Below are 56,222 nucleotides of genomic sequence, written 5' to 3' on the forward strand. Positions count from 1 at the left end.
AGGGATAGGCTTGCGCGCCGGCGGGCCCCACCATCGCGACCAGTCCAAGCAGCGCGATCGCGGCTGCCGGAATACGCGCCGTCCAACGAAGCAGCATGCGGGACATCATGACCCCTTCCCTCCCTGTTACAGACGGTGGCTTGGCCACACTTGTTGCTAGGCAGACACGTTCGCGGTCGCGCCCAATATGCCGGCGGCGCGGAGATCGGCGATCTCGCGGGCCGAATATCCGGCCGCACCGAGGATGTCGTCGGTATGCTCGCCGACGCGAGGCGGCTGGCGTTCGAGGCCGGGCCGGTCGCGCGCGTCGCCGAACTCGACGGGCAGCGCCGGAATTCCGACCAGCGGTCCGCCGCCAAATCCTGCGACGGCCGTCGCAAGCAGGCCGCCATTGGCGAGCAGATGCGGATCGAGCGACAGCTCGTCCGGCCGCCCCACCCGCGAATAGGCCACGCGGGCGGTTTCGCATCTGGCGAGAATCTCATCGAGAGGCAGTCGCGTGATCCGCCGTTCCAGCTCGGGAAGCATCCATTCGCGCGCCTCGCAGCGATTGGCGTTGCCGAGGAGCCGCCGATCATCGCGCCAGTCGTCGAAGCCGAACGCGTCGCAGAAGCGCTGCCAGTGTCCGTCGGAGGTGCATCCGATGAAGACCTGGCCGCCATCCGACGCGGTGAAGACGTCGTACACGCCCCAGGCGTTCTTGCGGGCCGGCATCGGCGGCATCGGACCGCCGATCACGGCACTGCCGACCACGACCGCGCCGAGCATGAAGGTCGCGCTCTCGAACAGCGAGCTCGAGACCTTCTGTCCCATGCCGGTGACGTCGCGCTCGCGCAGCGCCGACAATGCGGCCACGACGCCGAACACGCCGCCGAGGATGTCGATCACGGGCGCGCCTGCGCGCAGCGGCCGGCCTGGCGGCCCCGTCATGTAGGCGAGGCCCGATTGCATCTGCACGACTTCGTCGAGCGCGCCGCGGTTCTCGTAGGGGCCTTTCAGGAAGCCCTTCATCGACAGGTACACGAGCCGCGGATTGACCTTGCGCAGATCGTCCCAGCTGCACTTCAGCCGCTCGATCGTCCCGGGTCCGAAATTCTCCAGCACGATATCGGCGTCCTTCACCAGCCGGTGCAGGATCGCCTGCCCCTCCGGCCGCTTCAGATCGATCGCGATCGAGCGCTTGTTGCGGTTGTAGGTCGCGAAAAAGCCGGCGGCGAAGCCCGGCAGGCGGCGCGTCGGGTCGCCGTCCGCAGGCTCGATCTTCACGACGTCCGCGCCGAGATCGGCGAACAGGACGCCCGCGCACGGCCCCATGATGGTATGGCCGAAATCCAGCACCTTCAGTCCGGCAAGCGGCTTTGCGGAGGTCATGCGCCCGCCCTCCGCCGCAACGCCGCGAGCGTGCCCGAGCGCAGCGCTGCACTCGGCAGGCGGTGTCCGACGATCCGCTCGGCAAGCCGCCCGGCCTCGATCAACGCCTCGATGTCGAGGCCGGTCGCAATGCCCATCTCCTCGCACAGCAGCGCCAGTTCTTCGGTAGCGATGTTGCCGGGCGCCCCCGGCTGGCCCGCGAACGGGCAGCCGCCGAGCCCCGCCACCGCGGCATCGAAGGCGGTGACGCCAAGCCGCAAGCCTTCATAGGCGCAGGCGATGCCCTGGCCGCGGGTATCATGCAGATGCAGCGCGATCCGCAGATCGCTCCAGCGATCGCGAACGGCCCCGACCGCCGCAGCCACCCGCCGCGGGGTGGCCCACCCCATGGAATCCGCGAGCGAAACCTCGCGTACCTCGACGCCGGCTTCGCGCGCAATCGCGAGGCCATCAGACACGGTCTCGACCACCTTTGCCGCCGGCACGTCGCCGCCGAAATTGCAGCCGAACGCGGCCATGACGATGATCTTGGCAATCGGCACGCCCGCCTGGCGGTGCGCGCGCACATAGTTTCGCATCGCCTCGATCTGCCCGGCGCGATCGCGGTTGAGATTGCGCAGCGCGAATGGTTCGGAGGCGCTCAGCGAGATGAACCCCGCAAGCGCGAGCCTGTCCTTGAACGCCAAGGCGCGTTGCAATCCGCTGTCGTTGAACCAGAGCGCCGAATACGCAACGCCCGCACGCGGATTGAATCCCGCAACCACCGCCTCGGCGTCCGCCCAGCCCGGCACGTGCTTGGGATTGACGAAAGAAGCCACCTGAATGCGCGTCAGGCCGGTCGCCGACAGGGCATCGATCAAGGCGATCTTGTCCGCGGTCGCGATCGGCCCGGGCTCGATCTGGAAGCCCTCGCGCGGTCCCTCCTCGGTGATGACGATCCTGCTCGGCAGGTCCATGCCGCAACACTCCCGGAGCCGCTCTTGTTGGTTCTCGCCGGGAGCTTGCCGGGCAAGCCGACATCTGACAAATATAATATGAAGTTCATTATCATCTGATAATTAGATCGATCAGGGAGCAGCGCCATGGCGCTCGGATTGCGGCAGATCAGATATTTCATCGCGATCGCGGACGCCGGCGTGCTGTCGCGGGCGGCGGAGACCCTCAACATCGCGCAGTCCGCGCTCAGCCATCACGTCGCGGCGCTCGAAGCCGACCTCGGCGTGAAGCTGTTGGAGCGGCGGCCGCGCGGCATCGCGCTGACCGCGGCCGGACGCCGGCTCTACGAACATGGCAGCGCGGTACTGGCGAGCCTCGGCAAGGCCGAGGAGGATGTGCGGACCTATAACGAGGCGGCGACCGGACCGGTCAGCCTCGGCCTCAGTCACACCGCGATCGCGATGGTGGCGCTCGACCTGATGAAGGCGGTTCGCAAGCACTCCCCGGGGGTGCATCTGACGATCATCGAAGCGCTGTCACCGGCGCTGATCGAGCGCGTCCTCTCCGGCACGGTCGACCTCGCGCTGGCCTATAATCCGCCGCGTGATGCCCGGCTGGACGTCGAGTGGCTGCATGAGGAAGATCTCTTCCTCGTCGGGCATTCCAGCCTGATCGGCCGGTCCTCCGGTCCGATCGCCTTCTCCGCCATTCCACAGAAGAGCGTGCTCGGGCTGACGCCGCTACCGGCCTCGCGCGCCATCATCCAGACCCAGGTTCTGCGCAACCAGATCGTCCCGAGCCCGACGCTCGAGGTCGACTCGCTGTCGGCACTGCGCATGGCGCTCGAAGCCGGGCTCGGTTGCGCCATCCTGTCCCGCGCCACGGTGCTTGCCGACATCGCCGCGGAGAAATATCACGCCCGCCGCATCGTCGATCCCGCGCTGTCGCGTTCGCTCGCGCTGGTCAGTCTCGCGGACCGGCCGCAAACCAAGGCCTTCCTCGAAGTCCGCAACACCGTGACGGAGGTCGTGCGCGCGGCCGTGACCGAACGGCGATGGCCCGCGAAAGGGAGCGAACGGCCACGGAGACGCCCAGGCCCTGGCGCCTGATCGTCGTTCTCCGAGGATTGTTTCCGGATCCTGCCCTAGCAGGTCTTCTGCTGCAGATGCTGCGTGCAGGTGCACGTCGTCGTCGCCGGATACTTCACGTCGTAATACGGAAAGCTGGACGTGGCCGGACTGTTGGTCGAGCAGCGCGGGAAGAGATAGTAGCTGTCGCTCAGCTTCACGGTGCCGCTGATGGTGTAGCCGAGGTTCGGCGTGTAGTCGTAGGACACCTCGCTCAGGATCAGCGAGATGTTGGCGTTGGTGGGGTTCTTCGCGTCGGCGGTGAAGGACGACAGCGTCATCTGCTGCCCCTTGGTCCTCGCTGCCGACGAGTTGGTCGACGTGCTCCACTGGACCGTCGCGTTGCCGTTGCCGTCGGTGGAGACTTCCGAGACCGTGATCGTGATCAGCGAGTTGCTGCCGTTCTTGACGGGGTACGGCGCCATGATGGAGCTCGCCGCCGCGAGAATGCCGGTCATCTGCGCGGCAGTGACCTGCGTGTTCTGCGAGACCATGTCGGCGACGCTGTGCGCGGTCGCCGTGACCTTGACGTTCATCGCCATCCCGTTGCCGAGCTCGACGCCGCCGATGTAGAGCACCAGCATGAACGGAGACACGATGGCGAACTCAGTCGCTGCAACGCCGCGAGCGTCGGTCCACAGGTGCCGCAGGCGAGACGACAGGCCGGCAATCATCACTCGCTCCTTTAAGAGGATGGCTCGTTCTGGAACGCGGCGGATGCCATGATCAGCCGGTTGCCATTCGAAAGATTGGACAGGTTGAAACCGAGCGGCCCGAGGACGACAGGCCAGACATACATCACCCTGAGGATGACGATATCGCCCGCATCTCCCGGACTGAATTGCCAGGTGTTGGTGACGTTGCCCGAGCCGTCGAACGTCAGGGTGGGCACCGCCGTGTTCGCCGTCGACCAGGACGTCGCCACCTGCAGGTCGACCATCATGCCGCTGCAGTTGAAGAAGATCGTGATCTGATCGCAGACCTTCTGCTTGAACGCGGCCTGGTTCATCTGCGCCGACTGCACCTGGCCGGTCATGACCAGCCGCGCCGATTGACGCACGACGGATTCGAGCAGCTCCTGGGCGAAGAACACCAGGAAGGTCTGGATCAGCGCGATGATGAGGGCGAGGAACGGCGCCGCGACCAGCGCGAACTCGACGGCCGTGGCGCCCTTGCTGTCCCGGGCGAAAGCGGCGAAGCGGCTGCGGCGTCTCTTCGTCGTTGCGGCGTGCTGTGCGGTCATGACGGCTCCTTACTGCACGAGGCTGGCCGTGCTGGACGCAACCTTGATGAAGAGGTTGGTCAGCGCCGCGGAGATGTCGCCACCCGTCTGCACGCTCGCGTACAGGCCGGGCGACGCGCAGGATTGCAGCCGTGTTGCGATCGTGCCGGTCGACGAGGACGGATTGTTGAATTGCGCGATGCGGGTGTTGTACCAGTTGTCGGTCGGCAGCTGCAGATACTCGGTGTAGAGGACCGCGATGCGGATACCGCGGTTCTTGATCGTCGTGCAGATCGTCGTGTCGAGCGCCTGCTGGCAGCGCACGGTCGAGGTGCTGCCCGTCGGCAGCGGATAGGTGGCGGCCGAGTCGCAGGTGCCGGGCTTCGGCATCAGCTTGTCCTCGACGCCGTCGGTGACGAGGAAGACCACCTCCTGCGGCGTGTCGCCCGCCTGGTTGGTACCTGTGCCCGGTGCCGGCATCACGGTGTTGACGCCCGTCAACCCGCCCGAGATATCCGTGCCGTAGTCGGTCGAGTAGACGCAGTTGCCCTTGCTGTCGGTCAAGATGCAGTTCTGGTGGTCGACCGTCATCAGCTGGATGTTGGAGATCTTCGTACCGGCGGTGGTCGGAGTGGTCAGCGTCTGGATCGTGTTCAGGCCGTAGTCGAACGTGTAGATCGCGGCCTTGTAGGTGGTGTTGTTGAGCGCGGCCATGCACTGCATGACGCCGCCCGTCACACCCGACTGCGGGCACGTCCAGGGTCCGACCATCAATTGCGTGACGGCATTCTGCACGAGGTCGATGCGCAGCGTGATGTTGTTCGCGCGCGCGATCGTAAGGTTGTCCTTGGTCGTGGACGTCGCGCCGCTGTCCTTCGACGGGTTGGTCTCGTGACAGGCGAACGCGCAGTTCTTCGAACCCCCAGGCTGGTTCTTCGTCGCGTTGATCATGTTGTTGATGTCGGTCTGCGTCGCCGCGATCGCCATCGACGGCGAGTCGTCCAGCAGCAGGTAGAAATTCATGTTCGGCGCGCTCGACGCCTTCGCCGTCGCGGAGCCGCCGATCTTCCAGGTCTGCTGGCCGAGAACGCCGGGGAAATTGTTGACGGACAACGCGGTGTAGGAAACCGTGATGCTGCGCGCGAGGCCGGTATCGGTGACGGTGACCGTTGGCGTCGGCGTTGCCGACAGGCCCGGAAGGTTGGCCTTGGCGGCGAACACGGCTTCTGCGGTCGCCTTGACCACGGCGGTGTCGGTCTGCGTCAGCATGGCCGGACGGACGGCCGCGATCGCGGCGGCGTCGGCGGCGGCGTTCAGCTGCTCGCGCTGGCGCATCGCCAGCGTATAGTCGAGCGCCATGCCGAGCAGAAAAATGGTGGGGACCATCACCAGCGCGAAGATGATCGCGACGTTGGCCTTCCGGTCTCTCGCGAAACGAAGCACTGCGCGGCGGAGCATGGCCCTATCCTGATTGCCGTCGTTGCGGCAGACACACTTTCCCTGAACTCGTGTGATCGGAGCGGGTTTGCGGGATTTTCGGCCCATTCCGCGCCTCGTCACGGGCGGAATATGAGGAGGGGCTTCTTAATCAACGCTTACGGGCAACCCATAAACATGGACCGCAACAAATTGAGACGTGTCTTATTGAGGAGGCATCATTAACGCGAAATAAACGGGTTCCCGGAGATTGCAGCGATGGGTGCTGCACTCCCGGGAAAACCCGGAAAAGGTCCGGGAGCGTGGGTGAAATCGGGAACGGCCGCGAGCGCCGCCCTTACGGCCGGATCGTCATGTTTTCCGGCGGACCGGCCTTTCGCAGGGGCTCCGCCAGACGCGCGAACTCGCACAGCAGCGAGCGCGTCTTGCGGGGATCGATGATCTCCTCGACCCAGAACTTCTCGGCCGAGCGGAACGGCGAGCGCAGCTTGTTGAGGCGGTCCTGGATCTCCTCCAGCTTCGCCGCCTTGTCCTCGGCCGCATCGATGTCGGCACGGTAGGCAGCTTCGATACCGCCTTCCAACGGCAGCGAGCCCCAATAGGCCGACGGCCAAGCGTAGCGGATCGAGAAGCGGTCGGCCGGCTGATGCACGACGCCGGCGACGCCGAAGGCGTTACGCAGGATCACGGTGCACCAGGGCACGGTGGTCTGGTTGACCGCGGCCATGGCGCGGACGCCGTGGCGGATGGTGGCGGCCTTCTCGGCATCGAGGCCGATCATGAAGCCGGGGCAGTCCATGAGATAGACGACCGGCAGATGGAAGGTCTCGGCGAAGTCGACCCAGCGCACCACCTTCTGGCAGGCATCCGCCGTCCAGGAGCCGCCATAGTGGAAGCTGTCGCTGGCGAGCACCATCACCGCCCGGCCCTCGAGCCGCGCGAGACCGACAATGATCGGCTTGCCGAAATTCTTTGCGACCTCGAAGAACGAGCCCTTGTCGACGACGGACTCGATGATGGGCCGCATCTTGTAGACTTGCTTGCGATTGCGCGGCACCGCGTTCATCAGCGCTTCGTCGCTGCGCTCGGGATTGTCGGTGCACGGCAGGGTCGCCGGCAGCTCGTAGACCGACGACGGCAAATACGACAGAAAGCGGCGGGCGCAGGCGAAGGCTTCTTCTTCCGTGTCGACGGCATGATCGACCGCGCCGGCGCGGGTCTGGATGTCGGCGCCGCCGAGCTCCTCCTTCGACAGGTCCTGCCCCAGCGCCTTCACCACCGGCGGGCCCGCGACGAACATCGCGGACTTCCGCGTCATGATGGAATAGTGGCTGGCGGCAAGGCGCGCGGCGCCTAACCCTGCGACCGAGCCGAGGCCGAGCGCGACCACCGGGACGCGCGACAGATTCTCCGTCGTGAAGCGATACCAGCGCGTGCCGCCGATGCCGCCCGGCAAATTCGCCGCGCCCTTGGTCTCGATGGTCTTGACCGAGCCGCCGCCGCCGGAGCCCTCGATGATGCGGACGATGGGCAGGCGGAAGTCGTGCGCCATCTCCTCCGCCATCAGCGGCTTGGCCGAGATCGACGCGTCGGCCGAGCCGCCGCGCACGGTAAAATCGTCACCGACCACGACGACGGTGCGGCCGTCGACGCGGGCGCGGCCGAACACGCAGTTCGCGGGCGTCAGTTTCTTCAGATCGCCGCTGGTATCGTACTCACCGATGCCGGAGACGGCACCGATCTCGTGGAAGCTGCCTTTGTCGATCAGTCTGTCGATGCGCTCCCGAACAGTCAGCCGGCCCTGGTCATGCTGTCGCTTGACCTTGTCAACGCCGCCCATCTCCCGCGCGAAGGCTTCGCGCCGGGCGAGCTCGTCGAGTTCCGGCTTCCAGTTCATTCACTCCCTCCGAATTGATCGGCTTGTTATTGTTGTGCACGGCCATTGCGACCGGCTTGCGCGAGATGCGGTTGTTGAAGACGTCGCCTTCCGCGCCCTCCATCAGGCTGCCGAGCGAGCGGCCGAGCGTGAGCATTAGCGGCGCGACCTCGTCATGCAGGCGCTGCTCGTCATACATCGCCGAGAGCAGGCCGATCGTGATGACGACGAAGGTCTGGTACTGCGGCGACCAGATCGGCACGGCGAGGCCGTTGATGTGCGGGCTCCACAGGCCGCAGGCCACGACATAGCCGCGCTCGCGCAGCGACTGCCGGTTGGCCTCGATGCGGGGCTTGAGGATCTTCGCAGCTTCGGGCGCCTCGCGCTCCATCTCCGCGATGAAGGCATCGCCGAATTCCGGCGCCAGTGCCGCGGTGTAGGCCGCGCCCGCCGCAGTCGACGCCATCGAGATGCGGCTGCCGGTGCCCTCGTGCAGGCCGAGTGCAGAGGCCGAGCGCGCGAACTGGAGATAGACCAGATGGAAGCGGTCCGGCACGACGAAGCCGACGGTGCCGGGCAATTGCTCGGCGACTTCCTGCAGCCGCTGGCGGATCATGCTGCGCAGCTGCGCGCCCTTCATCATCGAGGCGCTCATCGCCACCGCGCTCGGGCCGATGCGATACTTCTGGTCACGCGGCAGATAAACGAGCTGCCCCATGCGCGTCAGCGTGTGCGTGAGCCGCGACACCGTCGAACGCGGCAGGCCGCAGCGGTTCGAGATCTCGAGATTGCCGAGCCTGCTGTCGTGGCCCTCGAAGCATCGCAACACGTCGAACGCGCGCGACACCACCTGGATGACATCGCCCTCGCCGGCTTCGCCAGCGAGCGCACCTTGCCTACTCAACCGCTCCGAACGTCGTCCCATGATCCCTACCGTTTGTTCCGCTCTGCGGAATTAAATTCCACTTGCAGACGACGCTACCTCAGGCATTTTGCGACGACAACAAAAAGGCGATGGCATGCCAGAAATAAAGATCGTCACCGAAGTCGCGGGGCGCATCTGCGCAACTCCCGTGCAAGTTGGAGGAACCGTCGCGGATGGTGACGACGTTGTGGTCGTCGAAGCGATGAAGATGGAGATACCCGTGCCCTCGCCCGCGAACGGCACAATCACATCGCTGCTCGTCAAGCTCGACGACGTCGTTGCCGAGGGACAGGCGATCGCGATCGTTGCGAACTGAACATGCATAGGTCGCAGCCTTGGTTGCGCAATCTTTGCGTGGCCATGCTTCGAGACGACCGCTTCCGCGGGCTCCTCAGGACGAGGACTGTTCTTGCGGCATGTCTCCAACCATGGACCACGCGTTCGGTCGCCAGGACACGCGACAATCTGTCTGGCTCATTGCCGCGTTCGCGGTACGGCGTTGCCATGGCTTGATGGCGATGACATGATCTGATTCAACAAAACCTGTTTCAAACAAAGAATGAAAATCCTCGCGGCAAAGCGAGGATCATGGGAGGGAAACATGCTTCGTGGGCTGCTCGTGCTCGCGCCTGCCTTGGTGGCGGGCATTTCTTTTGCGTCTACACGCTATGCACTCGCCGAAGACGTCAAGCTGCCGGCGACGTTGACCTTCACCGCCTATGACACCGGCACCGCCGGCTTCAACATCGCCGTCGGCGTCGGCAAGATGATGAAGGACAAGTTCGGCACCGACGTGCGCGTGCTGCCCGCAGGCAACGACGTCGCCCGCCTCGCGCCGCTGCGCGCCAAGCGCGCGGTCTCCTCGGCGATGGGATCGGGCACCTATTTCGCGCAGGAAGGCGTGTTCGAGTTCGGCTCCAGGGAATGGGGCCCGCAGCCGCTCCAGATCCTGCTCTCGACGGTCGATTGCAATTGCGGTTCGCTTGGCGTCGCAGCCGACACCGGAGTGAAAGACCTGAAGGACCTGAAAGGCAAGCGCGTCGGCTTCGTGGTCGGCTCGCCCGCGCTGAACCAGAACTCGCTCGCGGTGCTCGCCTTCGCCGGCCTGACGCAGAAGGACGTCAAGGCCGTCGAGTTCGCCAGCTACGGCGCGATGTGGAAGGGCCTCGTCAACAACGACGTCGATGCCGCCTTCGGCACCACCATCACCGGGCCCGCCAAGGAAGCCGAGACCTCGCCGCGCGGGCTGATCTGGCCGCCGCTGCCCGCAAAGGACAAGGAGGGCTGGGCGCGGATGCAGAAGGTCGGCTCGTTCTTCTTCCCGCAAACTGCGACCTGCGGCGCCGGCATCTCGCCCGAGAAGCCGGTCGAGCTCGGCAACTACCCCTACCCGATCTTCGTCGCCTACGCCGCGCAGCCAGCCGACCAGATCTATGCGATCACCAAAGCGATGATCGTGAACTACGACGCCTACAAGGATTCCGCGCCCGGCGCCGGCGGCCTTGCCGCCGACCGCCAGACCAAGAACTGGGTGGTGCCGGTGCATCCGGGCTCCGTGAAGGCGCTGAAGGAAGCCGGCCAATGGTCCGATGCGCAGGAGACGCACAACAACAATCTGATCAAGCGGCAGGAGGTGCTCGCGGCAGCGTGGACGGACTACGGCAAGTCCAATCCGCCCTCGGATGACAAGGCCTTCCTCGACGGCTGGATGAAGGCGCGCGCTGCTGCGCTCGCCAAGGCCGGCATGCCGAACGGGTTCGAGGACTAGTCCAACAATTGCTGCCAGCCCACGCGCGGGGTCGATGATGTCGTCTGTTTCCACCTCCACCGACTCCCGGAACGAGCCCAAGCGGGTCGTGTTCGACGACCCGCACGGCGCGGCCGGCAACATGCAGGAGGCGGAGGTCACGCGCGTCCGCACCCTGCGCGGCGCCTGGCGCTGGACGCTGATCGCGGCAACCGCAGCGACGATCCTGCTGTGCATCAACCAGCAATTCTCGCTGCGCTTCTTCATCGGCTACACCCAGCTCAACACGGAGTATTTCTATCTCCTGATCGCGTTGATGCTGCCGTTCACCTTCCTGATCTTCCCCGGGACCGAACGCGCGCCGCTCGATCGCATCCCCTGGTACGACCTGTTGTTCTTCGTCGTGACGTTTGCCGCGGCACTGCTGTTGATGTCGAACGTGCGCAAGGCGGCGGAGGCCGGCTGGGAGTTCGGCGGCGCGCCGAACACCGTGATCGCGGCGGGCCTCGTGATGTGGGCCATGCTGATGGAGGCGCTGCGACGTACCGGCGGCTGGAGCCTGCTGCTGAGCGTGCTGCCCTTCACCGTCTATCCGCTGTTTGCGGAATCCAGCTGGCTCGGTCCGTTCCGCGGCACGCAGTCGACCATCGAGCAGGCCACCGCCTATCACGTGCTTTCCGGCGAGAGCCTGCTCGGCATCCCCATCCAGGCCTTCGCCGACACCGTGATCGGCTTCCTCGTGTTCGGCACCGCGCTGATGATGACCGGAGCCGGAAAATTCTTCATCAACCTCGCCTTCGCGCTGTGCGGCACGTTCCGCGGCGGCGCGGCCAAGGTCTGCATCTTTGCCAGCGGCCTGCTCGGCATGATGTCGGGGTCGATCATCTCGAACGTGCTGACCGCGGGCACCATGACCATCCCCGTGATGAAGAAGAGCGGCTTTCGCGCCTCCTATGCCGGCGCGATCGAGGCCTGTGCCTCCACCGGCGCAGTGCTGGCGCCGCCGGTGATGGGCGCGACCGCCTTCGTGATCGCCCAGTTCCTCAATGTCAGCTATGCCGACGTCGCGGTCGCCGCGATCATTCCGGCCGCGCTCTACTACATCGGCCTGTTCATGCAGGTCGACGCCTACGCGGCACGCCATGGCCTCAAGGGCATTCCGCGCGCCGAGCTGCCGCGGATCATGGATACGATCAAGGACGGCTGGTACTACGTCTTCGTCATCGCGCTGCTGATCGTGATGCTGCTCTACTTCAAGCGCGAGAGCCATGCGCCGTTCTATGCCACCGCGCTGCTGCTGGTGCTCAACCAGTTCTTCTCCAAGGACACGCGCTGGACGCTCGGCACGATCGGCAAGTTCCTCGAGGTCAACGGCCGCACCTTCGTCGAGCTGGTCGGCATCCTCGCCGGCTGCGGTCTCCTTATCGGCGCGTTCTCGATGACCGGCGTGGTGTCGAGCCTTGCCAACGACCTCCTGCACATCGCTGGCGACAATCCGTTCCTGCTGCTCGGGATGTGCGCCCTCACCAGCCTCATCCTCGGCCTCGGTCTGACGACGACGGCCTGCTACATCTTCCTTGCCATCCTGGTTGCGCCTGCGCTGGAGAAGCTCGGGCTGAACAAGATGGCCGTGCACATGTTCATCTTCTACTGGGGCATGCTGTCCTCGATCACCCCGCCGGTCGCGATCGCTTCCTTCGCGGCGGCCGGCATCGCCGGCTCGCCGGCGATGAAGACCGGCTGGGAATCGATGTGGGTCGGAAGCATCATCTATTTCATCCCGTTCTTCTTCGTGCTCAATCCGGCGCTGGTGCTGCAGGGGCCGAGCCCCTATCTGGCGGGCCTCGGCCTGATGGGCCTCGCCGCGTTCGGCACGCTGTTCATCTGCGGCGGCATCCAGGGCTATCAGCCCTTCGTCGGCGATCTGCGCGGCACCGGCGCGCTGGAATGGCCGATCCGCATTCTGCTGGTGATCGGCGGTTTCGTGGTCGCCACGCCCGGCGGCGGCATCATGCCGTTGTCACAGCTGCAAGTGACGCTGCTGGGGCTCGCCATCCTCGTGCCCACGGTCTTGATCGCCCTGCTGCTGGTGCGGCGACAGGCCATCGTTCCTGACGGGTTGCGCGCGCCCTGATTGCGATGCACAACAGGGGCGATGAAACCGCTCTCGCTCTCGCCCGCTGCCACGGCCTGGACCCGCTCGAAGCCGCCTTTGCTGCGGTTTCTGGACAATTGCCTCAATGAATTCTCTGCCGAAACTTCGGGCAGCGTCGCGGACTACATCCCCGAGCTGAGCAAGGCCGATCCTGCCTATTTCGGCATCAGCCTCGCAACCCTCGACGGCCACGTCTACGAGGTCGGCGACTCCCGCGTGCCCTTCACCATCCAGTCGATGTCGAAGCCGTTCGTGTTCGCGCTGGCGCTGGACCTTCTGGGCGCCGGCAAGGTGGAGAGCGCGATCGGCGTCGAACCTTCGGGCGATCCCTTCAACTCGATCCGGCTCAATTCCGAGAACCATCCGTTCAACCCGATGGTCAATGCCGGCGCGATCGCTTGCACCGGGCTGATCTATGACAGCAAGGGCGCGGACGCCTTCGAGCAGATCCGGCTCGCGCTCAGCCGCTTTGCCGGCCGCGACCTCGCCGTGGACGAGGCCGTCTACACCTCGGAGAGCCAGACCGGCGACCGCAACCGCGCCATCGGCTATCTGCTCAAGACCAATGCGGTGATCTCCGACAATGTCGCGGGCGTCCTCGACGTCTATTTCCGGCAATGCGCGGTGCTGGTCACCGCGCGCGACATCGCGGTGATGGCGGCAACGCTGGCCAATCGCGGCGTCAATCCGGTGACGGGCGAGCAGGTGCTGACGCCTTACGCGATCTCGCGCACGCTGTCGGTGATGACGTCGTCGGGCATGTACGACTATGCCGGCGAATGGATCTACCGGATCGGCATTCCCGCCAAGAGCGGCGTCGGCGGCGGCATCCTCGCAGCGCTCCCTGCCCGGCTCGGGCTCGGCAGCTATTCGCCGAAGCTCGACAAGCACGGCAACAGCGTGCGCGGCATCAAGGTCTGCGAGGCGCTGTCCTCGCACTACGACCTGCACATGCTCAACCGCAGCGACGATGCCCGCAACGCCGTCATCGCCGACTACGACATCGGCAAGAGCCCGTCCCGCCGCGTGCGCCGGCCGCAGGAGCGCGAGATCCTCGCCGGGCGTGAGCAGGAGGTGCGGGTCATCGAGCTGGTCGGCACGCTCTCTTTGTCGGCGGTCGACTACGTCTCGCGGCGCCTTGCCGGGCGGCCACGGCCCCAAATCGTGATCTTCGATCTTCACCGCGTCACGTCTACCACCCGCGCCGGGGCGCGGCTGGTGGCCGAAGCGTTCGCGGAGCTCGCCGCGCTGAACGTCACCGTGGTGATCTCAGGCGTCAGGCGTGCCTCGAAGGAATGGGATACGTTGCGGGAATGGACCGCGGAGCTGAAGAACGTCCGCGACTTCTATCTGCTCGACACCGCGATCGAATGGGCCGAAGACCAGATCGTCTACCGCTATGGGGGATCGATCGATTTCCACGAGACCACGGAGCTTGCCGAGCAGCCGCTGCTATCGGGCATGAGCGAGGAAGAACTGACGGACCTCGCCTCGATCTGCACGATCAGGACCTTTCCCTCCGGCGCAAAGATCATCACGACCGGCGATCCCGCCGATGCCCTGTTCTTCCTGCGCAGCGGCGCGGTGCACGTCACCCTGCCCGACGGCGTCAGGCTGGCGACGCTCACCGCCGGCATGGCGTTCGGCGAGATGGCGTTGCTGGAGCCGACCCGCACGGCCGACGTGTTCGCGGACATGGCGGCGACCGCGTTCGAGGTGCCGCTGAGGGATTTCGAGCGCTTCCGCAAGCAGCACCCGCGCGCCAGCGAGCGCGTCATGCGCAATCTGGCGCAACTATTGGCGGACCGCCTGATCGTCGCCAATGCGAAGGTGGATATTTTGACGTCGATGTGAGCGCGCGCCGCCGCGGTTCACTCAAGAAAGGTCGTCATGCCCGGGCTTGTCCCGGGCATCCACGTTCTCTGTGCTGCGTGAAAAGGCGTGGATGGCCGGGACAAGCCCGGCCATGACGCTGTGGAGACAATCGGTGGCCCCGAACGCACGCCTTTGCCTCAGCGGCTCGCCGCCTCGCCCAACCGCCGCTTGATCTTCTTCGCGCTGGCGTCCAGCAACTCGGACGGCTTCTGGCCGGTCGCCGCGCACAGGCAGGCCCAGTAGTAGATAACGTCGCCGAGCTCGTCGACGAGACCCGCCTGGTCGAGCCAGTTGTCGCGCAGCAGCTTCTTGATGTGGTCGGCGACCTCGCCGGATTCACCGGCAAGGCCGAGCCCGAGATAGGACAGCCGTTCGTTGGACGGATGCTCGTCGACCTTGGCAATGCTCGCGGCCCAGACCGCATATTCATCGATCGTCATCGGCGTCCCTCGCCGCTAAAGCATGATCCGGAAAAGTGCGCAGCGGTTTTCCGGAAAGATCATGCGCAAACACTACCTAAAGCGCGATGACGATTCATCCCGTCTCACCGCGCTTTTGTGCCGGATCAACCCACCACTTCGGTGACGGGCTGCAGATCGATCTCGAATGTCTCCAGGAACTTTGACGTCATGATGTAGAAACCGACCGAGAGCTGCAATTCCACCAGCGCGGCCGGCGTCAGCTTCGACGCGATCGCCTTGAAGGTCGCATCCGTCGGCTTGTTCAATTTCACGATCTCGTCGGTGAAGGCGAGCGCGGCGCGCTGGACCTCGTTGAAGCAGCTCGCGCCTTGCCAGTTCTCGAGCGCCTCGTTCTGCTCGTCGGTGACGCCGACATTCTTGCCGATGCGCTTGTGCGCAACGATCTCGTACGGCGCCTGGCACAGAATGCCGGTGCGCGTGATCGCGAGCTCGCGCACGACAGGATCGAGCTCGCCCTTGTGACGAATGGCGCCGCCGAGGCGGCAGTACTGCTCGAAATAGCTCGGCGAGTGCGCCATCATCCGGAAGATGTTGGCGTGGCGGTTCTTGTCGAGAATTTCGCGGGTGCGGTCGGAAGCCTTGGACGGGTCGCTGTACTGAATGCGGGCCATGATTTTCCTGAAGTTTTCCCTGAGCCTTTGATGCTTTTTGTCGTTACCGGCGAGAGTTCCCTGAAACTGTAATTGCGCGCGGACGCGGGAGCAACATCATCGAGTCAAAATGCCGCCGCATTGCTGATCGACCTTGGCACAGTCGATATTCGCCGCGTGGGGACAAATCGCGGCGGATACTCGCAAGGGGTGTTCCGAGTAAAAATAATTGGCCGTTGTGTGCGCTCACCGCGCCACGATGAGTCACGCCCAAGTCTAGGGAGAAAAAGGCATGAAGGAAGCCACCAAGGGGGCGGCCTCGGGAGCGCTCGCGCATATGCTGGCGGTGACGGCGATGCTCGTCATCGCCAGCATCTTGTTCTACGGGCGTTGAGTTGGAGTTTTAGAGTTTTCGTCATTCCGGGGTGGCTCTCGCACAGGCCAGACCCAGAATACCCGTTCCAGGTTCGGTCTCAGGACCGCCCCCGAATGACGAATCCCTCCCCTCGCATTTGGCGGCCGTAGCTGCCGTAGCCCGGATGAAGCGAAGCGCAATCCGGGAAAGTCTATCCCGGGTGGGAACCCCGGATTTCGCTGCGCTCCATCCGGGCTACAGCATCTAACTCCCGCTATTTCTCCCTGGCGAAAAACGGCACCAGCTTGCCGGCGAACGGCTTGAAGCTCGCGACAACCGAATCGCCGATGGCAAGACCGTTGTCGCCGTGCGCCATCATGCGAAAGCCCTCGGCGCAATCGACCAGCAAAATATTGTAGGGCACGTGCGCGCGCGTCTCGGGCGTGGCGGCCCGGCAGACCAGCGAGGTCGCGTAGACCCTGCCCTTGCCGCTGGCGCGTGCCTCGCGCAGATCGGACGCGCCGCAGGCCGCGCAGAAGGCGCGGTGGAAATACTGCACGTGACCGCATGCGCTACAGGTCTGGAAGGTGATGGCCTGTTCGCCCTTGGTCCAATCAGCCAGACGCTCGCTCATGCGACCTGCTCCAGGAACATGCTGACATGGGACGACAGCACGCCGCCGTCGCCGTGCAGCAGCGCGATCGAGGCATCGCGCACCTGCCGGTTCGCCGCCCGTCCCGTCATCTGCAAATGCGTCTCGACGAGGTGCGCCATGGCGCCGCCGACGCCGCAATGGCCGTAGCTGAGCAGGCCGCCATGGGTGTTGAGCGGCATCGCCCCGTCCCGGCCGAAATGACCCGATCGCACGCGAGCTGCCGCCTCGCCGCGGCCGGCAAGCCCGAGGTCTTCCAGCAGCATCGCGAGTGTGATCGTGAAACTGTCGTAGATCGCGGCGTAGCGCACGTCGGAGATCGCAAGGCCCGTGGCCTCCTTGGCGCGCGCGATGGCAATCTCGGCGCCGAGCTCGCTGAGCGCGGGCGCGGCGGTGACATGCTGATGCGTATGGGCCTGGGCGCAGCCACGAATGCGCACGCCCGCCTTGCCGGTCCGCTCGTGGCTGACAACGAACGCCGCGCCGCCATCGGAGACCGGACAGCAATCGAGCAGCTTTAGGGGCATCGCCACCGGCTTCGAGGCCATGACGTCGGCAACCCCAATGGGATCGTGGAATTGCGCGCCGGGATGAGTGCAGGCGTGGGCGCGCATCAGCACGGCGAATTCGGCGAGGTCCGCTTCGGTCACGCCGTATTCGTGCATATACCTGTTGGCAACGAGGCCGTAATAGGCGGGAATGGTCGGCCCGAGCGGCACCTCGTAGTCGGGATGACCGACCTGCGCCAGCGCCTGGATCGAGGCATCGCGGCTCTGCCCGGTGAGGCGGTTCTCGCCGGCGACGACGAGGACGTTGCGGCAGATGCTCGCCTCCACGAGGTGATGGGCCAGCATGGTCATTGCGAGGCCCGTTGCGCCGCCAACCTGCACGGCGTGGGCGTAGGACGGGCGGATGCCAAAGTGCTCGGCGAAGACGGTGGCGAGCATGATGTGCGGCGAGACGGTGGAGTAGCCGCAGAGAATGCCGTCGATGTCGGCGCGCTTCAGGCCTGCGTCGTCGAGGGCGAGCTGTGCGGCCTTGCTCATCAGGTCGAGCGATGACGAGCCTTCGTGCTTGCCGAATGAGGTGAGACCGACGCCGGTGATGAAGCTCATCGGGCTCTCCTGTCATTGCGGGGTGGTCCGAAGGACCGAACTCTGGTGCGCACTTGCGCACCGGAGAATCTCGAGATTCCGGGTTCTCGCTTCGCGAGCCCCGGAATGACGGATGAGAGAGCTGCGGTCATTTCGATCCCCCTACTCCGGCGCCGAGCGCGTGACGCCGTCGCGGACCATGGCGGCGATCTCGTCGGCCGAGTATCCGATCTCGCGCAGAATCTCCGCGCCGTGCTCGTTGAGGCGCGGCGCCAGCCGCACCGGGTCGGCTTCGGTCTCCGACCAGGTCGCGGTCACCTTCATGCTGCGGATCGGGCCTTCGGTCGGATGCTCGACGACCGGGAAGAAGCCGGTCGCCTCCAGATGCTCGTCGTGCAGGATCGAGGCGAGATCGTGCATCGGCATCACGGGTACGTCGGCCTTGGTGAGCAGGTCGATCCACTCGGCCGTGGTGCGCGTCTCGAAGATGCGGGCGAGCTCGGCATAGACGACGTCGATGTTGGCGGCGCGCCCCGCGAAGGTTGCGAACTTGGCGTCGGCGCGCAGGTCGTCGCGGCCAGTTGCCTTGAAGAAGTTTTCCCACTGCTTGTCGTTGTAGACGATGACGCTGAGATAGCCGTCCGAGGTCTTGTAGGGCCGGCGGTCGCGCGAGAGGTGGCGGGCGTAGCCGCCCTTGTCGAGCGGCGGCTCGTAAGTCAGCCCGCCCATGTGGTCGCCCATGACGAAGCCGGCCATGGTCTCGAACATCGGGATGTCGACACGCTGGCCGCGGCCGGTACGGTCGCGGTGCACGAGGCTGGCGCAGATCGCGCCGACCGCGGTGAGGCCGACGATGCGGTCGACCAGCGCGTTCGGCACATAGCGCGGCACGCCATCGCCGGTCTGTGCCATCAGCGCAGGCAACGCGGTGGCGCCCTGGATCAGGTCATCGTAGGCGGGCTTTGCCGCATAGGGTCCGTCCTGGCCGAAGCCGAACACGCCGGCATAGACGAGGCGCGGGTTGATCGCAGAGACGACGTCATAGCCGAGCTGAAGCCGCGCCATCGCCTGCGGACGGACATTGTAGACGAGAACGTCGGCGTCCTTCAGAAGGCGCAGCACGGCTTCGCGCCCAGCAGGCTTCTTCAGGTCGAGGCAGATCGAGCGCTTGCTGCGGTTGGTGTTGAGGAACACCGGGCCCATGCCGGGATGACGCGTCGGGCCGATCAGGCGGGTGACGTCGCCATCAAGCGATTCCACCTTGATGACGTCGGCACCATAGTCGCCGAGCATCTGGGTCGCATAGGGACCCATCAGCACGGTGGTCATGTCGACGACCTTGATGCCCTTCAGCGGCCCCATTCGTTTGCTCCCGATGGCGCGGGCTCTGGAAGCGGCCCGGCGATTTCGGTCCAGCTAACGGCAGGGTCGCCGCGCGCGCAAGGGCGGCCGGCGTATGGCCGCATGCGCCGCATAGCGGCCGCTATTTCTTCTGGCGGGATTCGCGGATCTTGATGAGGCGGTCGAGCTCGTCGTTCTGCTGATTGATGCGATCGGCGATCCGCGACTCGTTCTGCTCGCCGGATGCGGCGGCAGCCTGCTCGATCAGCTGGCGGATATTGTCCTCGAGGATCGCAATGCGATCGTTGAGTACGTCGAGGGAAAGGGATTCTTCGTAGGCATTGCTCATGATGCATTTCTCGCAAATCAATCAGGAGCCGTAGGGTGGGCAAAGGAAAGCGCGCCCACCATGATCTAACGCAAAGAACGTAGGGTGGATTAGCCGAAGGCGTAGTCCACCAACGCTGCCTCCGCGGAGGCCGAAATGATGGGTTACGCCAGCGCCTGCGCTTTGCGCAGGCGCCAGCCAACCCACCCTACAAAGGCTTACTTCAACGGCTCCAGCACGGAGACGTAGTTGGCGACGGCCGCGCCGCCCATGTTGAAGATGCCGCCGAGTTTTGCATTCTTGAGCTGCATGCCCTCGGGCGCTTGCCCGGCGAGCTGCATCGCGGTCATCACGTGCATGGAGACGCCGGTGGCGCCGATCGGATGGCCCTTGGCCTTGAGGCCGCCGGACGGATTGACCGGCAGCTTGCCGTCCTTGAGCGTCCAGCCCTCCTTGATGGCGCGGGCGCCCTGCCCCTTCGGCGTCAGGCCCATGGCTTCGTACTCGATCAGCTCGGCGACGGTGAAGCAGTCATGGGTCTCGACGAAGGAGAGATCGCTCAGCGTGATCCCGGCCTGCTCCAGCGCGCGCTGCCAGGCGACCGTGCAGCCTTCGAACGCGAGGATGTCGCGCTTGGACATCGGCAGGAAATCCTGGGCGTGCGCGGTGGCGCGGAAGCCGATCGACTTGGCCATGCCCTTGGCGGTCTCGGCATCGGCCAAAACCAGCGCGGCGGCGCCGTCGGAGACCAGCGAGCAATCGGTGCGCTTCAGGGGGCCGGCGACATAGGGGTTCTTCTCGCTCTCGGCGCGGCAGAAGTCGAAGCCAAAGTCCTTGCGCATCTGGGCGAAGGGATTGGCGACGCCGTTCTTGTGGTTCTTGGCCGCGATCAGCGCCAGCGCATCGGACTGGTCACCGTATTTCTGGAAGTAGGAGCTGGCGATCTTGCCGAACACGCCGGCAAAGCCGCCGACCGTGTCGCCGTCCTCGGGCAGATAGGAGGCCTTGAGCAGGTTCTTGCCGATCTCCGGACCGGGCGTGCGCGTCATCTGCTCGACGCCGACGACGAGCACGACCTTGGCGGCGCCTGCGGCGATCGCACGCAGGCCCTGATGCACCGCGGCAGAGCCGGTGGCGCAGGCGTTCTCGACGCGGGTCGCCGGCTTGAAGCGCAGCTTCGGGTCAGCCTGGAGCACCAGCGAGGCGGTAAAATCCTGCGCCGAGAAGCCGGCATTGAAATGGCCGAGCACGATCTCGTCGACATCGGAGGCCGAAATGCCGGCATCAGCCATCGCCTCGTTGGCGACGCGGGTGACGAGGCTTTCGACGGTTTCGGTGTCGAATTTGCCGAACGGCGTATGCGCCCATCCGACGATGCTGGCGGTCATGGTCTCTTCTCCCTGGGGGTCTCTTCCTGACCTAAGTCTTAGCCCAGCGATGGCAAGACTTCACGCGGGTTTAAGGGCCTTGAGGGTGCGCTGGCAGATGGCAGTTATGCCGGCCCAGTTCCCGGCCCTGATCTCCGCCGTCGGGCACAGCCAGGAACCGCCGACCGCGACCACGTTGGGTTCGGCCAGCCAGGTCGCCGCATTGGCCTCGCCGACCCCGCCGGTCGGGCAGAACCGCACGTTCGGGAACGGCCCGCCGAGCGAGCGCAGGCCCTTGATGCCGCCGGCCTGCTCGGCCGGGAAGAACTTTGCGACGTCGAAGCCGTGCGACAGCGCCAACATCAGCTCGGACGCCGTGGCAATGCCCGGCGCGAACGGCAGGGAGCTGTGGGCGGCGGCCTTGAGCAGATCCGGGGTCAGGCCCGGGCTGATGCCGAAGGCGACGCCGAGCTTCTCGACGCGGGTGAAGTCGGCCGGATTGAGGATCGTGCCGATGCCGACGACCGCATCGGGGACCTCGGCCATGATCGCCCGCGCCGCCTCGATCGCAACGGGGGTGCGCAGGGTCACCTCCAGCGTGCGGACACCGCCGGCCACCAGCGCATGCGCCAGCGGCACGGCATCCTGGATACGCTCGATGGTGAGGACGGGAATGACGGTCGCAGCCTTGAACAATGCGACGAGGTGGTTCTGTTGGGCGGCGGTGGGCATGGGGGCTCGATTTCGCTTGGTCGCGGTTACTTGGTGGCCTGGCGGGAGGCCGCCGGCCGATGCCGTTTCTTCGGCGGCATGGCATAGCCCGGAATGATGGCGCCGGGATAGCAAATCACGAGGCTGGCGAGGCGATGGCCGGCCTGGGCCGCCTCGACCGGCTCCGCCCCGGCCAGCCGCGCCGCGATATAGGCCGCGGCAAAACTGTCGCCGGCGGCGGTGGTGTCGACCACGGGCTTGGTCATGGGCTCGGCACGGACCTCGCTGGTCCCGCCCGGGAAACGCAACAGGCTGACGGGCTCGGCGAGGCGGAACACCAGCTCCGGGGTCGGGATGCGCGCCATCAGCTGCTCCTGGCTCTCGCCCGGATAGAGCGCGAGCAGGTCCTCGGTCGAGGTCAGCACGATGTCGGCGGCCGCAAAGGCTGCGGCAAACACCTCGCGCGCGACATCGCGGTCCGGCCATCCCCGTGCGCGAAAGTTGGTGTCGAACACGAAGCGGGTGCCGAGCAGGCGCGCGCGCTTGATCGCCGCGAACAGGCGCTCGCGCCCGGCCGCATCGTAGATCGAGAGCGTGATCGCGGAGAGATAGACGATGTCGTAGCTCATCAGCGAGTTGAGCAGCTCGTCGGTCTCCGGCAGGCTCATGAGCTGGCGCGCGGCCGCGCTGTCGCGCCAGTGGAAGAACTGGCGCTCGCCCTTCGCGTCGGTCTGGATCATGTAGAGGCCGGGCAGCTTGCCCGGCAGCCGGACGACACGCCGGGTGCCGACGCTTTCCGCGTTCCAGGCCGCGATCATCTCATCGCTCAGCGCATCGTCGCCGAGCGCGGTGAGATAATCGACCTTCACTTCCAGCCGGGCGAGATACACGGCCGTGTTCAGGGTGTCGCCGCCGAAGCCGCGCGAGTACAGGCCACCGCTCTGCCCGGCCTGCCCAGAGGAATGTCCCCCTTGGGCCTGCCGGAGCTCGACCATGCATTCGCCGATGCAAGCAACGCTCGCCATCGTCATATCCACGCTGTTCATCGGTTGGATCAGGCGACGAAGTTGCCGCCGAGCTCGTCTTCGATGTGAATGCGGATGATATCGTCGAAATTCTTCTCGGCGGTGGTGAATCCGAGCTCGAGCGACCGCTTGGCGTTGAAATTGCGCGGCCAGCCGCCGACAATGCCGACGATGAAGGGATCGGGCTCGTGCTTGATTCGGGCGGCGACCTTGTCGCCCGCCACGCGCTTCAGCGCGGCGATCTGTTCGCCGACCGTGGCCGACAGGCCCGGCATGGTCAGGTTGCGGCGCGGACCGACCGTGGCGAGGTCCATCGTGCCGGCGTGCAGCAGGAAGCCGACGGCGGAGCGCGGCGTGGCGTGCCAGTGGCGCACGTCCTCGGAGACCGGAAGCACCGCTTCCTTGCCCGCCAGCGGCTCACGCAGGATGTTGGAGAAGAAGCCGGATGCCGCCTTGTTGGGCAGGCCGGGCCGGATGCAGATGGTCGGCAGGCGGATGCCGATGCCGTCGAGGAAGCCGCGGCGCGAATAGTCGGCCAGCAGCAATTCGCCGATCGCCTTCTGGGCGCCGTAGCTCAGCAGCGGGGTGTGGAAGAACTCATCGCCGATCGCATCCGGGAACGGGGCGCCGAACACCGCGATCGACGACGTGAACACAACGCGCGGCTTATAGCCGCCGCCGGTGAGGCGGATGGCGTCGAGCAGCATCCGCGTGCCGTCGAGATTGATGCGATAGCCCTTGTCGAAGTCGAGCTCAGCCTCGCCCGAGACGATGGCGGCGAGGTGGAAGATCACGTCGGGGCGGCCGGCGATCAGCTTCTCGGCTGCACCCGGGACGGCGAAATCGCCCGAGACTGTCTCGACGGGGAAGCCGGCCTTCTCCGGCTTCTTCGGCTCGACCACGTCGTGCATGGTCAATTTCGTGATGTCGCTCTTGCCGAGCCGGCCGTCGCGCAGCAGCCGTTCACAGAGTTTGCGGCCGACCATGCCGGCGGCGCCGAGAACCAGAATGTGCAAGAGCCTACTCCTTCTTATTGGCCGGAACGCGCCGCTCTTGAATCGTTGTGGCGCGTTCTCAGACGGACGGCGCGGTCATTCCTTCACGGCGCCGGTCATCGCCGAGACATAATGCTCCACGAAGAAGGCGTAAAGGATGACGAGCGGCAGCGAGCCGGCCAGGGCTCCCGCCATCAGCGAACCCCAGCGGTAGATGTCGCCGTCCACGAACTCGTTGACGATCGCCACCGGCACCGTCTTGTTGCTGGTCGATTGCAGGAACGTCAACGCGTAGATGAACTCGTTCCAGCACAGGGTGAAGCAGAAGATAAAGGCCGAGATCAGGCCGGGGATCGCCAGCGGCAGCACGATCTTGATCAGGATCTGCCAGCGGCTCGCCCCGTCGATCAGCGCGCATTCCTCGAGCTCGAACGGGATGGTCTTGAAATAGCCCATCAACAGCCAGGTCGAGAACGGGATCAGGATGGTCGGATAGGTCAGGATCAGCGCCAGCGGCGAATCGAACAAGCCGTACTGGAACACGACGGTTGCCAGCGGAATGAACAGGATCGACGGCGGCACCAGATAGGCGAGGAAGATCAGCCCGCCGACGAGATTGGCGCCTTTGTAGCGCAGGCGCACGATGGCATAGGCGGCCAGCACGCTCGCAATGATCGACAGCACCGTCGCGCAGACGGCGACGTACATCGTGTTCCAGAGCCAGTGCGGGTAGTAGCTCTCGAACAGCAGCTTGTGGAAGTGCTTGAAGGTGGGATTCCAGGTCCAGAACGGATTGTACCTGTCGAGGTCGAGCAGTTGCTCGTCGGGTTTCACCGACGTCAGCGCCATCCAGTAGAACGGGAACAACAGGACGATGACGATGATCGCGAGCGGCAGATAGAGCGTCACCATCCGGCGCGGCACCGACTGCAGATAGCTCATGCCCTCGCTGTTATCGACGCGCGCCGGCGTCGACAGCACGTTCTTCAGATCGACTTTCGAGGCAGGAAGATCAGTCATTGCTTTCTCCCTGTTGCCATTTGCGACGCTGCAGGCCGAACCAGGAGACCATGATCGCGGCGAGCAGGAACGGAATCATGGCGCTCGAGATCGCGGCCCCCTCGCCGAGCTGCCCGGCGATGATCGCGCGCTGGTAGGACAGCGTCGCCATCAAATGGGTGGCGTTGACCGGGCCACCGCGGGTCATTGCCCAGATCAGCTGGAAGTCGGTGAAGGTGAACAGCACCGAGAAGGTCATCACGACGGCGATGATCGGCGTCAGCAGCGGATAGGTGATGTAGCGGAAATTCTGCCAGCGCGTGGCGCCGTCGAGCGTGGCGGCTTCATAGAGCGACGGCGACACCGTCTGCAGGCCTGCGAGCAGCGTGATCGCCACGAACGGCACGCCGCGCCAGATATTGGCGAAGATCACGCAGATGCGCGCCCAGGTCGTATCACCGAGGAAGTTGATGTTCTGGCTGATCAGGCCGAGATGCTTCAGCGACCAGGAGATGATGGAGAATTGCGAGTCGAAGATCCACCAGAACGCCAGCGCCGAGAGCACCGTCGGAACGATGAAGGGAATCAGCACCATCGCGCGCAGCATCGCCTTGAACGGCATGTTCTCGTTCAGCAGCAGCGCGAGATAGAGCCCGATCGCGAATTTGAGGGCGCTGGCGACGAAGGTGTAGAGCAGCGTGTTGAACACCGACAGCCAGAAGATGGAGTCGTCCCACAGCCACTCATAGTTCTCGGTGGCGATGAAGTGCCCGACCCTGCCGATGCGGGTGTCCGTGAAGGACAGCCAGATGCCGAGCCCGAGCGGATAGGCCAGGAAGAAGATCAGGAACGCCATGGCCGGCACCATGAACCAAAAGCCGAGCCAGTTGCGATTGTGTTTGAGCTGGGTCCAGGCGCTGTCCTCGCTCATCTGAGGCTTGGCCCGGGGAATTGCGACATCAGCCATGCCCGATATCCCTGATCGAAAGGTTGACGAGCGGGCGGCCGGAAGGCCGCCCGCCCCGTGACCGTCAGCGGTAGATACGCTTCAGCTGGCGCTCGGCTTCCGCCATCGCGCCCTTCGTATCCTTGGCGCCGGTGCAGTAGTTGGCGAACATGTCGACGACGATGAAGTCGGCGATCGCGGTCGCCGCCTTCTCGCCGACCGTGCCGATGCCGGACGCCGGCAGCGTGCGCTTGGAGGCCTGCGAGAACACGTAGTTCTTGGGATCGGCCTTCCAGATCGGCGCCGTTTCGTAGGCGTTCAGGGTCTGCGTCAGATAGCCCTGCGCGCCGTCCAGCCACTTCTCGTAGTTTTCCTTCTCAAGCATGAAGGCGATGAAGGCCTTCGACGCGTTCGGATATTTGGTGAAGTTGAAGGCGAGGATCGGCAGCGCGAGCTGCAGTTCGGTCGGCTTGCCGACCGGGCCGACCGGCCAGAGCGCGTGATAGGTGTCCTCGGCCAGCTCCTTCTTGGTCGGGTCGGTCTTGGCGGCGACGTAGATCGAGATGCCGTTCGCCGTGCAATAGAGCTCGCCGGCGAGGTAGGCCTTGTTGTTGGAGGAGTCGTTCCAGGACGGGGTGCCCGGAATGAAGGCGTCGTAGAGCGCCTTGCAGTACTCCAGCGCCTTCGCCGTCTCCGGCGAATTGATGATGATCTTGTCGTTCTGGTCGACCGTGTAGGCGCCGTGGCCCCACAGCACCCAGTGCAGCCACGAATTGCCGTCGCCCGAGGCGTGTCCGAGCGCGAAGCCGGCCGGCGTGTTGTTGGCCTTCAGCGCCTTGCACATCTCGAGGAAACCCGGGAAGTCCTTCGGGAATTCCTTGAAGCCGGCTTTGTCGAGCGCCGACTTGCGGTAGGTCATGTAGCCGCCGTTGGTCGCGACGGGAATGCCGAGCCAGTCGTCGCCGAGCTTGCAGGTCTTGGCCGCCGCATCGGTCCAGCCGCCGTACTTCTTGCCGAGGTAATCGGCGACGTCGTTCATCTTCAGGACTTTGGTGGGGAAGAGCTGCGGCAGCGTGTGCAGACCCCAGGCGAGATCGAGACCCGAGCCGGTGTTGGCCGCAACCGAAGCCTTCGGCTGCACGTCCTCGAAGGACTCGCTGAACACGTTCATCTCGGTGCCGGTCGCGGCCTTGAACGCCGCCACCATCGCGTTGAATGCATCGTCTTCCGCCGGCACGAAACGCTTCCAGCGCATCACGGTCAGCTTGGCGCCCGGCTCTGCCTTCCAGGGCGCGGTCTGTGCCCAGGCCCTGGCGAAGTCGAACAGTGCCGGCCCGGTCAGCGCACCGGTGGCAGCCAGAGCCGTTCCGCCTTGAAGCAGAGCCCGGCGGGTAAAGTCTTGCATGTCGTCCTCCCTGTAATGTTTTTTGTTGGCTTATGCCTTGTCGTCTTATGCGCTAGGCGTTCATGCGCTTGCCCGTCGCGTCGTCGAACAGATGGACCAGCGACGGGTCGGGCTTCAGCCGGACCTTGTCGCCCGGATTGAACTGGTGCCGCTCGCGGAATACCGCGACGACCTGCTCGCCGCCGACCTTGGCGAACACCTGCGTCTCCGAGCCGGTCGGCTCGACCACGATGATCTCCGCCTCGGCGCCGTCATCGGCGATGGTGAAATGCTCGGGCCGCACGCCATAGACCGCCGGGCGGCCGTCGGAGCCGGCCGGCGCGGACTTGAGCGGCAGCTTCACGCCGTTCGGGCCCTCGAAGGTCGCGACGCCGTTGACGCGCACATGGCCCTTGAGGAAGTTCATGGCGGGCGAGCCGATGAAGCCGGCGACGAACTGGTTCTCGGGCTTGTCGTAGAGCTCGAGCGGCGTGCCCATCTGCTCGACGATGCCGTCATGCATGACGACGATCTTGTCGGCCATGGTCATGGCCTCGATCTGGTCGTGGGTGACGTAGACGGTGGTGGTCTTCAGCCGCTGGTGCAGCTCCTTGATCTCGGTGCGCATGGCGACGCGCAGCTTGGCATCGAGGTTCGAGAGCGGCTCGTCGAACAGGAAGACCTGCGGATCGCGCACGATGGCGCGGCCCATGGCGACGCGCTGGCGCTGACCGCCCGAGAGCTGGCGCGGATAGCGGTCGAGCAGCGGCGAGAGCGCGAGGATCTCGGCGGCGCGCTTGACGCGCTTGTTGATCTCGTCGGAGCCGGCATTCCGCAGCTTGAGCGAGAAGCCCATGTTGTCCGCGACCGTCATGTGCGGATAGAGCGCGTAGTTCTGGAACACCATCGCAATGTCCCGCTCCTTGGGCTGGACATTGTTGACGACGCGGTCGCCGATCGAGATCGTGCCGGAGGTGATGTTCTCGAGGCCGGCGAGCATGCGCAGAAGCGTCGACTTGCCGCAGCCGGAGGGACCAACCAGAACGACGAACTGTCCGTCCTCGATCGGAATCGTGACGCCGTGCAGGACTTCAAAATTGCCGAACGATTTCCGCACGTCGCGGATTTGCACAGACGACATCTAGCTCCCTCCTCCGACTCAGGCGACGCAACTGTCACGCCGCCACCGTCTTGTTTTTCTGAACTTCGCCGAACGAAGCCCCCCCATAGCAGGCTACATTGTCGGCAGTTTGCGCGGCTTTGGCAATTTGTCTTTGGTTAGTCGTTGCTGGTAGCGCTGTCAACGATCCTTTGTTTGCGCCAATGGCTATGCTAAGAGCAACAAATGGGTCGAAAACGCACCAAGTCAGGCAAAATCCGGCTGGCGGAAGTGGCCGAGCTCGCCGGCGTGAGCCCGATCACCGCGTCCCGTTTCTTCCGCAACCCCGAAGCGCTGTCGGTGGCCAAGCGGACGCGGGTCGAAAGCGCGGCCAAGGAGCTCGGCTACGTGCCCAACCTTGCGGCACGCGCCCTCGCCTCGCAGCGCACCGAAGTGATCGGTGTCTTGATTCCGTCACTCACCAACAACGTGTTCTCCGACGTGCTGCGCGGCATCTACGACGCTTCCGAAGGCAGCCGCTACTCGATCCAGTTGTCCAACACACGCTACAGCATTCTCCAGGAGGAGAAGCTGCTGCGGCTATTTCTCGCACAGAAGCCGGCCGGCCTGATCGTCACCGGCATCGACCAGACCGCGGAATCGCGCGCGATGCTGGAGGCGGCCGACTGCCCGATCGTGCAGATCATGGAGATCGGCCCCAATCCGGTCGACATGATGATCGGCTTTTCCCACTATGATGCAGCGCGCGCGGCGGTTGCGCACCTGTTCGCGCAGGGCCGCCGCAGGATCGGCTTCGTCGGCGCGCGCATGGATCCCAGGGTGCAGCGCCGGCTGGACGGATATGTCTCGGCCATGAAGGACGCCGGCCTGTTCGAGCAGCGCCTCGTCGTCACCACGGGGACGCCGACCTCGGTGACGCTCGGCGGCGCCCTCTTCACCGATCTGCTGGCGCGCGAGCCGGACCTCGATGCGGTGTTCTGCGCCAATGACGACCTCGCGCTCGGCGTGCTGTTCGAATGCCGGCGCCGCGAGTTCGAAGTGCCCGAGCAGATCGCGATCGTCGGCTTCAACGATCTCGAGTTCATGGCCTCCGCCGTCCCCACCCTCACCAGCGTGCGCACCAACCGCTACGAGATGGGCAAGACGGCCGCCAGCATGCTGATCGAGGCGATCGAGGGACGGCGCCCGGAGCAGCCGGTGCTCGATCTCGGCTTCAAGGTGATCGAGCGGCAAAGCTCGGCATCCCGGCAGTCGGACAACAGGCCGGCCCTGACCGGCGGCGGCGCACCGAACAAAATGGTAGCGTTACCAAGTAGCCATGACTAGTATCGCACTTGTGAGGAAACGCCCCGCCAGCGGGCAGGCAGACCATTGCTCACGCCGTTGGGCAGCGCACAAGCCGACAGCCCAGTATCCACGCCGGTGACCGACGCCGGTGCGTTTGCATTGCAGGAGACAACAATGACAAAAAAGCCAACCAATGGACACGCGCCCGCCGGCAACGGCGCCCGCCGTCACCTTCGCTCGCAGGAATGGTTCAACAACCCGCATAATCCGGGCATGACCGCGCTCTATATGGAGCGCTATCTGAATTACGGCCTCACCCGCGCCGAGCTGCAGTCCGGCAAGCCGATCATCGGCATCGCCCAGACCGGCAACGACCTCTCCCCCTGCAACCGCCATCATATCGAGCTTGCCCACCGCGTCCGCGAAGGCATCCGCGAGGCCGGCGGCATTGCGATGGAATTCCCGACCCACCCCATCCAGGAGACCGGCAAGCGCCCGACCGCGGCGCTCGACCGTAACCTCGCCTATCTCGGCCTGGTCGAGATCCTCTACGGCTACCCGCTCGACGGCGTCGTGCTCACCACCGGCTGCGACAAGACCACGCCGGCCTGCATGATGGCGGCGGCAACCGTGAACCTGCCCGCGATCGTGCTGTCGGGCGGCCCGATGCTGAACGGCTGGCATGCCGGCGAGCGCACCGGCTCCGGCACCATCGTCTGGAAGTCGCGCGAGCGGCTCGCCGCGGGCGAGATCGATTATGAAGAGTTCATGGAGATCGTGGCGTCGTCGGCGCCCTCGGTCGGCCATTGCAACACCATGGGCACCGCCTCGACCATGAACGGCCTCGCCGAAGCGCTCGGCTTCTCGCTGCCGGGCTGCGCGGCGATCCCCGCCCCCTACCGCGAGCGCGGCCAGATCGCCTACGAGACCGGCAAGCGCATCGTCGAGATGGTCTGGGAAGATCTCAAGCCTTCGGACATCCTGACCCGCAAGGCGTTCGAGAACTGCATCGTGATCAACTCGGCGATCGGCGGCTCGACCAACGCCCCGATCCACATCAACGCGCTGGCCCGTCACATCGGCGTCGAGCTGTCGATCGACGACTGGCAGAAGGTCGGCCACGACGTGCCGCTTCTGGTCAACATGCAGCCGGCCGGCTTCTATCTCGGCGAGGAATTCCACCGCGCCGGCGGCGTGCCGGCCGTGGTGCGCGAATTGATGAAGCACAAGCGCATCCACGAGGATGCCGTCACGGTCAACGGCCGCGGCATCGGCGAGAACTGCAAGGACGCGCCCAAGCCCGACAACGACGTGATCTGGGCCTATGACAAGCCGCTGGTGAAGGACGCCGGCTTCCTGGTGCTGAAGGGCAATCTGTTCGATTCCGCGATCATGAAGACCAGCGTGATCTCCAAGGAATTTCGCGACCGCTATCTCAGCAACGCGAAGGACCTCAACGCGTTCGAGGGCCGCGCCATCGTGTTCGAAGGACCTGAGGATTATCACGACCGGATCGACGACGCCTCGCTCGGCATCGACGAGCACTGCGTGCTGTTCATCCGCGGCACCGGCCCGATCGGTTACCCCGGCGGCGCCGAGGTCGTGAACATGCAGCCGCCGGCGGCGCTGATCAAACGCGGCATCCTGTCCCTGCCCTGCATCGGCGACGGCCGCCAGTCCGGCACGTCGGGTTCGCCCTCGATCCTGAACGCTTCGCCGGAAGCCGCCGCCAATGGCGGCCTTGCGGTCCTCAAGACCGGCGACAAGGTGCGCATCGACCTCAACAAGGGCAGCGCCAACATCCTGATCTCGGACGAGGAGCTGAAGAAGCGCCACGCCGAGCTGAAGGCCAGCGGCGGCTTCAAGCATCCCGCGAACCAGACACCGTGGCAGGAGATCTATCGCAATACCGTCGGCCAGCAATCGACCGGCGCCTGCATGGAGCTCGCCACGCGCTACCAGAACGTCGCCGGCACCTTTGGTGTGGCGCGGGATAATCACTGAGTTAGGTACGTGTAGCCCGGATGGAGCGTAGCGAAATCCGGGTTCACCATCCGCGAACGCAGGATCCCGGATTACGCTGGCGCTCCATCCGGGCTACGGCGTCACGGCAATGAGGAAAATCGAGGAGAACAAGAAAATGGCAGACCGCCTCAAGGGAAAGCGCGCCGTCGTCACGGCAGCGGCAGCAGGCATCGGGCGCGCATGCGCACTCGCGTTCGCGCGTGAAGGCGCAACCGTCATCGCCACCGACATCAACGAGGCCGGCATCGCCGGCCTGACCAAGGAAGGCATTGCCGAGGTCGCCAAGCTAGACGTCCGCAACACCGCCGACGTCAACGCCTTTGCCAAGCGCGTCGGCAAGATCGACATCCTGCTCAACGCGGCCGGCTTCGTGCATCACGGCACCATCCTGGAATGCTCGGAAGAGGATTTCGACTTCTCGTTCGACCTCAACGTCAAGTCGATGCACCGGACCATCAAGGCCTTCCTGCCCGACATGATCGCGGGCGGCGGCGGCAGCATCGTCAACATCTCGTCCTGCGCAGCCCTGAGGCCACCGGCGAACCGTTACGTCTACAGCTCGTCGAAGGCGGCGGTGTCGCTGCTGTCGCGCGCGGTTGCGCTCGACTTCATCACCAAGGGCATCCGCTGCAACTCGATCTGCCCCGGCACCGTCGAGACGCCCTCGATGCTCGACCGCGCCGCGGCGCAAGGGCCGCAGGGCAAGGAGATGTTCATCTCCCGCCAGAAGATGGGCCGGCTCGGCACCGCCGAGGAGATCGCGTCCATGGCGGTCTATCTCGGCAGCGACGAGAGCGCCTTCACCACCGGCGTCGACCTCGTCGTCGACGGCGGCTACATGCTCTGATCAACGCCTCATCCCCGGGAGGCGCGAGCGCGCCGTCGCGAGGGATGGGCCACGGGCTCCATGGTTCGAGACGCGCGCCAGGTGCGCGCTCCTCACCATGAGGGACAGGGAGGGTTTCGCGATGAACAAGATCGATCTCCAGGGGCGCGTCGCCATCGTCACCGGCGGCGCCCAGGGTTTTGGCCGCGCCATCACCGAGCGCTTCGTCGGCTCCGGCGCCAAGGTCGCGATCTGGGATTTTGACCAGGGGCTGGCCGAGAAGACGGCCAAAGAGGTTGGCGGCGAGACCAAGGTCTTCAAGGTCGACGTCACCGACACCGCGGCCGTCGAGCAGGCCCGCGATGCGACGCTGGCCGCTTTCGGCAAGATCGACATCCTCGTCAACAACGCCGGCATCGCCGGCGTCAACAAGCCGGTCTGGGAGACCGACCTCGAGGAATGGCGCAAGGTGCTGCGCATCAACCTCGACGGTCCCTTCATCGTCAGCAAGGCGATCGTGCCCGAAATGCTCAAGCAGAAATACGGGCGGATCGTGAACATCGCCTCGATCGCCGGCAAGGAAGGCAACCCGAACGCGGCGCACTATTCGGCGTCCAAGGCCGGCCTGATCGCGCTGACGAAGTCGCTCGGCAAGGAGCTCGCCGCGCACGACATTCTCGTCAACGCGGTGACCCCGGCGGCCGCCAAGACCGCGATCTTCGACCAGATGACGCAGCAGCACATCGACTTCATGCTGTCGAAGATCCCGAAGGCGCGCTTCGTGCTGGTGGAGGAGCTGGCCGCGATGGTGGCGTGGCTGTCGTCGCAGGACTGCGCATTCTCGACCGGCGCCGTGTTCGACATCTCGGGCGGCCGGGCAACCTATTGAGGGCGTCATGATCCGGGAAGGTGGATGCCTCTGCGGCGCGGTGCGGTTCAAGGCGGAGGGCGAGCCGCTCAACGTCCGCATCTGCCATTGCCGCATGTGCCAGAAGGCGATGGGCTCGCCTTACTTCGTCCGCGCGCAGTTCGACCAGCGCGCGCTGACCGTCGAGGGCGAGACCGAGCGCTATGCCTCGTCCGAGGCGATCGACCGCGTGTTCTGCAAGCGCTGCGGCACGCGCCTGTTTTCGTGGCGGCGCAACGGGACGCTGGCGGGCGTCTCGCTGACCACGTTCGACGATCGCAACGCCTTCACGCCGACCGAGCACATCTGGGTCTCGGAAAAGCTGGCATGGCTCAAGATCGACGACGGCCTGGTCCAATACCAGGGGACCATCCCGGCGTAAGATCAGGCTTGCTGTGACGCGGTCTCAGCACGCCGGCCTGTCGTCGTCGCGATCCAGATCCCCGCAAACACCGCGACGATCCCCGCTGCGAGATTCCAGCGCAGCGGCTCTTGCAGCAGCCACGCCCCGACCAGCGATGCAGTGATCGGATTGACCGTCACCGAGATCGCGACGCGCGTCGGCGTCGTCCGCTCCAGCGCGAAGGCCCAGAGATAGAAGGTCAGCGCCGCGCCGAAGGCGCCGAGATAGAGAGCTGCCAGCCATTGCGGCGCACCGAAGCCGGCGACGGGCGCAAAGCTGCCGCGAACACCCGAGAGCAGGATGAGGCAGGTCGCCCCCGCCGCCATGCTCATCGTCGTGAACGCGATCGGGCTGGAGCGGCGGATCAGCGGCCTCGACCAGATGCCGTAGAGCGCCATGCACAGCGCCGCCGCCATCATCAGGAGATCGCCGCGCCAGGCACCTGCCGGTGCCGAGGTGAGATCCGAGAGCAGCGCGACCGCCACACCTGAGGTCGCGATCACGACGCCGATCGATTTGCGCCAGGTCAGCGCTTCGGCGCCGAGCGCAGCCCCAATCAACAGCGACAGTAGCGGCAGCGTCGAGAGAGCGAGCGCGCCACGCGCGGCGGTCGTGAAGATCAAGGACGCGTTGAACAGGATCGGGAAGACGGCGAAGAAGAGCAAGCCGAGTCCGAAAGCGGCCGCCCACTCCCCTCGCCCCGGCCATCGGTCGCCGCGCAGCAGCGTCAGCGGCAGCAGGAAAAGAAAGCCGATGCCGAACCGGAACGAGCCGATCGCGAGCGGATCGAGGCTGCTCACGAGATAGCGCGTCGCGCCGATCGACGTGCCGCCCAGCGCGCTCGACAGCACCGCGGCCAGAACGCCCAAAACTTCACCCACGATTCCTCCGTCGATGCTTTGAAAACAGCATACGAGGCGCGCCGAAACTGGGAATGGAATTTCCGTCATGGCAGGATAAGTTTTCATCATGACCGCGCCGCCCCTCGATCCCGATCTGCTGAAGGCCTTTATCGCCGTTGCCGAGCATCGCTCCTTCACGCGCGCGGCGGCGACGCTCAACCGGACCCAGTCGGCCGTCAGCGTCCAGATCAGGCGCCTGGAGGAACGGCTCGACACCAGGCTGTTTCAACGCGCGAGGGCCGGCGTCACGCTGACCGCAGCGGGCAACGAGCTCCTCGTCTATGCAAGGCGGCTGCTCGACCTCAATGCAGAGGCCGTCGACGCGCTGCGCAGGCGCAAGCGCGACGACGTCGTCCGCCTCGGCGTGATGGACGATTACGGCACGCTCGTCATTCCGCCCCTGCTGGCGCGCTTTGCGCGAAACCATCCCGGGATCCGTGTCGAGATCGAGACCGGATTGACCGCGACAATGCCGGCGCGACTCGGGGACGCCTATGACCTCGTTATCGCCATGCATCCGGAAGGCCGCGGAAACGGCGAGCTGCTGCGACGCGAGCAGGCAGTGTGGGCCGCGGCAAACTCATATCCGGTCGCGGCGCAGGACACGCTGCCCGTCGCGCTCTATCCGCCGGGCTGCCTGTTCCGGCAATGGGCTGCGGAGGCGCTCGATGCCGCCGGCCGTCCGTGGCGGCTGGCCTTTGTCAGCCGGACGCTTGGTGCGGTCGAAGCAATCGCAGCACAGGGTCTTGCGATCACCGTCGTGAAAGCCGGCACTCTGCCCGCTCGCCTCCGCGTCTTGTCGGAGCGCGACGGCCTGCCCCCGCTGCCGGCGGCGGACATCCGCCTCCACCGTGCGCGCAACCTGTCACGCGCGGGCGGGCTGCTGGCGGATCATTTACAGCTTGGGATTTCGGAACCGGCGTCCCATATGCTGACCTGACGCGTTGCCCCACCACCGGATTGGCCGGGTTGGCTGCAAGGCCGCGAGCCAAACCGGGACGGACGAGCCGTGAACGTTTCCCTTTATGACCTCTCCGTGTGGGTGCTGCCGCTCGTGCTCGCCATCACCTTCCACGAGGCCGCGCACGCTTTCGTTGCCTACCGCCTCGGCGACAATACAGCCTGGCAGCTCGGCCGCGTCAGCTTCAACCCGCTCAAGCATATCGACCCGTTCGGCACCGTGATCCTCCCGGCAATGCTGCTGTTTGCGCATTCGCCGTTCCTGTTCGGCTATGCCAAGCCGGTGCCGGTGAATTTCCGCAAGCTCAACCACCCCAGGCTCGACATGGTCTGGGTGGCCTTGGCGGGGCCCGCCACCAACATCCTGCTGGCACTTGCGGCGGCACTGGCCCTGCACGCCCTGCCCTTGGCGCCGGCGGGGGCGGCGCAGTGGATCTTCGACAACCTCAAGAATGCGCTGATCATCAATGCCGTCCTGGCGGTGTTCAACATGATGCCGATCCCGCCGCTGGACGGCGGCCGCGTCGCGGTCGGGCTGTTGCCGCGGCCGCTTGCCTTGCCGCTCGCCCGGCTCGAGCCGTTCGGTATGCTGATCCTGATCGGCCTCTTGATCCTGTTGCCGCTCGCGGGCTCGCAGTTCGGTCTAAATCTTGATGTTATTTCAGGAATACTGCGAACGTTGACCGGTTATGTGATTCAGGCTGTTCTCTTCCTGACCGGCAATGGGTAGTTGAACTACACCACCCGAACACGAGCCGAAGGGCCAGAGGCCGACTTGGTCAAAGCTGCCGATATGCTGATCGCGCGACGCGCGGACACCCGTGCCCGCGCCGATTTCGCCACCTGGAAGATGATGGCCAAGCTCAACGGGTCGTCCGCGCTGCCTCCGGAGGCGCAGGAGTTCCTCTCGAGCTACAAGAACCTGCTGGCGCAGATGAGCGAGGGCGAGGCCACCGAGGCGACCATCGGCGCGATCTACAAGGCCTACTATGCCGAGATGGGCGGTGCGGGAACTCCGCCTGACGTCCGCCCCCGCCAGTCCGAGCCGGCAGCGGACAATGTTACCGCCTTCCGTCGTCCCCCGCCGAAGCCGAAGACATCAGGCTTTTTCGGGACCGGCGCGGCCGCGGGAACCCAGAAACGGCCTCTCCCCGTGGCGCTGATCTTCGCCTGCCTGGTCGTGGTCTATGTCGGGATCCGGCTCTACTGGCGCTGAGCCTGCTTCTTCTTTTTCTTGTCGTCCGGCGGCTTGAACATGATCTCGACCGTGCGCTCGTAGCGGTCCTCGGTCAGCGCGGCCGGCGGCGTCGGGAACGGATCGGATTTGTGGACCATGGAGATCGCGGCCGCATCGTAGGCCGGATCCCCTGACGACTGCACCACGTCCACCGACAGCACGTTGCCCCGCCGGTTCAGCGCGAAGCTCACCTTGGCGGTCTGGTTATTGGGTTCCTTGCCCTCCGGATTGACCTTGTGCGCCGAAAGATGCGCGCTGATCTTCCGGTTCCAGTCGGCCGTCAGCTTCAGCAGGTCCTTGCCGATGCCGAGCACGGGCGCCATCGCCTTCTCGGCCTCGCGCGTGGCGTCCTCGAAGGTCTGCCGCTCCATCGCGACCGACTTCTGCGACGCTTCCATCGCGGGCGTCTCGACGGCCGCGAGCTTCGGATCGTCGTCCTGCTCCTTCTTCGGCTTGTTCTCGGTGACGATCCGGTCGGCCTCCTCGACCTGTTGCGGCCGGTCCTGCGGCAGATCCGTCTCCTTGACCTCGGCCTTCTGCTCGGGCAGCGCCGGGCGCTCCTCCTGCTCCTCCGAGTCAGTCGGCCCGGGCGGCATGTCGGTCTCGCGCGCCGGCGGCGACGTCATCTCGACCGCGAACTCCGCCCCTGCCGCGCCCAACCCTTCGTCGCCGTCGTCGGCCTGCAGATTTGCCAGCGCGAGCGCAGCCCCACCCACGTGGAGCACGACTGCAGCGACCGCAGCGAGGATCCACAGCTTCCGGGATGATCTGGGTTCGAGCTCAGCGTCGGACATGACGATCCCTTAGGGCTGCGCTGTGCCTGCGGCAGGCGCGCCCGCCGCCGAAGGTGGCCCTTCGAGCGCAACCAGCTTCACCCGTGTGTAGCCGCCGGAGCGCAACAGCTCCATGACGCCCATCAACTCGCCATAGGGCACGGACCGATCGGCGCGCAGGAACAGGTACTTGTCCTTGCTCATGTCGGACATCGAGTCGAGCGTCATGATCAGCTCGGCGCGGTGCACGGAGTCCTCACCGATGGCGAGCGTCAGGTCACGCTTGATGCTGAGATAGGTCGGCTTGTCCGGCTTCTTCTGCGGCGTCGCGCTCGAGGTCGGCAGGTCGATCGGCAGATCGACCGTCGAGAGCGGAGCTGCGACCATGAAGATGATCAGCAGCACCAGGATGACGTCGATGAACGGCGTGACGTTGATGTCATGCGTTTCCGAGAAATCGTCGTCGTCATCGTTGTCTGCGAGCGAAACGGCCATGGTTCACTCCGCTGCGCGCGAATGCACGCTGCCGTGGCTGCGATCGAGATCGCGCGAGAGCAGCCGGGCGGCCGCGCCCGAGGCACGGCTGACCAGCTCGAGATAGCTCTTCGTCACGCGCGAGAAGTGATTGTAGATGATGACCGCGGGAATGGCGGCGACGAGGCCGATCGCGGTGGCGAGCAGCGCCTCGGCGATGCCGGGAGCGACCACGGCAAGGTTCGTGGTCTGCGACTTCGAGATGCCGATGAAGCTGTTCATGATGCCCCAGACCGTGCCGAACAGGCCGACGAAGGGCGAGGTCGAGCCGATGGTCGCGAGCACGCCCATGCCGATGCGGATGCGCCGCGCCTCGGCGCGCACGATCTCCTGGAAGCTCGAGGCCGCGCGCTCCTTGATGCCGGCATCGCTGGAGAGCCCAGCCGACATCCGCGCCTCGCGCAGCGCCGCCGCCAGGAAGGACGGCAGGATGCCCTGCTTGGCGCCGAGCGCCATCTGCGCCTCGGCGAGCGAGCGTGCCTCGGCGATCTTCTTCAAAGCCGAACGCAGCTTGCCGGAGGCGACCGACAGCTCGATCGACTTCGCGATCAGGACCGTCCAGGTCATGAGCGACGCAAAGGCGAGCCCGATCATCACCGCCTTCACGATGACGTCCGCCGACATGAACATCACCCAGGGTGACAATTCCTTCATGGACGGCGCCATGGAGACAGCCTCCGCCTTGGCGGCGGCCGGCGCGGCAGCCGTGGGAGCCGCGGTGGCCGAGGGAGCCACCGGCGCGGCCGCGACCGGGGCCGCGGGAGCCGGGGCTGGAGCGACGACGGGTGCCTGGGCAGCCGGCTGCTGGGTTTGCGTCTGGGCCGAAACAGGCGATGCGAGCCAGGCGGCCGTCAGAACGGCGGCTGCGGCAAGACTGGCTTTGAGATTTGTGATCTTCATACTTCGGCCCAGTAGCGAATGAGATTGTGATAGATACCCGTCAATTTGACCGTTTCGGGATCGTCACGCCCGAGCCGTTCCACCAGCGCCTGTATCGCGGTGTCGAGGTCAAAGATCATGCTCCGGGCTTGATCGTCCCGTATCATGCTCTGAAGCCAGAAGAAAGACGCAACCCGCGTTCCCCGCGTCACCGGCGTGACGAGATGGAGGCTGGTCGAGGGATAGAGCACGCAGTCGCCGGCTGGCAACTTGACTTCGTGCGAACCGTAGGTGTCCTCGATCACAAGTTCGCCACCGTCATATTCTTCCGGCTCGGCGAGGAACAGCGTGACCGACAGGTCGGTGCGGATGCGAAGGCCGGTCAGACGGTCGCCGCGGATCGCGTTGTCGACATGCAGGCCGAAATGGTGGCCGCTATCGGCCGCATAGCGGTTGAACAGCGGCGGGAAGATCTGGAGCGGGATCGCCGCCGCGATGAAGCGCGGGTTCGACGTCAGCGCCGAGATGATGCGGTTGCCGAGCTTGCGCGCGACCTCGCCATCGGGCGGCAATTGCTCGTTGCGCTTGACCATGGCCGACTGCGACCCTGCGGTCGAGCGGCCATCCTCCCATTCGCTGGCATCCATGATGCGGCGGAAATCCGCCACATCATCTTTGCTCAGGATGCCAGGCAGGCACGTCAACATGATCAGAACTTCGCTGTCGTGACGATGTAGAACGCCCGCCCCGGCGCGACCGCCACGAACGGCGTCGCGCTGCGATAGAGCGTGTCGTAATAGAGCTTGTTGGTGAGGTTCTGCGCGTAGAACTTCATGGTCCAGTTCTTGTCGATCTTCTTCTCGATGAACGCGTCGAAGCGCCAATAGCTCGGGATCAGCGTACCGGTGTTGGCGCCGAAGGTGCCGCCATAGACCTTGGAGCGGAACACCGCCTGGCCGCCGAGCTCCCAGTCGCCATCGAACTTGTACTTGGTGAGCAGGCTGAACGACTGATGCGCGACGTTGGCGAGCTGCAGCCCGACATTGCTCGGGATGTTGCTCTTGGTGACCTTCGAATCCATCAGCACGAGGCCGCCGAAGATGCTCCAGCGATCGGTCAGCTTGCCGCTGGCCTCGATGTCGATACCCTGGATCCGGTACGCCGCACCCGAGGTCAGCGTAGTGCCGACGGTCTCGCGCGCATTGTCCTTGGTGGTGTGGAACAGCGCGCCGCTCACCAGCAGGTGGCGATCGAGCAGCTCCCATTTGGTGCCGACTTCCGCAGCCTTGTTCTGCTCGGGCCCGAGGATCGTGGTGCCGGTCGGCGGAGACGAGCCGTAATCCGTGCCGGTCGCGTCGAGCTCGGAGCCGAACGGATTGGTCGAGGTCGCGTAGGCCGCATAGAGGCTGCCGATCGGAACCGGCTTGTAGACGATACCGGCGTTGTAATTGACGAAGTCCGAGTCAACGTGGCTCGACGCCGCTGCAATCGACGATGTCAGCTTGTAGCTGTCCCAGCGCACACCACCGTTCACGATGATGGTGTCTTCCCAGTTCGCCGTGTCCATCACATAGACGGCGCCACTGTCGACGTTGTAGCGGGTCGGATCGCCGCCGAGCACCGGGTTGAACGGACCGGGCGTGTAGGTGTAGCCCGGCGAATACATGTTCTGCAGGGTCAGAGCGCCATTGCTGTTGGAGCCGGCACCGAACGCTTCCGACGAGAGGCCGGTGTAACGGCCAATGCCGATGCGTTCGTTGGAGACTTCGAGCCCGGTCACCGCCGTGTGCCTGACCGATCCCGTGTTGAACTTGAACGTGGCATCTTCCTGGTTGGCGATGACGTCGACCCACTGGTTGCGGCTCTGCGCGCTCGCGGTGATCGTCCACTTCGTCGGATCAGGATTGGTCGTGATCGGCGACTGCGGCAGCGTACCGATATATTCCAGCGTCGACTGCTCCATGCGGGTCCGGCTGGTCAGGGTGATGTTGTTGGTCGGCTTGTACTCGCCCGTGAGCGTGCCGAAGTCCTGCCGTGCGGTCTGGAAATCGCGGTTGAGGAAACCGTACCAGGTGCCGCGCGGAATGCCGGCTTCAGTGGCCGGCACGTTGCCCTGCTTGTAATAGGGCACGCCGAAATCCGGATAGCCGCTGAGGTCGGTGTGAACGTAGTTGGTCGTGACCTTGAAGTCGTTGGTCGGGGCGTATTTGGTCGAGACGAAGGTGCCCCAGCGATTGTCGGTCACGAAGTTGCGGCCGGCGACGTTGGCGTCCTGGAACAGACCGCCAGCACGCACCGAGAAGGTCGGATCGATGACCTGGTTGACGTCGATCGTGACGCGCTTGGTCATGTCGGTGCCGAACGTCGTCTCGGCGTTCTGGAAGTTGCGATCGGTCGCCTGCTTGGTGACGATGTTGATGGCGCCGCCCGCGGTGCCGCGGCCCGCATAGGACGAGGCCGGGCCGCGCAGGATCTCGAGCTGCTCGGTGAAGAAGTTCTCTCGGATCGAGACCGCGGGATCGCGAATGCCGTCGATGAAGACGTCGTTGCGCGCGTCGAAGCCGCGGATGAAGAAGCGATCGCCGAACGCGTTGCCGCCTTCGCCCGAGCCCAGCGTCACGCCGGCGGTCGAACGTCCAATCTCCCTCAGCGACGTCGCGTTCTTGTCGTCGAGGATCTCCTTGCTGAGCACCGTGATGGTCTTCGGCGTATTCAGAAGCGGTTCGGGAAACTTGCCTGAGGCCTGGACGCGGTCGACCTTGTAGGGCGCGGACGGATCGGCATAGGGATTGGCGTCGGCGGGGCCGGACGGCGTGGCAGGCGCAGCCTGTTGCGCTGCCTGCTGGCGCTGCGCGGCGCGACGAAGCGCGTTACGGGCACGGACCTGTTCCGCCGTCGGCTTCGAGGCGACAGGACGCGGACGCGCGACGGGAGCATCGACCGTCACCGGCGGCAGGTTGGACTGCTGCGCCTCTGCGCCGCTCGACACCGACGCCACCGCGATCAGGCTCGCAACGGCCGAGACCTTCTTGCCGGAAATGCCCGAAGACTTTTCATCAACCGGATCGAATGCTGCGACCGAACGCAACGACTTCGGTGCGACCACCTGCCCCATTACAACACGCCCCATCTTCATGTTCGCTCGTTCACTTCGACGAGCGATTGGGCTGTTGGTATCGGCGGCAAAATAGTGGGTCAATGCGGGCAAGCCGCGAGAACCCTTGAATAAGTCCAGATCAAAACGATTCTAAACTGTAGTTTGAAACGGTTCTAAACAAAGATTGGACTCGTTCTAAAACAGCTACGAAAAATACCGCGAAATCGACGATTGGCGCAGCGATATCAATCGCTGCTCGGCGGCTTCATCAGCGAGAACAATTCGTCGACGGTTTTCTGCGCAACGGCGCGCACACGGTCGGTGTTCTCCATGCCGGCGATGTTGACGCCGTTGACCACGGCTTTGATCTCGTCGCGGAAGTCGGAGAGAAAGCGCAAGGGATCGCGCTGCTCGTTGGCAACGCGCGCAATCAACCCCGTGATCAGAATCTGGCACGCGATCAGCTTGCCGTTCAGTTCATCCATAATGCACTCCCCCTCGTGGAGGCGCCGATATGGACGATGCCGATTTTTCTGACAACCGAAACGCGGCTTGCGCGATTTAGAACCGTTCTTGCGATGCGTCCTGCCGCGATTCCGGTCAGCGCACCCATCGGCCTCGGCACACCGTTTCCGATCATTGCACAAGGTTTGCACGCTGATCGTTTCTGCTGGGAAAATGCAGCACTGCACACCGGCGCGCCAGTGAGTTGCCCAAGCGGTGCAAAGCTTTCCAATTGTTTAGGATTCGCTGCCGATAGTGCTGTTTACACTGGAACTTGGCGTGTATTATACAAGCCCGCTGGAACCCTACGATTGCCCCAAAATTCGTAAGCTAGGGCATAAGAAGCCGACACGAGCCGATATGAAAAAAACACGGCCGATCCTCTGGATTCTGATCCTCGCGGCCGTGGCCTCCGCGGGTTACTACGGTTGGCACAAATACGGCTCGCCCGACGCCGGAAAAGCCCAGACAGCTCAAAAGGGTCCGCCTCGCGCGCCCCCCATTCCCGTCAGCGTCACGCCGGTCCAGAAGGTCGATTTTCCGGTCTATCTGACCGGTCTCGGCACGGTTCAGGGCTTCAATACGGTCCAGGTCCGGACCCGGGTGGACGGGCAGATCGACAAGATCGCCTTCACCGAAGGGCAGATCGTCAAGGAAGGCGAGCTGCTCGCCTCGATCGATCCCCGCCCCTATCAAGCCACGCTCGACCAGGCCAAAGCGAAGAAGGCCCAGGACGAGGCGAATCTGGCCAACGCCAATCTCGAGCTCCAGCGCGCCATGAAGCTCGGCGAGTTCGCGACCGCGCAGCGGGTCGACTCCCAGCGCTCGACCGTCGCCCAGCTCACCGCCCAGATCGCCGCCGACGAGGCCGCGATCGCCAACGCCCAGACCCAGCTCGACTACACCCAGGTCAAGGCGCCGATCACCGGCGTCGCAGGCCTGCGCCAGGTCGACGTCGGCAACATCGCCACCGCCTCCTCGCAGACGGGCATCGTCACCATCACGCAGGTCGAGCCGATTTCGGTGATCTTCACCGCTCCGGAGGACCAGCTTCCCTATATCAGCGAGGGCCAGAAGGCCGGGGCGCTCAAGGTCATCGCCTTCACCACCGACGGCAAGAAGACGCTGGCGGAAGGCAAGCTTGCGGTCATCAACAACCAGGTCGACACGACCAGCGGGACGATCCGGCTGAAGGCAGTGTTCGATAACAAGGACCACACGCTGTGGCCCGGACAATCGGTTTCGACCCGTCTTCTGGTGCGCATCCTGAAGGACGCGACCGTCGTGCCGGATGACGCGGTCCAGCATTCGACCAACGGCCTCTACGCCTATACCGTCAATCAGGACAACAAGGCCGAGGTGCACAAGATCAAGGTCAGCTACGCCATCGACGGACATTCCGTCGTCGACGAAGGGCTCACGCCCGGGCAGCAGGTGATCACTGGCGGTCAGTTCAAGGTGCAACCCGGAAGCCTCGTCTCGACGGCGGTGGCAAGTTCAGAACCGGGACAGAATAAGGTACGACGGGAATGACCGAGGGCGGGATTTCGGCACCTTTCATCCGTTATCCCATCGGCACCTCGCTGCTGATGGCCGGCATCCTTTTCGTCGGTCTCGTCGCCTATCCCCTGCTGCCGGTCGCACCGCTGCCGCAGGTCGACTTCCCGACCATCCAGATCACCGCCAACCTGCCGGGCGGCAGCCCCGAGACGATGGCCTCGTCAGTGGCCCAGCCGCTGGAGCGCCAGTTCGCCCAGATCCCCGGCATCGCCCAGATGACGTCGACGAGTTATCTCGGCACCGCGTCGATCACCATCCAGTTCGATCTCAACCGCAGCATCGACGGCGCCGCCAACGACGTGCAGGGCGCCATCAATGCCGCCAGCGGCCAGTTGCCGAAGAACCTGCCCTCGCCGCCGACCTATCGCAAGGTCAACCCGGCCGACGCGCCGATCCTGCTGCTGTCGGCGACCTCGGAGACGCTGCCTCTGACCAGCGTCAGCGACGCGGTCGACGCGCAGCTCGCCCAGCAGATCAGCCAGCTTTCGGGCGTGGCCCAGGTCTTCATCGGCGGCCAGCAGAAGCCCTCCATCCGCATCCAGGTCGATCCGGCGAAGCTCGTCGCCAAGGGCCTGTCGATGGAGGACGTCCGCAGCCAGATCGCGATCACCACGGTCGACAGCCCCAAGGGCAACATCGACGGCGAGAAGCGCGCCTACACGATCTACGCCAACGACCAGCTCACCCAGTCCAAGGACTGGAACGACGTCATCATCGCCTATCGCAACGGAGGCCCGTTGCGAATCCGCGACATCGGCCAGGCGGTCAGCGGCGCGGAAGACGCCAAGCAGGCGGCCTGGGCCAACGGCAAGCGCGGCGTGTTCCTGGTGATCTTCAAGCAGCCGGGCGCCAACGTCATCGAGACCGTCGACAGGATCAAGGCGACCCTGCCCCGTCTCGTGGCGGCGATCCCGCCCGCGATCAAGATCGAGCTGATCAGCGACCGCACCACCACCATCCGCGCCGCGGTCGAGGACGTCCAGTTCACGCTGCTTTTGACCATCGCTCTGGTGGTCATGGTCATCTTCATCTTCCTGCGCAGCTTCTGGGCCACCGTCATCCCCACCATCACGGTCCCACTGGCGCTGCTGGGCGCGTGCGCCTTGATGTGGGTCGTCGGCTATTCGCTCGACAATCTGTCGCTGATGGCGCTCACCATCGCGGTCGGCTTCGTCGTCGACGACGCCATCGTGATGCTCGAGAACATCACGCGCTACATCGAGGAAGGCGAATCGCCGATGGCGGCGGCCTTCCGCGGTTCCAAGGAAATCGGCTTCACCATCGTGTCGATCAGCATCTCGCTGGTCGCGGTGCTGATCCCGCTGCTGCTGATGGGCGGTATCATCGGCCGCCTGTTCCGCGAATTCGCCGTCGTGCTGGCGATGACCATCTTCGTCTCGATGTTCGTGTCGCTGACGCTGACGCCGATGATGGCCTCGCGCTTCCTGCGCGCCCACGGCGAAGTATCCCACGGCAAGTTCTACCAGTGGAGCGAGCGCGCCTTTGACAGCATGCTGCGCGGCTACGAATACGTGCTCGACCACGCCCTCGCCTGGCGGCGCACCACGCTCACGATCTTCTTCGCGACGCTCGGCCTGTCGATCTACCTGTTCATCCTGATCCCGAAAGGCTTCTTCCCGCAGCAGGACGTCGGCCTGATCACCGCGACCTCCGAAGCCTCACAGGACATCTCGTTCAAGGAGATGCAGCGCCGTCAGGTCGAGCTCGGCAAGATCGTGATGGATGATCCCGACGTCGCCACGATCGCGATGAACATCGGCGGCAGCGGCCGCGCCGGCAACAACGGCAACATGTTCATCACGCTGAAGCCGCGCAGCGAGCGCGAGGCCTCGGCGCAGCAGATCATCGCGCGGCTGCGTCCCAAGCTCGAGAAGGTGTCCGGCGCCCGCCTCTACATGCAGGCGGCCCAGGACGTCCGCCTCGGCGGCCGGCCAACGCGCACCCAATTCGAGTTCACCCTGCAGGACGCCGATCTCGCCGAGCTCAACGACTGGGCGCCGAAGATCCTGGCCAAGATGCAGACACTGCCGGAGCTGCGCGACGTCGCCACCGACCAGCAGACCCAGGGCACCACGGTCCAGCTCAAGATCAACCGCGACACCGCCTCGCGCTACGGCATCCAGCCGCAGCTGATCGACGACACGCTGTACGACGCCTTCGGGCAGCGGCAGGTGACGCAGTATTTCACCCAGCTCAACACCTACAAGGTGATCCTCGAGATCCTGCCGGAGCTGCAGGGCAATCTGGACAGCCTGAACAAGCTCTATCTGAAATCGCCTCTGACCGGCGACCAGGTGCCGCTGTCGACCTTCGCGACCTGGACCACCGATCCGGTCCGCCCGCTCTCGATCAGCCACCAGGGCCAGTTCCCGGCGATCACGATCAGCTTCAACCTCGCGCAAGGTGTCGCGCTCGGCCAGGCCACCGAGGCCGTGCAAAAAGCGATGGCCGATCTCGGCGCGCCGCCGACGCTGAACTCGAGCTTCCAGGGCACCGCGCAGGCGTTCCAGCAATCGCTCGGCACGGTGCCGCTGCTGATCCTGGCCGCGCTGGTCGTGGTCTATCTGATCCTCGGCATCCTCTACGAGAGCTACATCCACCCGATCACGATTCTGTCCACCCTGCCTTCGGCCGGCGTCGGCGCGCTCGCGATCCTGATGGCGGCCGGATTCGACTTCAGCCTCATCGCATTGATCGGCATCATCCTGCTGATCGGCATCGTGAAGAAGAACGGCATCATGATGGTCGACTTCGCCATCGCCGCCGAGCGCGATCACCACAAGACGCCGGCGGAATCGATCCGCCAGGCCGCGCTGCTGCGTTTCCGCCCGATCATGATGACGACGATGGCCGCCCTGCTCGGCGGCGTGCCCCTGATGCTCGGCCACGGCACCGGCGCCGAAATTCGCCAGCCGCTCGGCTACGCCATGGTCGGCGGCCTGATCGTCAGCCAGGCGCTGACGCTGTTCACCACGCCCGTCGTCTATCTCTACCTCGACGAGCTCAACAACTGGTTCTCGGGCTGGGGACGTTCCGGCGACGGCGAGGGCCACGAAGCATCCGAGCACAGCACCGTCAAGGAAGCCGCCGAGTAAGCTTGCGCCGTACGCCTCGCAACGCTACAGCGAGGCCTCGGTTCACGCCAACGCGGTTTCGCCATGTCCATGCAATCCAGACTTGTTGCCCTCGCCGCTGCTGCCCTGCTGTCGACGGGCGCCGCGTACGCCCAGCAGGGCGCCAAGAAGAACGCAGCGCCCCCTGCTCCCGCCGCACAGCCCGCGCCTGCACCGACGCAAGCGCAGGCCGACGGCGCTCCGGGCCAGCCCGGCTGGATCGTCCGCTGCACCAGCGCCAGCCGCGACGCGCCGCTCGAATGCGCGATGGAGCAGAACGCGGTGCTGACCAAGACCGGCCAGACGGTCGTCCTGATCAACATCCGCATCGCGCCCGACACGCGCACGCCCGTGGCGCTGCTGCAATTGCCGCTCGGCCTCAACCTTCCCGTCGGCGCCAAGCTCCAGGTCGACGAGGGCAAGACGTTCGACCTGCAGATCCAGACCTGCGAGAACCGCGGCTGCTACGCCTCGACGCCGATCGCGGCGGACCTGCTCACGGCCCTGCGGTCGGGCAAGCAGCTCAAGGTCTCCTTCCAGAACATGGCGAAAGAGACGATCGCGATCCCGATGCCGCTCGGCGATTTCGCGGCGGCCTACGACAAGATCAAGTAACTACTGCTCACCAGGTTTTCTGCTGGCGCGCTCGCCTCTCTCACCTCGTCATTGCGAGGAGCCCTTGCGACGAAGCAATCCAGGCTGCCTCCGCGGAACGTTTCTGGATTGCTTCGCTGCGCTCGCAATGACGGCGTGGATGCAGCGCGTTCACTGGCGCGCCATCTGCGCGTTGCCGACGGCGTTGCCGTCGAGCTTCTGATCATTGTGCATGGTGACGGTGACGCGCAGCAGCCGGCCCTCGAATTCGAACGGCGCCTCGTAATGCGAGACCGGGCTGCCGCGGTCGCGGCCGATGTCGAGGCCGGACCATGAGATCAGCGTGTGGAAGCCGAGCTGGGTCTGGAGCGAGCCCGCCGGCTCGCCATCGACCAGCAGCGTGTATTCGGTGACGCCGGTGCGCGAGCCCTTGGCCGGCGGCTCCTTGCGCACCAGGCGCTCGACGTGAACGCCGAGGCGGCGCGCACCTGACGGCACTTTCCGATCCGAGCGCACGACCTGATGGCTGCCCCCGATGTTGAGATCGTGCACGAGATGGCCATCCCTGACGTACAGGCTGTACCCCGATGTCGCATCGCCGTGCGAGATCAGCACGCCGTCCGCTCCGCGCTCCTCGATCTCGACATGGGCCTCGATCGTGTAGCTGCGGCTACGCACATCGGGCGCGACGTCGGTCGGCACGTGACCCATGCCGGCGTGAAAGACGAAATGGTGGCGCGCGCCGTGAAAGCGCGCGGCATTCTCCGCAAAGCGCGGGCCGAAACGATCATCGAGCGGCAGCACCTTGTGCTTCTCGGCCTCCATCCACCATGTCGCAATCATCGCCGCCAGACGCTCCGGCTCCCGTGCGGCGAGGTCATTGGTCTCCGAGAAATCCTTGTCGAGGTGGAACAGCTCCCATCTGTCGTTCTCGAACGGCGTGCCCGACGGATGGAACGCGACCGCCTTCCAGCCGCCCTGCCAGAGGCCGCGATGGCCAAACATCTCGAAATATTGCGGCGAGCCTTTTGATGGGGCGGAGGCGTCGGTAACGGAACGGGCAAAGCTCTCGCCCTCGAGCGGCATCTGCGGGCAACCGGCAATCGTGTTCGGAGGCTCGATGCCGATCAGTTCCAGAAGCGTCGGCGTGAGATCGCAAGCGTGCACGAACTGATGCCGCAATTCGCCCGGACTTGCGATCCTCTTCGGCCAGTTGAGGACGAAGGGATCGCGGATGCCGCCGCCATGGGTGTTCTGTTTGTAGCGGCGCAGCGGCGTGTTGGACGCCATCGCCCAGCCATGCGGGAAGTTGCTGTGAGTGTCGGGGCCGCCGATGTCGTCGATACGGGCAAGCTTCTCAGCGATCGGCTCCGGCTTGAAGTTGAACGGCCCCATCGCGTTGACGAAGCCAAGCGGCCCGCCCTCCTGGCTGGCGCCATTGTCGGACATCACGATGATCATGGTGTTGTCGCGAATACCGGCCGTCTCCAGGAACGCGACGAGGCGCGCCAAATGCCGGTCGGAGTGATCGAGCATGCCGGCGAAGGCGGCCTGCAGGCGGGTGAAGACGCGACGCTCGTCGGGCGAATGATCCTCCCACGCCTTCACGCCGTCATTGCGCGGCGGCATCCGCGTGTCCGGCGGCACCAATCCCATCGCCTTCTGGCGCGCCAGTCGCTGCTCCCGCTCGACGTCCCAGCCATGCGCGAAGGCAGCGTCGTAGCTCCGGATGATATCGGCCGGCGCCTGGTGCGGCGCGTGACAGGCGCCGAGCGCGACCCAGGTCAGCCAGGGAACATCAGGGCGGTCGGCGACGTGGTCGCCGATGAAGCGGATCGACTGATCGATCAGATCCTCGGTCAGATGATAGCCATCGGCGGAGGTGCCCGGCGGATCGATATGCGTGTTATCCGAGACGAGCTCCGGCGCATACTGGTCGGTCTCGGCATCGAGGAAGCCGTAGAAGCGGTCAAAGCCGCGGCCGAGCGGCCAGCCGTCGAACGGCCCGGTGGCGCCGCTCTCGGTCAGCGGCGTGACGTGCCATTTGCCGATCATGTAGTTGCGATAGCCGAACACGCGCAGCATCTCGGCCAGCGTCCCCGCCTCGCGCGCGATCTTGCCGCGATAGCCGGGATAGCCGGAATCGAAATTGGCGAGGCAACCGACGCCGACGGAATGGTGGTTGCGCCCGGTCAGCAGCGCCGCCCGCGTCGTCGAGCACATCGCGGTGGTGTGGAAGCCGGAGTAGCGGAGGCCTTGGGCTGCGAGCCTGTCGATGGTCGGCGTCCTGATCGCCGAGCCGTAGCAGCCGAAATCGGAGAAGCCGACATCGTCGAACAGCACCACCAGGATGTTCGGCGCGCCCTCGGGCGGTTTCACGGCCTCGGGCCACCAGGGCTTTGAATCCGCGACCGTCTTGCCGACGGTGCCGCGGAACGGCGCGGTGCTGCCTGCGCTCATCTGCTCCTCCCTGTTCGTTGCCTCCGGCTTGGTTGCCTTTGGCTCGTTGGCGTGACCGTCACGGTTGACCCGCGATCAGCCGCCCTCTAAATTATAATCCGAATTATGATTATGATTTAGGGCGGATGCAAGCACGGATGCAGTCACGTTCGGAGCCCGGGTTTCGCGACTTCGACCTGCCCGGGGTCGCCCCATCGCGGCAGAAGCGCAGCCACCAGACCACGCTGGCGCTGCTGCGCGCCGGCGCCGACATGCTGCGCAGACGCAACCTTGCCGAGCTCTCGATCGAGGCCCTCTGCACCGAAGTCGGCGTCACCGTCGGCGCCTTCTACAGCCGCTTCGAGAGCAAGGATGCTTATTTCAACGCGTTGATGGCGCTGGCCGCGCGTGACGGCGAGCAGCGGCTCGGCGACATCAGGCCGCCGTCAGCCGATACGAGTCTCGACAAGCTCTGCCATGTCATCGTCGGCGGCGTCATCGGCTGGATGCGGGATCACGAGGGCGTGCTGCGCGCTGCACTCCGGCACGACGACACCCGTCCGGACAAATGGACGCCGTTCAAGGCCCTCGCGCAGGCGACGACCGCGCGCGCCACCCCTCTCCTGCTCCCGGCCATGGGCAAGGGCCGCAAGGCCGCGAAGACCCGCGCGATCGCCTTCGGCTTCCAGGTCGTGCTGGGCACGCTGGTGAACGCGATCCTCAACGATCCCGGACCGCTACAGCTTCGGTCGAAAGAGATGGAAACGCGGCTCGCCGGCTGCCTGCTGCTGTTGCTGCAGGCGGAAGCCGGTCAGTCCACGCCGAGATAGGCTTTCTGCACCTGCGGATCCTGCGCGAGCGCGGCAGCCGTGCCCGACAGCACGCTCTTGCCGACCTGGAGCACGGTGGCGAAGTCCGAGACTTCGAGCGCGAGCTCGATCGACTGCTCGGCGAGCAGGATGGTCAGGCCCTCCCGGTGCAGGCGGCCAAAGGTCTCGTACATGGACTCGACCACCGCCGGCGCGAGGCCGAGCGAGGGCTCGTCCAGCATCAGGAGCTTTGGGTCGCTCATCAGCGCGCGGCCGACCGCCAGCATCTGCCGCTCGCCGCCGGACATGGTGCCGGCGCGCTGATTGCGGCGCTCCTTCAGGCGCGGGAATATCTCGTAGACGCGTTCGAGCAGCGCGGCCTGCTTCGACTTGTCGTGCAGCGGCGTGGCGCCAAGCATCAGATTGTTCTCGACGCTCTGCTGCACGAACAGGCGCCAGCCCTCCGGCGACAGCGCCAGGCCCTTGCGCACAATCGCAAAGGCCTTCTGGCCGGCGATCTCCTCGCCGCGAAAGCTGATCGAGCCGGAATGAACGGGGATGAGACCGGCAATCGCGTTCAGCGTCGTGGTCTTGCCGCCGCCATTGGAGCCGAGCAGCGCGACGACGCTGCCCTCGGGCACCTCCAGCGAGACGTCGGAGATGCCGATCAGATCGCCATAGCGCACCTCGAGGTGCTCGATCCGCAGAAGCGCTCCGCTCATAGGTCAGGCCCGCCCATCAGCTCGACCGGCGTATGGCCGGCGGCGGCCTTCGCTGCGCGGGTGCCGAGATAGGCCGCGATCACCGCCGGATTGGACGTGACCTCCCGCGGCGAGCCGCGCGCGATCTCCTTGCCCTGGTGAAACACCATCACGCGGCTCGCGAGCGACATGATCACTTCCATGATGTGCTCGACGATGACCAGCGTGATGCCGGAGCGATGGATGTCGCGGACGAGATCGATGGCGAGCTTCACCTCATGCGCGTTGAGGCCGGCCATGGCCTCGTCGAGCAGCAGCACCTTCGGTTCGGTCGCAAGCGCGCGGGCGATCTCGAGCCGCTTGCGGCCGGGCGTGCCGAGCGAGCGCGCCGGCGCATCCGCCAGCCTGCTCATGCCGACGCGCTCCAGCACCGCATGCGCCTTGGCTTCGGCCTCCTTGCGATGCGAGGAGCGCAGGAACGCGCCGATCATGACATTCTCGAGCACCGTCATGCCTTCGAAGGTCTGCGGCACCTGGAAGGTGCGGGCGAGCCCGAGCTCGGCGCGCAGCTCCGGCGTGAGGTCGGTGATGTCGGCCCCTTCGAACAGCACGCGGCCCGATGTGGTCTTGAGGTCGCCGGTGAGACAGTTGAAGAAGGTCGATTTTCCGGCGCCGTTCGGACCGATCAGGCCGAGGATGTCGCCCTGCTCCAGCGTCACGGAGGCATCGTCGACCGCCTTGAAGCTGCCGAACGCCTTGGTGATGTTGCGCGCCTCAAGGAGCATGGCCGGCTCCCGTATCCGTCTTCGGCTTGCCGCGCCGGATGAACAGGCTGAGCAGCCCGCCAGGCTGGAAGCGGGCGATCAGGACGATGATCGCACCATAGACCACGAAGGTGAGGCCCGCGCCCTTGCCGCCGAGCCAGCTGTTGGAGATTTCCTCCAGCGGCACGAGGATCGCCGCTCCCACCAGCGGGCCGAACAGCAGCCCTGCCCCGCCCAGCGCGGCCATGATCAGGATCTTCACCGAGATCAGGATGCCGAGACCGGACTCGGGATCAACGAAGCCGAACATCATCGCATAGAGCGCCCCGGCAACGCTGGTCAGCGCCGCGCTCAGCATGAAGGCGTAGAGCTTCGTGCGGCTCGCGGGCGCGCCGAGCGAACGTGCGGCGCGCTCGGAATCCTTGATCGCGCGCAGGTAAAATCCCATCCGGCTGTTGGTCATCCACCAGGTGATCGCCAGCGTGATCGCGAGCACGGCGAGGAAGAGATAGTAGTACGGCAGCGACGACAGGAACGAGAGATCGAAGACGTTGCGCGGCACGGTCGGCCCGGAGAGACCGACGGCCGCACCCAGCCATTCGGTGTTGGTCACGATCAGCCGCATGGTCTCGGCCACCGCGATCGTCGCCATGCTGAAATAATGGCCCGACAGGCGCAGCGTCGGCACGCCGATGATCGCGGCGAGCCCCACCGCGAGCACGATGCCGCCGGGAATGCCGAACAGCGGCGACAGGCCGAACTTGGCGTAGGAGCCCATCGCGGCATAGGCGCCGCAGCCGAAGAACACGACGTGCCCGACCGACACCTGCCCGGCATAGCCGCCGACGATGTTCCAGGCGGACGCCGCAATGGCATAGAGCAGCACCAGCGCGCCGAGGCGCTGCTGGAACGGCGAGGACAGCAGCAACGGATAAGCGATCGCCAAGGCTGCGACGACCGAGAGCCAGATCCAGCGCCGCATCACATCTTCCCCATCAGGCCCTGCGGCCGGAACCAGAGGAAGAACAGGAACAGGACATAGACGACGATGTCCTTGTAGATCGCACCGATCAGATAGCCCGACAGCGACTCGATGACGCCGATCAAGAGGCCCGCGACCAGCGCGCCGGGCACGCTGCCGAAGCCGCCCAGCGACACCGTGACGAAGGCGACGATGCCGAGCGTCTCGCCGACGGTCGGCACGATGTAGAAGAAATTTGCGATCAGCGCGCCGGCAAGGCCGGTGGCGCCGGCCGCGATCGCCCAGGCAATCGCCTGCATGGTGTCGGGCCGGATGCCCATCAGCTGGGCCGCGGTCTGGTCCTCCGCCACCGCCAGCATTTTCGAGCCGAGCGAGGTGCGCGTCAGCAATAGATGCAGGCCGAGCGTTACCAGCAGCGCGACGATCCCGGCCAGCAGCCGCGAGGCCTCGATGCGCAGGCCCGCGAAGGCATAGGTGCCGCCGACGATATCCTGCGGCATCGACAGGAAGTTGGCGCCGAACCACCAGAACACGGAATAGCGCAGCAGCAGCGCCAGCCCGAAGGTGCCGAGGATCTGCGCCAGCATCGGCCCCTTCATGATGTCGCGGATCAGGGCGAAATAGACCACGACGCCGAGAGTCGCGAGCACCAGCGTCGCGAGCGGTGCACCCAGGATCGGCCCGCCCCCCATCAGGGTGTAGACGACATAGGCGACGTACATGCCGAGCATGACGAAGTCGCCATGCGCGAAATTGACGATGTTCATCATGCCCCACACCAGCGTGAGGCCGGAGGAAAACAGGGCGTAGACGGCGCCAAGCAGAAGCCCGCCGACGATCACCTGCACGAGGACAAAGGACATGAGCCGCGTTGCTCTAAATCAAATCACCCTGGGAATGGCGGGGCCACGTGGCCCCGCTTTGACGAAACGCTCACCAGCCCTTGTAGGGCAGCACCGGCGCCTTCTCTGCGTTGGCCTTTGGCCACACCGAGACATAGTTCTCGCCATCCTGAAGCTGGATGATGGCGCCGGACGCCAGGACGTTCTGGCCCTTGTCGTCGAACTTGACGCCCTTGTAGCCGATCATGAGCTGCTCGGGCTTCAGGTCCGTCGCCTTCAACGCCGCCTGGATCTTGGCGGGCTCGGTCGAGCCGGCGCGATCGATCGCATCGGCCAGCACGAAGAAGCCCTGCATCTGGCGGGCGACCGTGTCGTCCATCTCCTCGCCGCTCTTCTTCTTGTACATGTCGGCGATGATGGCCGACGGCGAGCCCGGCGGGCCGACGACCCAGGACGAACGGTTGAACACGCCTTGCGAGATCTTGCCGACCGCCTTGGTGAAGGACGGATCGGAATAGCCGGCGTCGTCGGCCAGCAGGATCGCCGGCTTGTAGTCGAGCGACTGCATGGTCTTGGCGAACAGGATCGCGTCCGACGTGTAGCTGATCATGATGACGACGTCGGGCTTCTTGTCCTTGAGCTGGAGCACCTGCCCCTGCAGGTCCGTCGCGTTGACGGGATAGGCGACGTCGAGTGCGATCGGCTGCCCCTTCTCCTTGAAGGCGCCGGCGATCGTGTTCGCGACCGAGGTGCCGTATTCGGTGTTGTCATGGACCAGCGCGATCGCATCGGTCTTGGCGCCCGCCGCCTTCATGTCCGCGAGGAATTCGGTGTAGATCTTGGCGAAGTCGGTGGCGATCGGCGTGGTGCGGAAGAACCATTTGAAGCCGCGCTCGGTGAGATTGGCGGCGACCGACTCCGAGTTCAGGAAGGGCACGCCGTATTTCTCGGCGATGGCGCTCGAGGTCAGCGTCACCCCGGACTGGTAGGAGCCGAACACGGCCGCCACCTTCTCTTCCGTGATCAGGCGCAGCGCCTGGTTCTGGCCGGTTGCGGGGTTGCCCTGGTTGTCGGCGATGATCACCTCGACCTTGGCACCGCCGAGGCCGGCAAGACCGGCGTTCTTCGCCAGCGGGAAATTGCCAAGCTCGGGATGGGCATTGTTGATGATGTCGGTTGCGACATCCAGCGCCGCCTTGGCATGCGCCCCGATCGAGGCGGTGCCGCCGGACATCGGCATGATCACGCCGATCTTGACCACCTTGTCCTGCGCCTGCGCGGCAGCCGTGAGCGCAAGGGACATCGCGGCCGCGCAAAGCAGCCCGGTGACGTGCTTCAAATTCATGAAATCAGACCTCCCAAAGGGTTTCCCCGACCAAGGTTTTTTGGAAGCTGTGGGCGTAAGCGCCTGCTTCCGTTTGTTTATGCCTGGCTGACCTTAGGATGGCATGCCAGCCGGATACCGGCAAGGTGAAACGGGGTGCCACGATGCTGCATAGGGATGCAGCGAATGCACGCGTGCGAGCCGCGCGCTATCTGGCGTCGTTCAATGCTGGAAAAACAACCCGGCAGGCATGAAAGCGTAGGGTGGATTCGCCGAAGGCGTAATCCACCACTGTCCTCTCCGCGAGGGCAAAGAGGTGGATTACGCTGCGCTAATCCACCCTGCGAAGCGTGCTTTCAACCAGCCACGTCGCTCGCCCTCAGCAGCGTGGTGAAGCCGCCATAGATCATGCGCTTGCCGTCGAAGGGCATGTCGGCGCCCTTGAGCCGCAGGTCCGCCATCACCTTCTTGTTGACGGCATCCCGGGTCTCGCGGTCGCGGTAGACGATCCAGGAGAACACCACGACTTCATCCTCTTTCGCGATGACCGCGCGCGGGAACGAGGTCAGCTCGCCAAAGGGAACATCGTCGCCGATGCATTCGACGTAGTCGAGCGCGCCGTGCTCCATCCAGACCGCGCAGGCGGTTTTCGCCAGGGCCTTGTAGGCCTCGATCTTGT

Annotated in this window: 53 protein-coding genes (2 of these 53 running past the window's edge); 17 read left to right on the plus strand and 36 right to left on the minus strand. The window is 65.2% G+C overall.

Features of this window, described 5'->3' with window-relative positions:
* The 3 genes in view from JQ617_RS19750 to JQ617_RS19760 are tightly spaced (at most 47 nt apart) and all read right to left on the minus strand, a layout consistent with a single transcriptional unit that may run on beyond the window.
* Window positions 1-109, minus strand: the 5' portion of a protein-coding gene (locus tag JQ617_RS19750; protein WP_212027752.1) for a Bug family tripartite tricarboxylate transporter substrate binding protein. Its footprint begins 887 nt before the window's first position; only the first 109 of its 996 coding nucleotides appear in the window; it begins with the start codon at window positions 107-109; its stop codon lies beyond the left edge, outside the window.
* A 47-nt stretch (window positions 110-156) separates the two neighbouring features.
* A complete protein-coding gene (locus JQ617_RS19755; RefSeq protein WP_212027753.1) occupies window positions 157-1,371 on the minus strand; it encodes a CaiB/BaiF CoA transferase family protein in 1,215 nt (404 codons plus the stop codon).
* Window positions 1,368-2,327 (minus strand): hydroxymethylglutaryl-CoA lyase, encoded by a 960-nt coding sequence (locus JQ617_RS19760; RefSeq protein ID WP_212027754.1) that lies wholly within the window; start codon window positions 2,325-2,327, stop codon window positions 1,368-1,370. Before JQ617_RS19760 ends, JQ617_RS19755 begins: the two co-directional genes overlap by 4 nt.
* Window positions 2,328-2,453: 126 nt before the next feature.
* On the opposite strand from JQ617_RS19760, the gene JQ617_RS19765 reads away from it, so the two are divergent.
* Window positions 2,454-3,416: a LysR family transcriptional regulator gene (locus tag JQ617_RS19765; RefSeq protein ID WP_212027755.1), complete on the plus strand. Its 963-nt coding sequence runs from the start codon at window positions 2,454-2,456 to the stop codon at window positions 3,414-3,416.
* 35 nt (window positions 3,417-3,451) lie between these two features.
* On the opposite strand, the gene JQ617_RS19770 is transcribed toward JQ617_RS19765, so the two are convergent.
* The 5 genes from JQ617_RS19770 to JQ617_RS19790 form a co-directional block, all read right to left on the minus strand.
* The gene (locus JQ617_RS19770) at window positions 3,452-4,108 is read right to left on the minus strand and encodes a TadE/TadG family type IV pilus assembly protein (protein ID WP_212027756.1); all 657 of its coding nucleotides are present in this window, start codon (window positions 4,106-4,108) and stop codon (window positions 3,452-3,454) included.
* Between the two features lie 11 nt (window positions 4,109-4,119).
* Window positions 4,120-4,677 carry a TadE/TadG family type IV pilus assembly protein gene (locus JQ617_RS19775; RefSeq protein WP_212027757.1) on the minus strand — a complete coding sequence of 186 codons (558 nt, stop codon included), beginning with the start codon at window positions 4,675-4,677 and terminating at the stop codon, window positions 4,120-4,122.
* Between the two features lie 9 nt (window positions 4,678-4,686).
* Window positions 4,687-6,114 (minus strand): TadE/TadG family type IV pilus assembly protein, encoded by a 1,428-nt coding sequence (locus JQ617_RS19780; RefSeq protein WP_212027758.1) that lies wholly within the window; start codon window positions 6,112-6,114, stop codon window positions 4,687-4,689.
* A 316-nt stretch (window positions 6,115-6,430) separates the two neighbouring features.
* Complete coding sequence (locus JQ617_RS19785) at window positions 6,431-7,990, minus strand: acyl-CoA carboxylase subunit beta (RefSeq protein ID WP_212027759.1); 1,560 nt, start codon at window positions 7,988-7,990, stop codon at window positions 6,431-6,433.
* Window positions 7,920-8,894: an IclR family transcriptional regulator gene (locus JQ617_RS19790; protein WP_212027760.1), complete on the minus strand. Its 975-nt coding sequence runs from the start codon at window positions 8,892-8,894 to the stop codon at window positions 7,920-7,922. The genes JQ617_RS19785 and JQ617_RS19790 overlap by 71 nt, the downstream gene beginning before the upstream one ends.
* 94 nt (window positions 8,895-8,988) lie before the next feature.
* On the opposite strand from JQ617_RS19790, the gene JQ617_RS19795 reads away from it, so the two are divergent.
* The 4 genes from JQ617_RS19795 (at window position 8,989) to glsA (ending at window position 14,650) form a co-directional block, all read left to right on the plus strand.
* Window positions 8,989-9,210 (plus strand): biotin/lipoyl-containing protein, encoded by a 222-nt coding sequence (locus JQ617_RS19795; protein WP_063684430.1) that lies wholly within the window; start codon window positions 8,989-8,991, stop codon window positions 9,208-9,210.
* Between the two features lie 285 nt (window positions 9,211-9,495).
* Complete coding sequence (locus JQ617_RS19800) at window positions 9,496-10,662, plus strand: TAXI family TRAP transporter solute-binding subunit (RefSeq protein ID WP_212027761.1); 1,167 nt, start codon at window positions 9,496-9,498, stop codon at window positions 10,660-10,662.
* Between the two features lie 37 nt (window positions 10,663-10,699).
* The gene (locus JQ617_RS19805) at window positions 10,700-12,775 is read left to right on the plus strand and encodes a TRAP transporter permease (RefSeq protein WP_212027893.1); all 2,076 of its coding nucleotides are present in this window, start codon (window positions 10,700-10,702) and stop codon (window positions 12,773-12,775) included.
* Between the two features lie 21 nt (window positions 12,776-12,796).
* Complete coding sequence (glsA, locus tag JQ617_RS19810) at window positions 12,797-14,650, plus strand: glutaminase A (RefSeq protein WP_212027762.1); 1,854 nt, start codon at window positions 12,797-12,799, stop codon at window positions 14,648-14,650.
* 158 nt (window positions 14,651-14,808) lie between these two features.
* Here the strand turns inward: glsA and JQ617_RS19815 are convergent, their stop codons facing one another.
* From JQ617_RS19815 to JQ617_RS19880, 14 genes are all read right to left on the minus strand, one after another.
* Window positions 14,809-15,111, minus strand: a complete 303-nt coding sequence (locus tag JQ617_RS19815; protein ID WP_063684438.1) for a nucleoside triphosphate pyrophosphohydrolase family protein — start codon at window positions 15,109-15,111, stop codon at window positions 14,809-14,811.
* A 125-nt stretch (window positions 15,112-15,236) separates the two neighbouring features.
* On the minus strand, window positions 15,237-15,764 hold the full coding sequence (locus tag JQ617_RS19820) for a carboxymuconolactone decarboxylase family protein (RefSeq protein ID WP_212027763.1): 528 nt from the start codon (window positions 15,762-15,764) through the stop codon (window positions 15,237-15,239).
* Window positions 15,765-16,372: 608 nt separating this feature from the next.
* Entirely contained in the window at window positions 16,373-16,732 is a 360-nt protein-coding gene (locus JQ617_RS19825) for a Zn-ribbon domain-containing OB-fold protein (RefSeq protein ID WP_212027764.1), read from the minus strand.
* Window positions 16,729-17,865 (minus strand): thiolase family protein, encoded by a 1,137-nt coding sequence (locus JQ617_RS19830; RefSeq protein WP_212027765.1) that lies wholly within the window; start codon window positions 17,863-17,865, stop codon window positions 16,729-16,731. The genes JQ617_RS19825 and JQ617_RS19830 overlap by 4 nt, the downstream gene beginning before the upstream one ends.
* Before the next feature lie 141 nt (window positions 17,866-18,006).
* On the minus strand, window positions 18,007-19,206 hold the full coding sequence (locus JQ617_RS19835; protein ID WP_212027766.1) for a CaiB/BaiF CoA transferase family protein: 1,200 nt from the start codon (window positions 19,204-19,206) through the stop codon (window positions 18,007-18,009).
* Window positions 19,207-19,327: 121 nt separating this feature from the next.
* Window positions 19,328-19,534: a hypothetical protein gene (locus JQ617_RS19840; protein WP_063684453.1), complete on the minus strand. Its 207-nt coding sequence runs from the start codon at window positions 19,532-19,534 to the stop codon at window positions 19,328-19,330.
* Window positions 19,535-19,731: 197 nt separating this feature from the next.
* Entirely contained in the window at window positions 19,732-20,901 is a 1,170-nt protein-coding gene (locus JQ617_RS19845) for an acetyl-CoA acetyltransferase (protein ID WP_212027767.1), read from the minus strand.
* Between the two features lie 60 nt (window positions 20,902-20,961).
* Entirely contained in the window at window positions 20,962-21,612 is a 651-nt protein-coding gene (gene eda, locus JQ617_RS19850; RefSeq protein ID WP_212027768.1) for a bifunctional 4-hydroxy-2-oxoglutarate aldolase/2-dehydro-3-deoxy-phosphogluconate aldolase, read from the minus strand.
* A gap of 26 nt (window positions 21,613-21,638) precedes the next feature.
* Complete coding sequence (locus JQ617_RS19855) at window positions 21,639-22,616, minus strand: sugar kinase (protein ID WP_212027769.1); 978 nt, start codon at window positions 22,614-22,616, stop codon at window positions 21,639-21,641.
* A 29-nt stretch (window positions 22,617-22,645) separates the two neighbouring features.
* Window positions 22,646-23,632 (minus strand): D-erythronate dehydrogenase, encoded by a 987-nt coding sequence (gene denD / locus JQ617_RS19860; RefSeq protein ID WP_212027770.1) that lies wholly within the window; start codon window positions 23,630-23,632, stop codon window positions 22,646-22,648.
* A gap of 75 nt (window positions 23,633-23,707) precedes the next feature.
* Window positions 23,708-24,631 carry a carbohydrate ABC transporter permease gene (locus tag JQ617_RS19865; RefSeq protein ID WP_212027771.1) on the minus strand — a complete coding sequence of 308 codons (924 nt, stop codon included), beginning with the start codon at window positions 24,629-24,631 and terminating at the stop codon, window positions 23,708-23,710.
* A complete protein-coding gene (locus JQ617_RS19870; protein ID WP_186467341.1) occupies window positions 24,624-25,541 on the minus strand; it encodes a carbohydrate ABC transporter permease in 918 nt (305 codons plus the stop codon). The genes JQ617_RS19865 and JQ617_RS19870 overlap by 8 nt, the downstream gene beginning before the upstream one ends.
* Window positions 25,542-25,641: 100 nt before the next feature.
* Window positions 25,642-26,961: an ABC transporter substrate-binding protein gene (locus tag JQ617_RS19875; protein WP_063684466.1), complete on the minus strand. Its 1,320-nt coding sequence runs from the start codon at window positions 26,959-26,961 to the stop codon at window positions 25,642-25,644.
* A gap of 52 nt (window positions 26,962-27,013) precedes the next feature.
* Entirely contained in the window at window positions 27,014-28,081 is a 1,068-nt protein-coding gene (locus tag JQ617_RS19880; RefSeq protein WP_212027772.1) for an ABC transporter ATP-binding protein, read from the minus strand.
* Between the two features lie 204 nt (window positions 28,082-28,285).
* Between JQ617_RS19880 and gntR the strand changes: the two genes are divergently transcribed.
* The 5 genes from gntR (at window position 28,286) to JQ617_RS19905 (ending at window position 33,487) form a co-directional block, all read left to right on the plus strand.
* Window positions 28,286-29,386, plus strand: a complete 1,101-nt coding sequence (gene gntR, locus JQ617_RS19885) for an HTH-type transcriptional regulator GntR (protein WP_212027773.1) — start codon at window positions 28,286-28,288, stop codon at window positions 29,384-29,386.
* A gap of 135 nt (window positions 29,387-29,521) precedes the next feature.
* Entirely contained in the window at window positions 29,522-31,351 is a 1,830-nt protein-coding gene (locus JQ617_RS19890; RefSeq protein ID WP_212027774.1) for an IlvD/Edd family dehydratase, read from the plus strand.
* Window positions 31,352-31,487: 136 nt separating this feature from the next.
* Window positions 31,488-32,219 carry an SDR family oxidoreductase gene (locus JQ617_RS19895; RefSeq protein ID WP_174719239.1) on the plus strand — a complete coding sequence of 244 codons (732 nt, stop codon included), beginning with the start codon at window positions 31,488-31,490 and terminating at the stop codon, window positions 32,217-32,219.
* A 121-nt stretch (window positions 32,220-32,340) separates the two neighbouring features.
* Entirely contained in the window at window positions 32,341-33,087 is a 747-nt protein-coding gene (locus tag JQ617_RS19900; RefSeq protein WP_063684473.1) for an SDR family NAD(P)-dependent oxidoreductase, read from the plus strand.
* Between the two features lie 7 nt (window positions 33,088-33,094).
* Window positions 33,095-33,487, plus strand: a complete 393-nt coding sequence (locus JQ617_RS19905; RefSeq protein WP_212027775.1) for a GFA family protein — start codon at window positions 33,095-33,097, stop codon at window positions 33,485-33,487.
* 2 nt (window positions 33,488-33,489) lie between these two features.
* On the opposite strand, the gene JQ617_RS19910 is transcribed toward JQ617_RS19905, so the two are convergent.
* Entirely contained in the window at window positions 33,490-34,389 is a 900-nt protein-coding gene (locus tag JQ617_RS19910) for a DMT family transporter (protein ID WP_212027776.1), read from the minus strand.
* An 88-nt stretch (window positions 34,390-34,477) separates the two neighbouring features.
* Here JQ617_RS19910 and JQ617_RS19915 point away from each other — a divergent pair, with 88 nt between their 5' ends.
* From JQ617_RS19915 to JQ617_RS19925, 3 genes are all read left to right on the plus strand, one after another.
* Window positions 34,478-35,350: a LysR substrate-binding domain-containing protein gene (locus JQ617_RS19915; RefSeq protein WP_212027777.1), complete on the plus strand. Its 873-nt coding sequence runs from the start codon at window positions 34,478-34,480 to the stop codon at window positions 35,348-35,350.
* Window positions 35,351-35,419: 69 nt separating this feature from the next.
* Window positions 35,420-36,100, plus strand: a complete 681-nt coding sequence (locus tag JQ617_RS19920; protein WP_212027778.1) for a site-2 protease family protein — start codon at window positions 35,420-35,422, stop codon at window positions 36,098-36,100.
* A gap of 63 nt (window positions 36,101-36,163) precedes the next feature.
* On the plus strand, window positions 36,164-36,586 hold the full coding sequence (locus JQ617_RS19925; protein ID WP_145660068.1) for a hypothetical protein: 423 nt from the start codon (window positions 36,164-36,166) through the stop codon (window positions 36,584-36,586).
* On the opposite strand, the gene JQ617_RS19930 is transcribed toward JQ617_RS19925, so the two are convergent.
* The 6 genes from JQ617_RS19930 to JQ617_RS19955 form a co-directional block, all read right to left on the minus strand.
* Entirely contained in the window at window positions 36,574-37,401 is an 828-nt protein-coding gene (locus JQ617_RS19930; protein ID WP_212027779.1) for an energy transducer TonB, read from the minus strand. The two genes, JQ617_RS19925 and JQ617_RS19930, sit on opposite strands and share 13 nt — an antisense overlap.
* Before the next feature lie 9 nt (window positions 37,402-37,410).
* On the minus strand, window positions 37,411-37,875 hold the full coding sequence (exbD, locus tag JQ617_RS19935; RefSeq protein ID WP_212027780.1) for a TonB system transport protein ExbD: 465 nt from the start codon (window positions 37,873-37,875) through the stop codon (window positions 37,411-37,413).
* Between the two features lie 3 nt (window positions 37,876-37,878).
* Window positions 37,879-38,814: a tonB-system energizer ExbB gene (exbB, locus tag JQ617_RS19940; protein WP_212027781.1), complete on the minus strand. Its 936-nt coding sequence runs from the start codon at window positions 38,812-38,814 to the stop codon at window positions 37,879-37,881.
* Entirely contained in the window at window positions 38,811-39,500 is a 690-nt protein-coding gene (locus JQ617_RS19945) for a Fe2+-dependent dioxygenase (RefSeq protein ID WP_145658693.1), read from the minus strand. The genes exbB and JQ617_RS19945 overlap by 4 nt, the downstream gene beginning before the upstream one ends.
* Window positions 39,501-39,502: 2 nt before the next feature.
* Window positions 39,503-41,908, minus strand: a complete 2,406-nt coding sequence (locus JQ617_RS19950; RefSeq protein ID WP_212027894.1) for a TonB-dependent receptor domain-containing protein — start codon at window positions 41,906-41,908, stop codon at window positions 39,503-39,505.
* 227 nt (window positions 41,909-42,135) lie between these two features.
* Complete coding sequence (locus JQ617_RS19955) at window positions 42,136-42,375, minus strand: hypothetical protein (RefSeq protein WP_212027782.1); 240 nt, start codon at window positions 42,373-42,375, stop codon at window positions 42,136-42,138.
* Window positions 42,376-42,754: 379 nt separating this feature from the next.
* Here JQ617_RS19955 and JQ617_RS19960 point away from each other — a divergent pair, with 379 nt between their 5' ends.
* The 3 genes from JQ617_RS19960 (at window position 42,755) to JQ617_RS19970 (ending at window position 47,703) form a co-directional block, all read left to right on the plus strand.
* Window positions 42,755-43,927: an efflux RND transporter periplasmic adaptor subunit gene (locus JQ617_RS19960; protein ID WP_212027783.1), complete on the plus strand. Its 1,173-nt coding sequence runs from the start codon at window positions 42,755-42,757 to the stop codon at window positions 43,925-43,927.
* The gene (locus JQ617_RS19965; protein ID WP_212027784.1) at window positions 43,924-47,070 is read left to right on the plus strand and encodes an efflux RND transporter permease subunit; all 3,147 of its coding nucleotides are present in this window, start codon (window positions 43,924-43,926) and stop codon (window positions 47,068-47,070) included. Before JQ617_RS19960 ends, JQ617_RS19965 begins: the two co-directional genes overlap by 4 nt.
* A 63-nt stretch (window positions 47,071-47,133) precedes the next feature.
* Window positions 47,134-47,703: an invasion associated locus B family protein gene (locus tag JQ617_RS19970; RefSeq protein ID WP_063684485.1), complete on the plus strand. Its 570-nt coding sequence runs from the start codon at window positions 47,134-47,136 to the stop codon at window positions 47,701-47,703.
* 150 nt (window positions 47,704-47,853) lie between these two features.
* Here JQ617_RS19970 and JQ617_RS19975 read toward each other — a convergent pair whose 3' ends face one another.
* The gene (locus JQ617_RS19975; protein WP_212027785.1) at window positions 47,854-50,142 is read right to left on the minus strand and encodes an arylsulfatase; all 2,289 of its coding nucleotides are present in this window, start codon (window positions 50,140-50,142) and stop codon (window positions 47,854-47,856) included.
* Between the two features lie 125 nt (window positions 50,143-50,267).
* Between JQ617_RS19975 and JQ617_RS19980 the strand changes: the two genes are divergently transcribed.
* Window positions 50,268-50,951: a TetR/AcrR family transcriptional regulator gene (locus JQ617_RS19980; RefSeq protein WP_212027786.1), complete on the plus strand. Its 684-nt coding sequence runs from the start codon at window positions 50,268-50,270 to the stop codon at window positions 50,949-50,951.
* On the opposite strand, the gene JQ617_RS19985 is transcribed toward JQ617_RS19980, so the two are convergent.
* The 6 genes from JQ617_RS19985 to JQ617_RS20010 form a co-directional block, all read right to left on the minus strand.
* Window positions 50,933-51,652 carry an ABC transporter ATP-binding protein gene (locus JQ617_RS19985; RefSeq protein WP_212027787.1) on the minus strand — a complete coding sequence of 240 codons (720 nt, stop codon included), beginning with the start codon at window positions 51,650-51,652 and terminating at the stop codon, window positions 50,933-50,935. The genes JQ617_RS19980 and JQ617_RS19985 overlap by 19 nt on opposite strands.
* Window positions 51,649-52,416 carry an ABC transporter ATP-binding protein gene (locus JQ617_RS19990; RefSeq protein WP_212027788.1) on the minus strand — a complete coding sequence of 256 codons (768 nt, stop codon included), beginning with the start codon at window positions 52,414-52,416 and terminating at the stop codon, window positions 51,649-51,651. Before JQ617_RS19990 ends, JQ617_RS19985 begins: the two co-directional genes overlap by 4 nt.
* Window positions 52,406-53,377, minus strand: a complete 972-nt coding sequence (locus JQ617_RS19995) for a branched-chain amino acid ABC transporter permease (RefSeq protein ID WP_212027789.1) — start codon at window positions 53,375-53,377, stop codon at window positions 52,406-52,408. The genes JQ617_RS19990 and JQ617_RS19995 overlap by 11 nt, the downstream gene beginning before the upstream one ends.
* A complete protein-coding gene (locus tag JQ617_RS20000) occupies window positions 53,377-54,240 on the minus strand; it encodes a branched-chain amino acid ABC transporter permease (RefSeq protein WP_063684491.1) in 864 nt (287 codons plus the stop codon). Before JQ617_RS20000 ends, JQ617_RS19995 begins: the two co-directional genes overlap by 1 nt.
* A gap of 70 nt (window positions 54,241-54,310) precedes the next feature.
* Window positions 54,311-55,564 (minus strand): ABC transporter substrate-binding protein, encoded by a 1,254-nt coding sequence (locus tag JQ617_RS20005; protein ID WP_212027790.1) that lies wholly within the window; start codon window positions 55,562-55,564, stop codon window positions 54,311-54,313.
* A 335-nt stretch (window positions 55,565-55,899) separates the two neighbouring features.
* On the minus strand, window positions 55,900-56,222 hold the 3' portion of the coding sequence (locus JQ617_RS20010) for a DUF1428 domain-containing protein (RefSeq protein WP_212027791.1). It continues 40 nt past the right edge of the window; the window shows 323 of its 363 coding nt (coding positions 41-363); its start codon lies off the right edge, out of view; its stop codon occupies window positions 55,900-55,902.

Source organism: Bradyrhizobium sp. KB893862 SZCCT0404 (genome assembly GCF_018130885.1).
Lineage (GTDB): Bacteria > Pseudomonadota > Alphaproteobacteria > Rhizobiales > Xanthobacteraceae > Bradyrhizobium > Bradyrhizobium stylosanthis.

Bases quoted from the DNA above. Each gene is read 5' to 3' on its own strand.
- JQ617_RS19755 (WP_212027753.1), bottom strand. From the start codon at position 1,371: ATGACCTCCGCAAAGCCGCTTGCCGGACTGAAGGTGCTGGATTTCGGC.
- JQ617_RS19760 (WP_212027754.1), bottom strand. From the start codon at position 2,327: ATGGACCTGCCGAGCAGGATCGTCATCACCGAGGAGGGACCGCGCGAG.
- JQ617_RS19765 (WP_212027755.1), top strand. From the start codon at position 2,454: ATGGCGCTCGGATTGCGGCAGATCAGATATTTCATCGCGATCGCGGAC.
- JQ617_RS19770 (WP_212027756.1), bottom strand. From the start codon at position 4,108: ATGATTGCCGGCCTGTCGTCTCGCCTGCGGCACCTGTGGACCGACGCT.
- JQ617_RS19775 (WP_212027757.1), bottom strand. From the start codon at position 4,677: ATGACCGCACAGCACGCCGCAACGACGAAGAGACGCCGCAGCCGCTTC.
- JQ617_RS19780 (WP_212027758.1), bottom strand. From the start codon at position 6,114: ATGCTCCGCCGCGCAGTGCTTCGTTTCGCGAGAGACCGGAAGGCCAAC.
- JQ617_RS19785 (WP_212027759.1), bottom strand. From the start codon at position 7,990: ATGAACTGGAAGCCGGAACTCGACGAGCTCGCCCGGCGCGAAGCCTTC.
- JQ617_RS19790 (WP_212027760.1), bottom strand. From the start codon at position 8,894: ATGGGACGACGTTCGGAGCGGTTGAGTAGGCAAGGTGCGCTCGCTGGC.
- JQ617_RS19795 (WP_063684430.1), top strand. From the start codon at position 8,989: ATGCCAGAAATAAAGATCGTCACCGAAGTCGCGGGGCGCATCTGCGCA.
- JQ617_RS19800 (WP_212027761.1), top strand. From the start codon at position 9,496: ATGCTTCGTGGGCTGCTCGTGCTCGCGCCTGCCTTGGTGGCGGGCATT.
- JQ617_RS19805 (WP_212027893.1), top strand. From the start codon at position 10,700: ATGTCGTCTGTTTCCACCTCCACCGACTCCCGGAACGAGCCCAAGCGG.
- glsA (WP_212027762.1), top strand. From the start codon at position 12,797: ATGAAACCGCTCTCGCTCTCGCCCGCTGCCACGGCCTGGACCCGCTCG.
- JQ617_RS19815 (WP_063684438.1), bottom strand. From the start codon at position 15,111: ATGACGATCGATGAATATGCGGTCTGGGCCGCGAGCATTGCCAAGGTC.
- JQ617_RS19820 (WP_212027763.1), bottom strand. From the start codon at position 15,764: ATGGCCCGCATTCAGTACAGCGACCCGTCCAAGGCTTCCGACCGCACC.
- JQ617_RS19825 (WP_212027764.1), bottom strand. From the start codon at position 16,732: ATGAGCGAGCGTCTGGCTGATTGGACCAAGGGCGAACAGGCCATCACC.
- JQ617_RS19830 (WP_212027765.1), bottom strand. From the start codon at position 17,865: ATGAGCTTCATCACCGGCGTCGGTCTCACCTCATTCGGCAAGCACGAA.
- JQ617_RS19835 (WP_212027766.1), bottom strand. From the start codon at position 19,206: ATGGGGCCGCTGAAGGGCATCAAGGTCGTCGACATGACCACCGTGCTG.
- JQ617_RS19840 (WP_063684453.1), bottom strand. From the start codon at position 19,534: ATGAGCAATGCCTACGAAGAATCCCTTTCCCTCGACGTACTCAACGAT.
- JQ617_RS19845 (WP_212027767.1), bottom strand. From the start codon at position 20,901: ATGACCGCCAGCATCGTCGGATGGGCGCATACGCCGTTCGGCAAATTC.
- eda (WP_212027768.1), bottom strand. From the start codon at position 21,612: ATGCCCACCGCCGCCCAACAGAACCACCTCGTCGCATTGTTCAAGGCT.
- JQ617_RS19855 (WP_212027769.1), bottom strand. From the start codon at position 22,616: ATGGCGAGCGTTGCTTGCATCGGCGAATGCATGGTCGAGCTCCGGCAG.
- JQ617_RS19865 (WP_212027771.1), bottom strand. From the start codon at position 24,631: ATGACTGATCTTCCTGCCTCGAAAGTCGATCTGAAGAACGTGCTGTCG.
- JQ617_RS19870 (WP_186467341.1), bottom strand. From the start codon at position 25,541: ATGAGCGAGGACAGCGCCTGGACCCAGCTCAAACACAATCGCAACTGG.
- JQ617_RS19875 (WP_063684466.1), bottom strand. From the start codon at position 26,961: ATGCAAGACTTTACCCGCCGGGCTCTGCTTCAAGGCGGAACGGCTCTG.
- JQ617_RS19880 (WP_212027772.1), bottom strand. From the start codon at position 28,081: ATGTCGTCTGTGCAAATCCGCGACGTGCGGAAATCGTTCGGCAATTTT.
- gntR (WP_212027773.1), top strand. From the start codon at position 28,286: ATGGGTCGAAAACGCACCAAGTCAGGCAAAATCCGGCTGGCGGAAGTG.
- JQ617_RS19890 (WP_212027774.1), top strand. From the start codon at position 29,522: ATGACAAAAAAGCCAACCAATGGACACGCGCCCGCCGGCAACGGCGCC.
- JQ617_RS19895 (WP_174719239.1), top strand. From the start codon at position 31,488: ATGGCAGACCGCCTCAAGGGAAAGCGCGCCGTCGTCACGGCAGCGGCA.
- JQ617_RS19900 (WP_063684473.1), top strand. From the start codon at position 32,341: ATGAACAAGATCGATCTCCAGGGGCGCGTCGCCATCGTCACCGGCGGC.
- JQ617_RS19905 (WP_212027775.1), top strand. From the start codon at position 33,095: ATGATCCGGGAAGGTGGATGCCTCTGCGGCGCGGTGCGGTTCAAGGCG.
- JQ617_RS19915 (WP_212027777.1), top strand. From the start codon at position 34,478: ATGACCGCGCCGCCCCTCGATCCCGATCTGCTGAAGGCCTTTATCGCC.
- JQ617_RS19925 (WP_145660068.1), top strand. From the start codon at position 36,164: ATGCTGATCGCGCGACGCGCGGACACCCGTGCCCGCGCCGATTTCGCC.
- JQ617_RS19930 (WP_212027779.1), bottom strand. From the start codon at position 37,401: ATGTCCGACGCTGAGCTCGAACCCAGATCATCCCGGAAGCTGTGGATC.
- exbD (WP_212027780.1), bottom strand. From the start codon at position 37,875: ATGGCCGTTTCGCTCGCAGACAACGATGACGACGACGATTTCTCGGAA.
- exbB (WP_212027781.1), bottom strand. From the start codon at position 38,814: ATGAAGATCACAAATCTCAAAGCCAGTCTTGCCGCAGCCGCCGTTCTG.
- JQ617_RS19945 (WP_145658693.1), bottom strand. From the start codon at position 39,500: ATGTTGACGTGCCTGCCTGGCATCCTGAGCAAAGATGATGTGGCGGAT.
- JQ617_RS19950 (WP_212027894.1), bottom strand. From the start codon at position 41,908: ATGGGGCAGGTGGTCGCACCGAAGTCGTTGCGTTCGGTCGCAGCATTC.
- JQ617_RS19955 (WP_212027782.1), bottom strand. From the start codon at position 42,375: ATGGATGAACTGAACGGCAAGCTGATCGCGTGCCAGATTCTGATCACG.
- JQ617_RS19960 (WP_212027783.1), top strand. From the start codon at position 42,755: ATGAAAAAAACACGGCCGATCCTCTGGATTCTGATCCTCGCGGCCGTG.
- JQ617_RS19965 (WP_212027784.1), top strand. From the start codon at position 43,924: ATGACCGAGGGCGGGATTTCGGCACCTTTCATCCGTTATCCCATCGGC.
- JQ617_RS19970 (WP_063684485.1), top strand. From the start codon at position 47,134: ATGTCCATGCAATCCAGACTTGTTGCCCTCGCCGCTGCTGCCCTGCTG.
- JQ617_RS19975 (WP_212027785.1), bottom strand. From the start codon at position 50,142: ATGAGCGCAGGCAGCACCGCGCCGTTCCGCGGCACCGTCGGCAAGACG.
- JQ617_RS19980 (WP_212027786.1), top strand. From the start codon at position 50,268: ATGCAAGCACGGATGCAGTCACGTTCGGAGCCCGGGTTTCGCGACTTC.
- JQ617_RS19985 (WP_212027787.1), bottom strand. From the start codon at position 51,652: ATGAGCGGAGCGCTTCTGCGGATCGAGCACCTCGAGGTGCGCTATGGC.
- JQ617_RS19990 (WP_212027788.1), bottom strand. From the start codon at position 52,416: ATGCTCCTTGAGGCGCGCAACATCACCAAGGCGTTCGGCAGCTTCAAG.
- JQ617_RS19995 (WP_212027789.1), bottom strand. From the start codon at position 53,377: ATGCGGCGCTGGATCTGGCTCTCGGTCGTCGCAGCCTTGGCGATCGCT.
- JQ617_RS20000 (WP_063684491.1), bottom strand. From the start codon at position 54,240: ATGTCCTTTGTCCTCGTGCAGGTGATCGTCGGCGGGCTTCTGCTTGGC.
- JQ617_RS20005 (WP_212027790.1), bottom strand. From the start codon at position 55,564: ATGAATTTGAAGCACGTCACCGGGCTGCTTTGCGCGGCCGCGATGTCC.